The sequence below is a fragment of the Actinokineospora lacus genome (assembly GCF_053813445.1).
In genome coordinates this window covers 344,502-400,056 of record NZ_JBQERA010000003.1, presented here as the reverse complement: position 1 = coordinate 400,056, position 55,555 = coordinate 344,502, and the positions used below count along the sequence as shown (strand labels likewise).

The 55,555-nt window shown below is 70.9% G+C and carries 58 protein-coding genes, 2 tRNA genes and 1 riboswitch; of the genes, 36 read left to right on the top strand and 24 right to left on the bottom strand.

Annotated elements, in window-relative coordinates; all coding sequences use genetic code 11:
- Window positions 1–77 precede the first annotated feature (77 nt).
- Entirely contained in the window at window positions 78–578 is a 501-nt protein-coding gene (locus tag ACTG9Q_RS10005) for a MogA/MoaB family molybdenum cofactor biosynthesis protein (RefSeq protein WP_455572385.1), read from the top strand.
- 111 nt (window positions 579–689) lie between these two features.
- On the opposite strand, the gene ACTG9Q_RS10000 is transcribed toward ACTG9Q_RS10005, so the two are convergent.
- The 5 genes from ACTG9Q_RS10000 to ACTG9Q_RS09980 form a co-directional block, all read right to left on the bottom strand.
- Window positions 690–878 carry a hypothetical protein gene (locus ACTG9Q_RS10000; RefSeq protein ID WP_455572384.1) on the bottom strand — a complete coding sequence of 63 codons (189 nt, stop codon included), beginning with the start codon at window positions 876–878 and terminating at the stop codon, window positions 690–692.
- Between the two features lie 5 nt (window positions 879–883).
- On the bottom strand, window positions 884–1,315 hold the full coding sequence (gene mscL, locus ACTG9Q_RS09995) for a large-conductance mechanosensitive channel protein MscL (protein ID WP_455572383.1): 432 nt from the start codon (window positions 1,313–1,315) through the stop codon (window positions 884–886).
- Window positions 1,316–1,384: 69 nt separating this feature from the next.
- A complete protein-coding gene (locus ACTG9Q_RS09990) occupies window positions 1,385–1,975 on the bottom strand; it encodes an SAF domain-containing protein (protein ID WP_455572382.1) in 591 nt (196 codons plus the stop codon).
- A gap of 95 nt (window positions 1,976–2,070) precedes the next feature.
- Window positions 2,071–2,427 (bottom strand): FmdB family zinc ribbon protein, encoded by a 357-nt coding sequence (locus tag ACTG9Q_RS09985; RefSeq protein ID WP_455572381.1) that lies wholly within the window; start codon window positions 2,425–2,427, stop codon window positions 2,071–2,073.
- 115 nt (window positions 2,428–2,542) lie between these two features.
- Window positions 2,543–3,154: a 5-formyltetrahydrofolate cyclo-ligase gene (locus ACTG9Q_RS09980; protein WP_455572380.1), complete on the bottom strand. Its 612-nt coding sequence runs from the start codon at window positions 3,152–3,154 to the stop codon at window positions 2,543–2,545.
- 24 nt (window positions 3,155–3,178) lie between these two features.
- Here ACTG9Q_RS09980 and ACTG9Q_RS09975 point away from each other — a divergent pair, with 24 nt between their 5' ends.
- From ACTG9Q_RS09975 to ACTG9Q_RS09950, 6 genes are all read left to right on the top strand, one after another.
- The gene (locus ACTG9Q_RS09975) at window positions 3,179–4,063 is read left to right on the top strand and encodes a UTP--glucose-1-phosphate uridylyltransferase (protein ID WP_455572379.1); all 885 of its coding nucleotides are present in this window, start codon (window positions 3,179–3,181) and stop codon (window positions 4,061–4,063) included.
- A gap of 24 nt (window positions 4,064–4,087) precedes the next feature.
- Window positions 4,088–5,311, top strand: coding sequence for a molybdotransferase-like divisome protein Glp (gene glp / locus ACTG9Q_RS09970; RefSeq protein WP_455572378.1), 1,224 nt, complete (start codon window positions 4,088–4,090; stop codon window positions 5,309–5,311).
- Window positions 5,304–5,951: a GNAT family N-acetyltransferase gene (locus tag ACTG9Q_RS09965; RefSeq protein WP_455572377.1), complete on the top strand. Its 648-nt coding sequence runs from the start codon at window positions 5,304–5,306 to the stop codon at window positions 5,949–5,951. Before glp ends, ACTG9Q_RS09965 begins: the two co-directional genes overlap by 8 nt.
- Window positions 5,952–6,104: 153 nt before the next feature.
- The gene (gene sepX, locus ACTG9Q_RS09960; protein ID WP_455572376.1) at window positions 6,105–6,794 is read left to right on the top strand and encodes a divisome protein SepX/GlpR; all 690 of its coding nucleotides are present in this window, start codon (window positions 6,105–6,107) and stop codon (window positions 6,792–6,794) included.
- A 56-nt stretch (window positions 6,795–6,850) separates the two neighbouring features.
- Window positions 6,851–6,923: transfer RNA gene (locus ACTG9Q_RS09955), tRNA-Ala, on the top strand.
- A gap of 725 nt (window positions 6,924–7,648) precedes the next feature.
- Window positions 7,649–7,945: a hypothetical protein gene (locus ACTG9Q_RS09950; RefSeq protein WP_455572375.1), complete on the top strand. Its 297-nt coding sequence runs from the start codon at window positions 7,649–7,651 to the stop codon at window positions 7,943–7,945.
- A 76-nt stretch (window positions 7,946–8,021) separates the two neighbouring features.
- On the opposite strand, the gene ACTG9Q_RS09945 is transcribed toward ACTG9Q_RS09950, so the two are convergent.
- Window positions 8,022–8,210: an RGCVC family protein gene (locus ACTG9Q_RS09945; RefSeq protein ID WP_455572374.1), complete on the bottom strand. Its 189-nt coding sequence runs from the start codon at window positions 8,208–8,210 to the stop codon at window positions 8,022–8,024.
- 231 nt (window positions 8,211–8,441) lie between these two features.
- Between ACTG9Q_RS09945 and ACTG9Q_RS09940 the strand changes: the two genes are divergently transcribed.
- The 6 genes from ACTG9Q_RS09940 (at window position 8,442) to trxA (ending at window position 13,344) form a co-directional block, all read left to right on the top strand.
- Window positions 8,442–8,942 carry a general stress protein gene (locus ACTG9Q_RS09940; RefSeq protein ID WP_455572373.1) on the top strand — a complete coding sequence of 167 codons (501 nt, stop codon included), beginning with the start codon at window positions 8,442–8,444 and terminating at the stop codon, window positions 8,940–8,942.
- Between the two features lie 190 nt (window positions 8,943–9,132).
- Entirely contained in the window at window positions 9,133–9,732 is a 600-nt protein-coding gene (locus tag ACTG9Q_RS09935; protein ID WP_455572372.1) for a lytic polysaccharide monooxygenase auxiliary activity family 9 protein, read from the top strand.
- A 97-nt stretch (window positions 9,733–9,829) separates the two neighbouring features.
- Window positions 9,830–11,200, top strand: coding sequence for a dihydrolipoyl dehydrogenase family protein (locus ACTG9Q_RS09930; protein ID WP_455572371.1), 1,371 nt, complete (start codon window positions 9,830–9,832; stop codon window positions 11,198–11,200).
- Between the two features lie 188 nt (window positions 11,201–11,388).
- Window positions 11,389–12,030 (top strand): hypothetical protein, encoded by a 642-nt coding sequence (locus tag ACTG9Q_RS09925; protein WP_455572370.1) that lies wholly within the window; start codon window positions 11,389–11,391, stop codon window positions 12,028–12,030.
- Between the two features lie 21 nt (window positions 12,031–12,051).
- Window positions 12,052–12,870, top strand: coding sequence for a putative RNA methyltransferase (locus ACTG9Q_RS09920; protein ID WP_455572369.1), 819 nt, complete (start codon window positions 12,052–12,054; stop codon window positions 12,868–12,870).
- 96 nt (window positions 12,871–12,966) lie between these two features.
- Entirely contained in the window at window positions 12,967–13,344 is a 378-nt protein-coding gene (gene trxA, locus ACTG9Q_RS09915; protein WP_455572368.1) for a thioredoxin, read from the top strand.
- 47 nt (window positions 13,345–13,391) lie between these two features.
- Here the strand turns inward: trxA and ACTG9Q_RS09910 are convergent, their stop codons facing one another.
- Window positions 13,392–15,266, bottom strand: a complete 1,875-nt coding sequence (locus ACTG9Q_RS09910; protein ID WP_455572367.1) for a propionyl-CoA synthetase — start codon at window positions 15,264–15,266, stop codon at window positions 13,392–13,394.
- Window positions 15,267–15,452: 186 nt separating this feature from the next.
- On the opposite strand from ACTG9Q_RS09910, the gene ACTG9Q_RS09905 reads away from it, so the two are divergent.
- Entirely contained in the window at window positions 15,453–17,513 is a 2,061-nt protein-coding gene (locus ACTG9Q_RS09905) for a protein kinase domain-containing protein (protein ID WP_455572366.1), read from the top strand.
- A gap of 261 nt (window positions 17,514–17,774) precedes the next feature.
- On the opposite strand, the gene ACTG9Q_RS09900 is transcribed toward ACTG9Q_RS09905, so the two are convergent.
- The gene (locus tag ACTG9Q_RS09900; protein WP_455572365.1) at window positions 17,775–18,266 is read right to left on the bottom strand and encodes a hypothetical protein; all 492 of its coding nucleotides are present in this window, start codon (window positions 18,264–18,266) and stop codon (window positions 17,775–17,777) included.
- A gap of 18 nt (window positions 18,267–18,284) precedes the next feature.
- Complete coding sequence (locus ACTG9Q_RS09895) at window positions 18,285–19,244, bottom strand: GlxA family transcriptional regulator (RefSeq protein ID WP_455572364.1); 960 nt, start codon at window positions 19,242–19,244, stop codon at window positions 18,285–18,287.
- An 86-nt stretch (window positions 19,245–19,330) separates the two neighbouring features.
- Between ACTG9Q_RS09895 and ACTG9Q_RS09890 the strand changes: the two genes are divergently transcribed.
- Window positions 19,331–19,543 carry a hypothetical protein gene (locus ACTG9Q_RS09890; protein WP_455572363.1) on the top strand — a complete coding sequence of 71 codons (213 nt, stop codon included), beginning with the start codon at window positions 19,331–19,333 and terminating at the stop codon, window positions 19,541–19,543.
- Here the strand turns inward: ACTG9Q_RS09890 and ACTG9Q_RS09885 are convergent.
- On the bottom strand, window positions 19,494–21,017 hold the full coding sequence (locus tag ACTG9Q_RS09885) for a dolichyl-phosphate-mannose--protein mannosyltransferase (RefSeq protein WP_455572721.1): 1,524 nt from the start codon (window positions 21,015–21,017) through the stop codon (window positions 19,494–19,496). The genes ACTG9Q_RS09890 and ACTG9Q_RS09885 overlap by 50 nt on opposite strands.
- A gap of 143 nt (window positions 21,018–21,160) precedes the next feature.
- Between ACTG9Q_RS09885 and ACTG9Q_RS09880 the strand changes: the two genes are divergently transcribed.
- Window positions 21,161–21,649, top strand: a complete 489-nt coding sequence (locus ACTG9Q_RS09880; protein ID WP_455572362.1) for a hypothetical protein — start codon at window positions 21,161–21,163, stop codon at window positions 21,647–21,649.
- Window positions 21,642–22,466, top strand: coding sequence for a 16S rRNA (cytidine(1402)-2'-O)-methyltransferase (gene rsmI / locus ACTG9Q_RS09875; RefSeq protein WP_455572361.1), 825 nt, complete (start codon window positions 21,642–21,644; stop codon window positions 22,464–22,466). The genes ACTG9Q_RS09880 and rsmI overlap by 8 nt, the downstream gene beginning before the upstream one ends.
- A gap of 62 nt (window positions 22,467–22,528) precedes the next feature.
- Here rsmI and ACTG9Q_RS09870 read toward each other — a convergent pair whose 3' ends face one another.
- Complete coding sequence (locus ACTG9Q_RS09870) at window positions 22,529–23,377, bottom strand: hypothetical protein (protein WP_455572360.1); 849 nt, start codon at window positions 23,375–23,377, stop codon at window positions 22,529–22,531.
- A gap of 256 nt (window positions 23,378–23,633) precedes the next feature.
- On the opposite strand from ACTG9Q_RS09870, the gene ACTG9Q_RS09865 reads away from it, so the two are divergent.
- The 9 genes from ACTG9Q_RS09865 to ACTG9Q_RS09825 all read left to right on the top strand — a co-directional run bounded on the left by ACTG9Q_RS09865 (window position 23,634) and on the right by ACTG9Q_RS09825 (window position 34,249).
- Window positions 23,634–24,131, top strand: coding sequence for an STAS domain-containing protein (locus ACTG9Q_RS09865; protein WP_455572359.1), 498 nt, complete (start codon window positions 23,634–23,636; stop codon window positions 24,129–24,131).
- Window positions 24,132–24,196: 65 nt separating this feature from the next.
- Window positions 24,197–24,943, top strand: a complete 747-nt coding sequence (locus tag ACTG9Q_RS09860; RefSeq protein ID WP_455572358.1) for an ANTAR domain-containing protein — start codon at window positions 24,197–24,199, stop codon at window positions 24,941–24,943.
- 59 nt (window positions 24,944–25,002) lie between these two features.
- Window positions 25,003–26,793: a methionine--tRNA ligase gene (metG, locus tag ACTG9Q_RS09855; RefSeq protein ID WP_455572357.1), complete on the top strand. Its 1,791-nt coding sequence runs from the start codon at window positions 25,003–25,005 to the stop codon at window positions 26,791–26,793.
- Window positions 26,790–27,650 carry a TatD family hydrolase gene (locus ACTG9Q_RS09850; RefSeq protein WP_455572356.1) on the top strand — a complete coding sequence of 287 codons (861 nt, stop codon included), beginning with the start codon at window positions 26,790–26,792 and terminating at the stop codon, window positions 27,648–27,650. The genes metG and ACTG9Q_RS09850 overlap by 4 nt, the downstream gene beginning before the upstream one ends.
- 298 nt (window positions 27,651–27,948) lie before the next feature.
- Window positions 27,949–29,427: a transglycosylase family protein gene (locus tag ACTG9Q_RS09845; protein ID WP_455572355.1), complete on the top strand. Its 1,479-nt coding sequence runs from the start codon at window positions 27,949–27,951 to the stop codon at window positions 29,425–29,427.
- A 271-nt stretch (window positions 29,428–29,698) separates the two neighbouring features.
- Window positions 29,699–30,325: a 50S ribosomal protein L25/general stress protein Ctc gene (locus ACTG9Q_RS09840; protein WP_455572354.1), complete on the top strand. Its 627-nt coding sequence runs from the start codon at window positions 29,699–29,701 to the stop codon at window positions 30,323–30,325.
- Between the two features lie 69 nt (window positions 30,326–30,394).
- Window positions 30,395–30,970, top strand: a complete 576-nt coding sequence (pth, locus tag ACTG9Q_RS09835) for an aminoacyl-tRNA hydrolase (protein WP_455572353.1) — start codon at window positions 30,395–30,397, stop codon at window positions 30,968–30,970.
- Between the two features lie 171 nt (window positions 30,971–31,141).
- Window positions 31,142–31,717: a DivIVA domain-containing protein gene (locus tag ACTG9Q_RS09830; protein WP_455572352.1), complete on the top strand. Its 576-nt coding sequence runs from the start codon at window positions 31,142–31,144 to the stop codon at window positions 31,715–31,717.
- Between the two features lie 159 nt (window positions 31,718–31,876).
- Window positions 31,877–34,249: an ATP-binding cassette domain-containing protein gene (locus ACTG9Q_RS09825; protein ID WP_455572351.1), complete on the top strand. Its 2,373-nt coding sequence runs from the start codon at window positions 31,877–31,879 to the stop codon at window positions 34,247–34,249.
- Between the two features lie 51 nt (window positions 34,250–34,300).
- On the opposite strand, the gene ACTG9Q_RS09820 is transcribed toward ACTG9Q_RS09825, so the two are convergent.
- Entirely contained in the window at window positions 34,301–34,696 is a 396-nt protein-coding gene (locus ACTG9Q_RS09820; protein WP_455572350.1) for a RidA family protein, read from the bottom strand.
- Window positions 34,697–34,789: 93 nt separating this feature from the next.
- Here ACTG9Q_RS09820 and ACTG9Q_RS09815 point away from each other — a divergent pair, with 93 nt between their 5' ends.
- Window positions 34,790–35,764: a helix-turn-helix transcriptional regulator gene (locus ACTG9Q_RS09815; RefSeq protein ID WP_455572349.1), complete on the top strand. Its 975-nt coding sequence runs from the start codon at window positions 34,790–34,792 to the stop codon at window positions 35,762–35,764.
- 79 nt (window positions 35,765–35,843) lie between these two features.
- On the opposite strand, the gene ACTG9Q_RS09810 is transcribed toward ACTG9Q_RS09815, so the two are convergent.
- Window positions 35,844–37,508: a fatty acyl-AMP ligase gene (locus ACTG9Q_RS09810; RefSeq protein WP_455572348.1), complete on the bottom strand. Its 1,665-nt coding sequence runs from the start codon at window positions 37,506–37,508 to the stop codon at window positions 35,844–35,846.
- A 176-nt stretch (window positions 37,509–37,684) separates the two neighbouring features.
- Window positions 37,685–39,460: an ABC-F family ATP-binding cassette domain-containing protein gene (locus ACTG9Q_RS09805; RefSeq protein ID WP_455572347.1), complete on the bottom strand. Its 1,776-nt coding sequence runs from the start codon at window positions 39,458–39,460 to the stop codon at window positions 37,685–37,687.
- A 174-nt stretch (window positions 39,461–39,634) separates the two neighbouring features.
- Here ACTG9Q_RS09805 and ACTG9Q_RS09800 point away from each other — a divergent pair, with 174 nt between their 5' ends.
- Window positions 39,635–40,138 (top strand): hypothetical protein, encoded by a 504-nt coding sequence (locus tag ACTG9Q_RS09800; RefSeq protein ID WP_455572345.1) that lies wholly within the window; start codon window positions 39,635–39,637, stop codon window positions 40,136–40,138.
- Here ACTG9Q_RS09800 and ACTG9Q_RS09795 read toward each other — a convergent pair.
- The 6 genes from ACTG9Q_RS09795 to ACTG9Q_RS09770 form a co-directional block, all read right to left on the bottom strand.
- Window positions 40,135–40,680: an RloB family protein gene (locus ACTG9Q_RS09795; protein ID WP_455572344.1), complete on the bottom strand. Its 546-nt coding sequence runs from the start codon at window positions 40,678–40,680 to the stop codon at window positions 40,135–40,137. The genes ACTG9Q_RS09800 and ACTG9Q_RS09795 overlap by 4 nt on opposite strands.
- Before the next feature lie 72 nt (window positions 40,681–40,752).
- Complete coding sequence (locus ACTG9Q_RS09790) at window positions 40,753–41,988, bottom strand: AAA family ATPase (RefSeq protein WP_455572343.1); 1,236 nt, start codon at window positions 41,986–41,988, stop codon at window positions 40,753–40,755.
- Window positions 41,989–42,081: 93 nt separating this feature from the next.
- Complete coding sequence (locus tag ACTG9Q_RS09785; protein WP_455572342.1) at window positions 42,082–43,047, bottom strand: 4-(cytidine 5'-diphospho)-2-C-methyl-D-erythritol kinase; 966 nt, start codon at window positions 43,045–43,047, stop codon at window positions 42,082–42,084.
- Between the two features lie 23 nt (window positions 43,048–43,070).
- Window positions 43,071–44,078, bottom strand: coding sequence for a methionine ABC transporter ATP-binding protein (locus ACTG9Q_RS09780; protein ID WP_455572341.1), 1,008 nt, complete (start codon window positions 44,076–44,078; stop codon window positions 43,071–43,073).
- A gap of 181 nt (window positions 44,079–44,259) precedes the next feature.
- A riboswitch (SAM riboswitch) is annotated at window positions 44,260–44,349 on the bottom strand.
- A gap of 116 nt (window positions 44,350–44,465) precedes the next feature.
- A complete protein-coding gene (rsmA, locus tag ACTG9Q_RS09775; protein ID WP_455572340.1) occupies window positions 44,466–45,311 on the bottom strand; it encodes a 16S rRNA (adenine(1518)-N(6)/adenine(1519)-N(6))-dimethyltransferase RsmA in 846 nt (281 codons plus the stop codon).
- Between the two features lie 11 nt (window positions 45,312–45,322).
- Window positions 45,323–45,922 (bottom strand): TetR family transcriptional regulator, encoded by a 600-nt coding sequence (locus tag ACTG9Q_RS09770; protein ID WP_455572720.1) that lies wholly within the window; start codon window positions 45,920–45,922, stop codon window positions 45,323–45,325.
- Window positions 45,923–46,330: 408 nt separating this feature from the next.
- Here ACTG9Q_RS09770 and ACTG9Q_RS09765 point away from each other — a divergent pair.
- The 4 genes from ACTG9Q_RS09765 (at window position 46,331) to ACTG9Q_RS09750 (ending at window position 50,700) form a co-directional block, all read left to right on the top strand.
- Window positions 46,331–46,401, top strand: a tRNA-Gln gene (locus tag ACTG9Q_RS09765).
- A 44-nt stretch (window positions 46,402–46,445) separates the two neighbouring features.
- Window positions 46,446–48,173: a diguanylate cyclase gene (locus tag ACTG9Q_RS09760; protein ID WP_455572339.1), complete on the top strand. Its 1,728-nt coding sequence runs from the start codon at window positions 46,446–46,448 to the stop codon at window positions 48,171–48,173.
- An 83-nt stretch (window positions 48,174–48,256) separates the two neighbouring features.
- Window positions 48,257–49,723, top strand: coding sequence for a bifunctional UDP-N-acetylglucosamine diphosphorylase/glucosamine-1-phosphate N-acetyltransferase GlmU (gene glmU, locus ACTG9Q_RS09755; protein ID WP_455572338.1), 1,467 nt, complete (start codon window positions 48,257–48,259; stop codon window positions 49,721–49,723).
- Window positions 49,720–50,700 carry a ribose-phosphate diphosphokinase gene (locus ACTG9Q_RS09750; protein ID WP_455572337.1) on the top strand — a complete coding sequence of 327 codons (981 nt, stop codon included), beginning with the start codon at window positions 49,720–49,722 and terminating at the stop codon, window positions 50,698–50,700. Before glmU ends, ACTG9Q_RS09750 begins: the two co-directional genes overlap by 4 nt.
- On the opposite strand, the gene ACTG9Q_RS09745 is transcribed toward ACTG9Q_RS09750, so the two are convergent.
- Entirely contained in the window at window positions 50,677–50,898 is a 222-nt protein-coding gene (locus tag ACTG9Q_RS09745; protein WP_455572336.1) for a hypothetical protein, read from the bottom strand. The two genes, ACTG9Q_RS09750 and ACTG9Q_RS09745, sit on opposite strands and share 24 nt — an antisense overlap.
- Window positions 50,899–50,985: 87 nt before the next feature.
- Here ACTG9Q_RS09745 and ACTG9Q_RS09740 point away from each other — a divergent pair, with 87 nt between their 5' ends.
- Together ACTG9Q_RS09740 and ACTG9Q_RS09735 are read left to right on the top strand one after the other, a co-directional pair.
- Window positions 50,986–51,828 carry a helix-turn-helix domain-containing protein gene (locus tag ACTG9Q_RS09740; protein ID WP_455572335.1) on the top strand — a complete coding sequence of 281 codons (843 nt, stop codon included), beginning with the start codon at window positions 50,986–50,988 and terminating at the stop codon, window positions 51,826–51,828.
- Window positions 51,786–52,034, top strand: a complete 249-nt coding sequence (locus ACTG9Q_RS09735) for a DUF397 domain-containing protein (RefSeq protein WP_455572334.1) — start codon at window positions 51,786–51,788, stop codon at window positions 52,032–52,034. Before ACTG9Q_RS09740 ends, ACTG9Q_RS09735 begins: the two co-directional genes overlap by 43 nt.
- Here ACTG9Q_RS09735 and ACTG9Q_RS09730 read toward each other — a convergent pair.
- Entirely contained in the window at window positions 51,933–52,316 is a 384-nt protein-coding gene (locus ACTG9Q_RS09730) for a hypothetical protein (RefSeq protein WP_455572742.1), read from the bottom strand. The genes ACTG9Q_RS09735 and ACTG9Q_RS09730 overlap by 102 nt on opposite strands.
- A 40-nt stretch (window positions 52,317–52,356) precedes the next feature.
- On the opposite strand from ACTG9Q_RS09730, the gene ACTG9Q_RS09725 reads away from it, so the two are divergent.
- Together ACTG9Q_RS09725 and ACTG9Q_RS09720 are read left to right on the top strand one after the other, a co-directional pair.
- Window positions 52,357–53,088, top strand: coding sequence for a DddA-like double-stranded DNA deaminase toxin (locus ACTG9Q_RS09725; protein WP_455572333.1), 732 nt, complete (start codon window positions 52,357–52,359; stop codon window positions 53,086–53,088).
- Entirely contained in the window at window positions 53,076–53,468 is a 393-nt protein-coding gene (locus ACTG9Q_RS09720; protein ID WP_455572332.1) for an Imm1 family immunity protein, read from the top strand. Before ACTG9Q_RS09725 ends, ACTG9Q_RS09720 begins: the two co-directional genes overlap by 13 nt.
- A gap of 33 nt (window positions 53,469–53,501) precedes the next feature.
- Here ACTG9Q_RS09720 and ACTG9Q_RS09715 read toward each other — a convergent pair whose 3' ends face one another.
- Complete coding sequence (locus tag ACTG9Q_RS09715; protein WP_455572331.1) at window positions 53,502–54,758, bottom strand: thiolase family protein; 1,257 nt, start codon at window positions 54,756–54,758, stop codon at window positions 53,502–53,504.
- Window positions 54,759–54,767: 9 nt separating this feature from the next.
- On the bottom strand, window positions 54,768–55,535 hold the full coding sequence (locus ACTG9Q_RS09710) for an enoyl-CoA hydratase-related protein (protein WP_455572330.1): 768 nt from the start codon (window positions 55,533–55,535) through the stop codon (window positions 54,768–54,770).
- Window positions 55,536–55,555: the final 20 nt, after the last annotated feature.

Sequence of the window (55,555 nt, the reverse complement as noted above, 5' to 3'; positions counted from 1 at the left end):
CCGCCGGAACCGCGGACCGCGACGACACAGATCACGTCTGGGCGCCCGGTTCGGGCGCGCCGACTACGGTTGGCGGCATGGAACGCAGCGCGCAGCAGCTGGGCAGGGCCCTCATCGTGATCGTGGACGACCGCTTGGCGCACGGGGAGCACCAAGACCCCGTGGGACCGCTGGTCACCGAGCTGCTCGAAGAAGCAGGCTTCATCGTCGACGGCGTCGTGCCGGTCGAGGGCGAGACCGTCGCCATCCGCAACGCCCTCAACACCGCCGTCATCGGCGGCGCTGACCTGGTGATCACCGTCGGCGGCACCGGCGTCTCCCCCCGCGACGTCACCCCGGACGCCACCCTGGGCGTGCTCGACCGCCCCATCCCCGGCATCGCCGAGGCGCTGCGCTCCTCCGGCCTGGCCGCGGGCGCCGTCGACGCGGGCATCTCCCGCGGCCTCGTCGGCATCTCCGGCAGCACCCTGGTCGTCAACCTCGCGGGCTCCCGCAGCGCCGTCCGCGACGGCATGGCGACCCTCTCCACCCTCGTCCCCTACGTCATCGGCGAGCTGTCCGACCTCTACGCCACCTGACGACCCCCGCGGCGGGGGCCGTCCGCGCGTGCAGCAGCCCCCGCCCACCCGCTCACCAGCCGGGCGGCGCGCTCCGCTCCGGCATGAGCGCCGGGGAGTCGTGCGGGGCGGTCAGCCGCCGTGGTGTGGGGGGCGGTTGCGCAGGTGCCAGTCGTCGTCGCGGTCCTGGGGGTCCGTGCCGTCGCCGCGCTCGTCGGCGGTGGTGTCGGGGAGGACGTCGCCGAAGATGTGGTCGAGGTCGGTGCGGGTGGGGCGCTGGGGTGGCGTGCGCTGGGGCTTCGGGGTCGGGTCCTCGGTCATGCCTCCTATCGTGGCATCGGGGGGCGGGGGCCGTTGTTCTGCTGCTGCTGCTGCTGGCGGAGCAGGTCGCGGATCTCGGTGAGCAGTTCCACGTCGGAGGGCTGGGAGGGGCCCGCCTCCTCGCCGCGCTTGCGGCGCTCCTGGATCGTCTTCACCGGCAGGACGATGATGAAGTAGATGACCGCGGCGACGATCAGGAAGTTGATCGCGGCGTTGATCACCGAGCCGAAGTCCAGGAACGTCGCCGGGTTCGCCGACAGGACGCGCACGCCGAGGCCCTGCGCGGCGTTGCTGCCGCCGACCGCGCTGATGAGCGGCTTGACCAGCCCGTCGGTGAAGGCGGAGACGATCGTGGTGAACGCCGCGCCGATGATGACGGCGACCGCGAGGTCGATGACGTTGCCGCGCATGACAAAGTCCTTGAAACCCTTCAGCACAAGCCCACTCCGCTTCTCCGAGAACTGAGGCTGACCAGCGGCTTCCCGCCGCGCGCCACGACTATTTCGCTAGCGCAGGGTAACGCCCACCGGCTGCTCCAAAGAGACGGAGGCGACCTCTGCCGCGGAGTCCCCCTGGAGGGCGAGGATGACGATGTCCGCGCGCGGCCCGGCCCGCGTCGACTCTCCTGAGTGGACGGCCAGCACCACGGCGTCGCGCGCCACCACCGATCGCGGCTCGGCCGCCACGACGTCCACGCGCGCGCCCGGGTGCAGCAGCCGCGCCACCGCGGGGTCGGCCAGGCGCACGGGCACGGCGGCCCGGTCGGGGCCCGCGGCGAGCCGGGTGTGCTCGGGCCCCAGGAGCCGGGTGCGCGTGATCGGCTCGCCCGGCCCGGCCGACGCGGCCAGCACCGCGGCGTCCACGGCGGCCGGATCGGCGATCGCGGACTCGGGCACCAGGTCCGGCGGCATCCGCGCCGTGCGCACATCAGCGGGGGACAGCACCGTCCCCGCGGGCAGCGCGCGCGCCGCGACGAGCACCGGCTCCGTCCCGTCGCGCGCCGAGGGCCGGAACGCGAGCACGGCGGCCAGCGCCACCAGCAGGGCCGCGACGGCGCGGCGCAGGCTCAGGGCACGGGGAAGGCGGTCGAGGAACATGGTCGCTCCAGCGGTCGGGTCGGATGAGGTCCGATTCCGACGTTAGGAGCGGGGCCGAGTCCGCGGCCAGGGGTACTCCCCGGCCTGTGGACAACTCAGGACGCCTTGGCCGCCGAGCTGGTCGATGTGCTCGATGTGCTCGACGACGAGGTCGACGGCGTCGACGCGGCCGAGGAGCTCGAGGAGGACTCGGTCGACTCGGCCGCGGCGGGCTTGGCGGCGTCACCCGACCCCGACGAGGCGGACTCGGCAGCCGGGACGGTGCCCTTGCCGCCCGAGCGGCTGTCGGTGCGGTAGAAGCCGCTCCCCTTGAACACCACACCCACCGAGCCGTAGAGCTTGCGCAGCTTGCCTGCGCACGACGGGCACTCGGTCAGCGACGCGTCGGTGAACTTCTGGACAGCCTCGAACCGGTGCTCGCAGGCCGTACAGGCGTACTGATACGTGGGCACGACCTCTCCTCACCACCTTGGCACTCGACCAGTCAGAGTGCCAGTCAATTCTGCGCCACGCGGACCTGGATGCGCAAACACCAGCGCACATCCACGACCCCGGACGTGACCCACGTCATGTTCGCAGCGTGCGCAGGCCCCGCTCCGGCGTCAGCACCGCCGTCATCCGCACGTCGTGCGGCTCGGCGGGCAGCATGTCGAAGACCTCCTGGTCGCGCACCACCGCGATCAGCGGCGTCCCCGGCGCGGCCAGCGCCAGCGACCGGTCGTAGAACCCGGCCCCCCGCCCGAGCCGCACCCCGGAGCGGTCCACCGCCAGCGCGGGCACCAGCACCGCGTCGGCGATCCGCAGCGCCGTCGCGCCCAGCCGCTCGCCGATGGGCTGCAACAGGCCGAAAGGGCCAGGTCGCAGCGACTCCCGCCCCTCGTACCAAGCCCACTCCAGCGGACCGGGCCCGGCCACCACCGGCAACAGGATGCGCACCCCGCGGTCGGCGACCTCACCGAGCATCTGCACCGAACCCGGCTCCGACCCGATGGGCACGTACCCGCACAGCGTCTCGCCGCGGCGCACAATCCGGTCCTCGGTCAGGCGCCCTGTCAGCGTGATGGCCTCCGCGAAGCGCGTGCTGGCCGGAACCCGGCGCCGCTCGCTGAGCAGCGCCCGACGCCACTGGTCTTTCGTCCACGCCCGTGTCGCGTCGAGATCACTCCCAGAGCCGGCCACACGACGAGGTTAGGCTCACTGCCCATGAACGCGTCGAGCGCATTCACCACCGCCATCGTGCCCGCGGCGGGCCTGGGCACCCGATTCCTCCCGACGACAAAAGCGGTTCCCAAGGAGCTGCTGCCGGTGGTCGACACCCCCGGCATCGAGTACGTGGCCCGAGAGGCGGCGGAGGCGGGCGCAAAGCGCCTGGTCATCGTCACCTCGCCGGGCAAGGAGGCGGTCGCGGACTACTTCAGGCCCCAGCCGGAGCTGGAAGCCACGCTCGCCGAGCGCGGAAAGACCGAGCTGCTGGAGAAGGTCCGCCGCGCGCCCGCCCTCCTGCAGGTCGAGACCGCGCTGCAGGAACAGGCACTCGGACTCGGCCACGCCGTGGGCTGCGCCGAGCCGAACCTGCGCGGTGACGACGAAGCCGTCGCCGTCCTGCTCCCCGACGACCTCGTGCTCCCCACCGGCGTCCTGGCCCGCATGGCCGAGGTGCGCAAGCGGCGCGGCGGCACGGTGTTGTGCGCGTTCGACATCCCGAAGGACCAGATCAGCGCGTACGGCGTGTTCGACGTCGAGGACACCGACGACGCCGAGGTGAAGAAGGTCAACGGGATGGTGGAGAAGCCGCCCGCCGACCAGGCCCCCTCCACCTTCGCCGCGGCGGGCCGCTACCTGCTCGACCGGGCCGTCTTCGACGCCCTCAAGCGGATCACCCCTGGCGCGGGCGGGGAACTGCAGCTGACCGACGCCATCGCGCTGCTGATCGCCGAGGGCCACCCCGTGCACGTGGTCGTCCACCGCGGTGGGCGACATGACCTGGGGAATCCAGGTGGCTTCCTGCGTGCCGCCGTGGACTTTGCGCTCGACCATCCGGAGTATGGGGCCGACCTGCGCGCGTGGCTGACCGATCGGCTGGCATAAAGCGAGGGTGTTCAGGGAGAGCGGATGAGGTCTGTCGACGAGCAAGTCGAGCGCGCGTTGGCCGCGGCGGTGCGGCCCGCCCCGGTTCGCGTGGCCATTTCCGAGGCGCAGGGCCTGCTCTGCGCCGAGGAAGTCGTCGCTGAGCGCGCGCTGCCCGGCTTCGACCAGGCCGCTGTGGACGGTTACGCGGTGCGCAGCGTCGACACCCAGTCCGCGGACGGGGACCCGGTGGTGCTGCCGGTGGTCGGCGAGATCGCCTCCGGCTCCCGGCAGCCGCGCAGGCTCCAGCCCGGCCAGGCGGTGCGCATCGCCACCGGCGCGCCGCTGCCCACCCTGGCCGACGCCGTCCTGCCCACCGGCTACACCGACGGCCACCACGCCCGCGTCACCGTGCACCAGCCCGTGCCCTCGGCCGGGTTCGTCCGGCGCACGGGCGAGGACGTGCAGACCGGTGACGTGGCCGTGCGCCGGGGCACGGTGATCGGCAGCGCGCAGGTGGGCCTGCTCGCCGCCGTCGGCCGCGCCAAGGTGCTGGTCTACCCCCGCCCCCGGGTCTCGATCATCTCCGTCGGCGACGAGCTCGTCGACATCGATCGGGCCCCGGGCCAGGGGCAGGTCTACGACGTCAACTCCTACGCCCTGTCCGCCGCCGCCCGGGACGCGGGCGCGGAGGTCATCCGGGTGGGCATCGTGCCGACCGAGCCGCGCAAGCTCCACGAGGTGGTGGAGAGCAGGCTGCTGCTCTCCGAGATCGTCGTCATCGCGGGCGGTGTGGGCGGCGACCTGGCCGAGGAGGTCCGGGCCGCGCTGGTCGACCTCGGGGAGATCGACATGACCCGCGTGGCCATGCACCCCGGCTCGGTGCAGGGCTTCGGCAGGCTCGGCCCGGACGCGGTGCCCACGTTCCTGCTGCCCGGCAACCCGATGAGCGCGCTGGTCGTCTTCGAGGTGCTGGTGCGCCCGCTCATCCGCGCGGCGCAGGGCAAGCGCAACCCGCACCGGCGCGTGGTGACCGCGAACCTGCTCTCGCCCATCTCCTCCACCAAGGCGCGGCGGGGTTTCCTGCGCGGGCAGCTGCTGCGCGACGAGACCACCGGCGACTACCTGGTCCAGCCGCTGGGCCTGTCCGGCTCGCACCTGTTGGCCTCGCTGGCCGAGGCGAACTGCCTGATCCTCGTCGACGAGGACACCACCGAGGTGGGCGCGGGCGAACAGGTCCAGGTCAGCTTCCTCGCCCAGCGTGGCTGACCCGCCCGCCCGCCACCCCGGTTGGCCCGTCCGGCTCGGTCCGCTGCGGGTGCGCGCCGGTGAGGTCGTGTTGCGCCCACCGCGCCTGTCCGACGGCTCGGCGTGGAGCCGCATCCGGCTGCGCGACCAGGCGTACCTGGAGGAGTGGGAACCGGCCGCGCCGGGCACCTGGGCCGACCGCAACGCCCCGGTGGCCTGGCTCGGCCAGTGGGCCACCCTGCGCGGGCTGGCCAGGCGCGGGGCCACGCTGCCGCTGGTGATCACCGTGAACGGGCGCCCGGCCGGGCAGATCACCGTCGGCGGCATCGTCCGCGGCGCGCTGTGCTCGGCCTGGGTCGGGTACTGGATCGGGACGCACGCCGCGGGCGGCGGGGTGGCCACCGCGGCCGTCGCGCTGGTCGTCGACCACTGCTTCACCACCGCTGGCCTGCACCGGGTCGAGGCCACGGTCCGGCCAGAGAACGCGGCCAGCCTGCGGGTGCTGGCCAAGCTCGGGTTCCGGGAGGAGGGCCTGTTCCGGCGCTATCTCGACGTCGCGGGGGACTGGCGCGACCACCGCTGCCTCGCACTGACCACTGAGGACATTCCGGCGGGCCTGGTGGCCGGGCTGATCGCGGAGGGCGGGGCTTCGCGGTCGTAAATGTTTGAGCAAGGCCGTTATGGGGCAAGGTCCACAAGCGAACACCCGAATGGGCGATCCGGGTCGGCGCGCCTCCGCCACACGTGTGACTGTTGTGACTAACGTGGCGAATGCCGGGAGCTTGTGGGAGAACGGACGGGGGAGGTACCGGGCATGCCCAGCTCATTGATCGTGGTCGCGCTCGTCGTGGCCTGGCTCGTCGTTCTCGTCCCGATGGTCGTGCGCAAGCGCCAGGAGATCGCGCGCACGACGGAGTCCGCCCTCACGGGCCGCGTCGTCCGCAGCGCGGACGACGCCGAGGACACCGACCCCGAGGACACCCACGCCGACCTGCGGGAGGACTTCGTCATGCGCGAAGCCGACCACCCCGAGCCCGACGACGACCTGCTCCCCGACGACGACATCGAGCCCCGCCGCTACCGCCCCGGCCGAGGCGGCTACGACCCCGACGCCGCCGCCCGCGCCGCGCGCGCCAAGTACGCCTTCCGCCAGCGCGTGGTGCTCTTCGTGCTGCTCTCGGCCATCGCCACGGCGGTCGTCGCCTCCGTCGCCGTGCCGTGGGTCTGGTGGCTGCACGGCGCCGCCGACCTGCTGCTGATCGGCTACCTCAGCTACCTGCGCAGGCAGGTCCGCATCGAGGACGAGATCCGCCGCCGCAGGCTCGCCAGGATGACCGCCGTCCGCCGCCACCACGCCCGCCCCATGGAGGACTACGCCCCCCGGCAGGCCCCCCGCCTGGTCCACCCCGGCACGGTCGTGGTCGACATCGACGACGAAGACCCCTGGTTCGACCACCTCGGCGACCCCCGCCACCTCGCCTACCGCCGCGCGGCAGGCGAGTAGAACCCCCCTGCCAACGGCGCGCGGAACCGCTGATATGCTCTCCACGCACCACAACGGGGGCTGTAGCGCAGTTGGTAGCGCGTCTCGTTCGCATCGAGAAGGTCAGGGGTTCGATTCCCCTCAGCTCCACAGGCGACAGGCGACCTGTGTCCACGGAAAGCGTGGACACAGGTCGCCTGTTCTTTGTTGTGGGGGCCGAGCCCCCACGCCCCCGCGGTGCGGCATCTCGCGACCCGGCGTGAGGGGCGGGACGTAAGCATCGGTTGGGTTGCCCACGGTGCGGTATCTCGCCTCCGGCGTGGTCGGGTGGAGTGGCGGGTCACGCGGTTTCCAACACCAGTCCGAACAGCGCCATGTTCAATTGTTTTGCGACTATTTGACGATTGGCGTTAATGTTGGTTATACGAAAGCGGGCTTATTGGTGGCCGTCGTCGTTCGCTGCGACCCTTTTAGCCGTCGAAAGGTTGCTCACACGATCGGGTGATGAATGTATCTGGAACCCGTGGTAGGGGGTGTGGGCTGGTCGACATGGATGGGTTCGGCCGTTTCCGGGCGTGTTTTCGCTATCGACCGCTCACCGCCTGGAGCAGGCCATTCGTCGCTACGAGACCCGGTTTGGCTTATCGCGCTCAGACGTGCAAGCATTATTACCGGTAAGCGGCGCTCCGAAGTTTGGGAGTGGGCTCCTCGGCCAGGAGGAGCCACACCCTCGAGCGTCCGTACTGATCCCCACTAAGAGATGGAGTACGAACCCGATGAATCTAGTGGCAAGTCCTGCGGAACCGCCAGAGGAAGGCGGCCCCGATCGGGCGTCTTGCTGCCGATCTGGCCGGGCCCACGGTCCCGAGGTCTCCTTGGAGGAGTTGCTCCTCCTCGGCGAGCGGGACTACGTGGCCTCGGTTCAGCGGCACGTCTCTCCTGTGCGGCGGGAGTGGTTGCGGCGGGTTGCGGCGATTGCCAAGGCTCATGGCAGGCGGCCGGTGCTGACGCTGGTCACGCTGGCGTTGGTCATGGCTTTGACGCTGGTGTTCACCAACGAACTGGCACCGCAGGCGATGCCCGAGGTGTGCAGCACGATGGTGCTCGTTCTGGGCACCGAATTCGTGCTGCTCTTCCGGCAGCGGCGCTCCACGGCTGCGGTCGCCGGATAGGCGGGACGCCAGGCTGCTGCGCCTGGTAACAGCTCACGGGCGGCGTGGTGTGGTGGGCACGTCGCCCGTGAGCTGTTTAAACCCCTGCGGTGGTGGGGGCTTTCACGTGGGCGGCGGTCTGGGGGACGCAGACGCAGCCGCGGCTGTAGTCGCCCGCGGCGGTGGCGGTGCAGTAGCGCTTGGCGATGACGTCGTGGGTTTGCCACTCGTGGGCGCAGGTGGCGCATGCTTCGGTGGTGGGGGGGTGGTTTGGGTCCGACGACATGTCGGCGCTCCCGTCCCCGGCCGACTAGGGCCGGCGTGGTGTGCCGAGGGCGTCGCGGGGTGCTGCTTCCGCGTGCGGCTGGTCTCGACAACACCAAGCTTACGCTACCGGGCATCGATTCACGGAATCGGCTGAGAATTGACTGTGAATACGGGAAACCGGGCACAAAATGAGCACCGCGGCCGTTGTGCGAAGTGAAGAGCAAAATCGACTTCACCGGAGGTGACGCGAATGACGAGGGCATTTCTCGCCAACCCGACCACGACGAACCTGCCAACCCTGCCCGACGGCTGGCCCATCGCCTCCTACGACACCTACAAGGAGGCCCAGCGGGCCGTCGATCACCTCGCCGACAACGCGTTCCCCGTGCAGGAGGTGACGATCGTCGGGGTCGAGCCCATGCTCGTCGAGCGCGTGGCGGGGCGGCTCACCTGGCGGAAGGTGCTCATCTCCGCCGCGGCGTCCGGGGCGTGGCTGGGGCTGTTCGTCGGTCTCCTGCTGAGCCTGTTCACCCCGGGGGCGGGTCTGGTGCCGATCGCGCTCGGCCTGGCGATCGGTGTCGGGTTCGGGCTCGCGTCCGCCGCGGTCCGCTACGCGTCCACGCGGGGGCAGCGCGATTTCGTCTCCCAGAGCCAGTTCGTCGCCCGGCGCTACGACGTGCTGTGCCAGCCGCGCAACGCCGAGAAGGGGCGCGACCTCCTCGCCGCGCTTTCCTGGAAAAGCCCGAGCTGACCGCCCCGAGCCGTCCGAAAAAGTTTCGGGCGGCTCGCGGGGTTCACAAGGTGTGATCATCCCTTTACAGTCAAACTGAGAGCGCTCCCAGACCAACTGTTGGTTAATCCTCAACGTGGAGGGCGATGTGTCGCTCGTAGGGCGTTTGCGCAGGAGACTGACCGCTGGGCTGGCGGTTGCCGGACTGTTGATGGCCGGGATGGTGGTCATACCCGGGGTCGCGTCGGCACACGGGTCGACCACCGACCCGGCGTCGCGCAACTACGGCTGCTGGCAGCGGTGGGGGCACGACTTCCAGAACCCGGCCATGGCCACCCAGGACCCGATGTGCTGGCAGGCGTGGCAGGACAACACCAACGCGATGTGGAACTGGAACGGGCTGTACCGGGAGAACCTCCAGGGCAACCACCAGGGCGCCATCCCGAACGGGCAGCTGTGCAGCGGCGGGCTGACCGACAACGGCCGCTACCGCTCGATGGACAAGCCCGGCAGGTGGCAGGCGGCCACCAAGCCGCGCCAGTTCACCCTCACCGTCACCGACCAGGCCCGGCACGGGGCGGACTACATCCGCGTCTACATCACGCGCCAGGGGTTCGACCCGACCACGCAGACCCTCGGCTGGAGCAACCTGGAGCACGTGACCCAGACCGGGCGCTACGCGCCCGACGGCGCCTACCGGGTCAACGTCAACGCGGGCACCCGGACCGGCCGCCACGTCGTGTACACGATCTGGCAGGCCAGCCACATGGACCAGTCGTACTACTTCTGCAGTGACGTGATCTTCCAGTAAGCCCGGTCCTCCCATCCCGGTCGCCCGTGGGGGCGGCCGGGATCGGCCCGTGGTGGCAGAGTTGACCGCACACGGGAACCAAGGGATCGGAGTCGGTGTGACGCAGTCGGTGCGGGTCGACATCGCGGTGGTCGGACTGGGGCCGGGCGGTGAGCTGGTGGCCACCGGGGCTGCGGAGGCCGGGCTCAGGGTCGCGGCCATCGAGTCCCGGCTCGTGGGCGGCGAGTGCCCCTTCTACGCCTGCGTGCCGACGAAAATGATGATCCGCGCCGCGGACTCCCTCGCCGAGGCGCGCCGGGTCGGCGAGCTGGCCGGGACCGCCGAGGTGCACACCGACTGGAGCCTGGTCGCCGCCCGCATCCGCGACGAGGCCACCGACGACTGGGACGACGCCGTCGCCGTCGACCGGCTCGTCAAGGCCGGGGCGGAGTTCCTGCGCGGCCGGGCGCGGATCACCGGTCCCGGCGAGCTGCTCGTGCGCCGCGCCGACGACGAGGTGGTCGTCCACGCCGAGCGGGGGATCGTGCTCAACCCCGGCACCGACCCCGCGGTCCCGCCGATCGACGGGTTGGCAGGCACGCCGTTCTGGACCAATCGCGACGCCGTGCGGGCCAAGGCCGTGCCCAGCGAGCTGGTGGTGATCGGCGGCGGACCCGTGGGCTGTGAGTTCGCCCAGGCCTTCGGCCGCTTCGGCGCCCGGGTCACGGTCGTGCAGTCGGCCGACCGGCTCCTGCCGCACGACGAGCCCGAGGCCGGGGAGCTGATCGCCGAGCAGTTCGCCGCGGAGGGCATCGACGTCCGGACCGGCGCCACGGTCACCCAGGTGCGCCACGACGGGGTGAACTTCTCCGTCGTGGTCGACGGCGAGACCGTCAGGGCCGCCCAGGTGCTCGTCGCCACCGGCAGGCGCACCGACCTCGCCGCGCTCGGCGTCGGCGCGCTCGGGCTGGACGAGTCCGCGCGCGGCATCCCCGTCGACAAGCGGATGCGCGCGGCCGACGGGCTGTGGGCCATCGGCGACGTCACCGGCGAGGGCGCCTTCACCCACATGTCGATGTACCAGGGGGAGATCGCGCTGGCCGACATCCTCGGCCGCGAGACCCAGGGCGGGGACTACCGCGCCGTCCCGTGGGTGACCTTCACCGACCCAGAGGTCGGCGCGGTCGGGATGACCGAGGCGCAGGCGCGCGAGCGGGGGCTGGCGGTGCGCACGGGGTCCACGCTGATCCCGTCGTCCTCGCGGGGCTGGATTCACAAGGCGGGCAACGAGGGCTTCATCAAGCTGGTGGTGGACGACGACCGCGGGGTGCTGGTCGGGGCCACGTCGGCGGGCCCGGCGGGCGGGGAGGTGCTCGGCGCGCTGGCCGTGGCCGTGCACGCCGAGGTGCCTGTCTCGACGCTGCGCGGGATGGTCTTCGCCTACCCGACGTTCCACCGGGCGATCGCCTCCGCGTTGGCGGACCTCTGACTTCACCCTATTTGGTGACCAGGCAACGTGACCGACTCGCAACGTGTGTGCGATAACTTCCGTCCCCGAAGGTCGTTATCGCCCATATGGCCTATGCCCGAGTGAAGGTTGAGAACGTGGTCACACTGGGACGTGTTGGAGCAGTCGCACTACTCGCGGGGATTCTGAGCTGCCTGCCATCGGTAGCGGTGGCGCAGGCCGCTGAAGACCCCCGCGCGACCGTTGTCGAAGGCAACGTCGTGTTCGAGCCGGGGGGACGGGACGACTGCCCCACGCTCTGGCCCGGCAGCCACGGGGTCGTCCTCACCGATGTCACCGTGGACAAGACCTACGTCGACATCACCGCCGAGCCCGCGGGCGTCGACGTCGTCGGCGTGATCGTCAAGGGCGGTCCCAGGTACAACAAGTACGACGCGGGGAACCTCGGCGAGCTGCCCTGGCTGGACCTGCGCTCCCCGCTCAACAACGGCGGCAACATCGCCGACATCAGCCACTGGTTCGCCTGCGGCGTGGACGTGGACGTGACCACGACGCCGACCACGGCCACGACGACCACCTCGCCGGGCACCACCACCACGCCTGGCACCACCTCGCCTGGCACCACGACCAGCGTGGGCGGCACGACGGCTCCGGACGTCACCCCGACCTCCGGCGGCACCGGCCCTGGCGACCCGGGCAACCCCGGCAACCCTGGCGACCCGGGCGGCGACGACCTCGCCGACACCGGCGCCAACCCCGGCTGGCTGCTGATCACCGGTCTGCTCCTGCTGATCGCCGGCGCTCTCGCCCTGGTCAGCCCGAGGGTCCGCGGAGCACTCGGCAGGCGCTGAGCCGCACCGTAGGGTCGGCGCATGCTCGCCGACGTCCTGCCGCACCTGGTCTGCCCGCACTGCGGTGACGACCTCGCGGCGGACGTCGGCGCGCTGCGCTGCCCCCGGCGACACACCTTCGACATCGCCAGGCAGGGCTACGTGACCCTGCTGCGCGGCAGCGCCCCGGCCAGCGGCGACACCGCCGAGATGGTCGCCGCCCGCGCCGCGTTCCTCGACGCGGGCCACTACGCGCCCCTGGTGTCGGCGCTGACGGCCCTCGTCCAGCCGGGCGAGGGCTGCGTGGTCGACGCGGGCGCGGGCACCGGGCACTACCTGGCCGCCGTGCTGGGCAGGCACCCCGGCCCGGGAATCGCCCTGGACTCCGCCAAGCCCGCCCTGCGCCGCGCCGCGCGGGCCCACCCCGCCATCGGCGCCGTGGCCTGCGACCTCTGGCAGCCGCTGCCCGTCCGCGAGGCGACCGCGGGCCTGGTGCTCAACGTCTTCGCCCCCCGCAACCCCGCCGAGCTGCGCCGCGTCCTGCGCGCCGACGGGACGCTGCTGGTCGCCGCGCCCACCGCCAGGCACCTCGCCGAGCTGGTGGCCGAGCTGGACCTGCTCAGCGTCGAGGACGGCAAACAGGACCGCATCGACGCCCGCCTCGACCCGCACTTCGCTGTACGAAGTCAGACCACCTGTGAATTCCCCCTCTCCCTGACCCCCGCGGACGTCGCCGCGCTCGTCGGCATGGGGCCCAACGCCTTCCACAGCGGCGGCGACCGCGCCGATCGCATCGCCCGCATGGGCGGCCCCGTCCACGTCACCGCGTCGGTCACGCTGACGGCCTACCGCCCGCGTTAGCCCGGACGCATTCAGGGTTGCTGACCCCCGTGGACGGGGAATGCACCCAGGAGCAGGTTCGTTAACCTGGATGACAGCCGAATACAGGGAGGCCATGTGGCAACCGTCGAGCTGACCACCGACAACTTCGACGAGGTCGTGGGCGCGGGCGACACCGTGCTGGTCGACTTCTGGGCGGGCTGGTGCGGCCCGTGCCGCCAGTTCGCCCCGGTCTTCGACGCCGCGTCGGACAAGCACACCGACGTCGTCTTCGGCAAGGTGGACACCGAGGCGCAGCAGGCCCTCGCGCAGGCGTTCGGCGTCTCGTCCATCCCCACCGTGATGGCCGTCCGCGAGGGCGTGGTGCTCTACGCCCAGCCCGGCGCGCTGCCCGCCGCCGCGCTGGAGGACCTGATCACCCAGGTCAAGGCCGTGGACATGGGCGAGGTGCGGGCGAAGATCGCCGAGGCGCAGGCCGCCGAGGAGACGAAGTAGACCTGGTTTTCCCGATGGGCCCGCTCCGGCGGGCCCATCGGCGTTTCTCAGCCCAGCAGGATCGGCCGCAGCGCCTCCAGCACGGCCGGGTCCTCGATCGTCGACGGCACCGGCTCGGCCCGGCCGTCGGCGATGCCGCGCATGGTCTTGCGCAGGATCTTGCCGCTGCGGGTCTTCGGCAGGCCGTCCACGATGGACACGTCGCGGAACGCGGCCACCGGCCCGATCTGCGCCCGCACGGCGGCCACCAGCTCCTCGCGCAGGGTGTCCGGATCGATGTCGGCGCCCGCCTTGAGCACCACGAACCCCCGCGGCAGCTGGCCCTTGAGCGAGTCCCGCACCCCGATCACCGCGCACTCGGCCACCGCGGGGTGACCGGCCAGGACGGCCTCCATCGCCCCGGTGGACAGCCGGTGGCCCGCCACGTTGATCACGTCGTCCGTGCGGCCCATGACGTAGAGGTAGCCATCGTCATCGAAATAGCCACCGTCGCCGGTCAGGTAGTAGCCCGGGTACTGGCTCAGGTACGAGTCGATGTAGCGCTGGTCGTCGCCCCACAGGGTCAACAGCGTGCCCGGGGGCAGCGGCAGCGCGATGGCGATGGCGCCCTCGGTCCCCGCGGGCAGGACCGCGCCGTCCGGGCCCAGCACCCGCACGTCGAAGCCGGGCACCGGCACGGTCGGGCTGCCCGGCTTGACCGGCATGGGCGCCAGGCCGCGCAGGTTCGCGCAGACCGGCCAGCCGGTCTCGGTCTGCCACCAGTGGTCGACCACCGGCACGCCCAGCTTCTCCGCAGCCCAGTGGTAGGTCTCCGGGTCCAGCCGCTCGCCTGCCAGGAACAGCGTCCGGAACGCCGACAGGTCGTACTTCGCCAGCTCGGCGGCGTCCGGGTCGGCCCGCCTGATCGCCCGGAACGCCGTCGGCGCGGTGAACAGCGCCTTGGCGCCGGACTCGGCGATCACCCGCCAGAAGGCGCCCGCGTCCGGCGTGCCGACCGGCTTGCCCTCGTACAACACCGTTGTCGCCCCGATCAACAGCGGCGCGTACACGATGTAGGAGTGGCCGACGACCCAGCCGACGTCCGAGGCGGCCCAGAAGACCTCGCCGGGGTGGATGTCGTAGATGTTCGGCATCGACCACGCCAGCGCCACCGCGTGCCCGCCGTTGTCGCGCACCACGCCCTTGGGCCTGCCGGTCGTCCCTGAGGTGTAGAGCACGTACAGCGGGTCCGTCGCGCGGACGGGAACGCACGGGACCGGTTCCGCGCCCGCCATCGCCGCGTCCCAGTCGACGTCGCCGGGCTCCGGCTCCGCGGGCACCTGCGGGCGCTGAAGGACCACCACGTGGTCGGGCTGGTGGGTGCTCAGCGCCAGCGCCTCGGTGATGATCGGGCGGTAGGGCACCACCCGGGTCGGCTCGATCCCGCCGGAGGCGGCCACGATCACCTTCGGCGTCGCGTCATCGATGCGCGAGGCCAGCTCCCGCGGGGCGAACCCGCCGAAGACCACCGAGTGCACCGCGCCCAGCCGCGCGCACGCCAGCATGGCCACCGCGGCCTGCGGGACCATCGGCAGGTAGACGATCACCCGGTCGCCCCGGCCGACGCCGAGCCCGGCCAGCACCCCGGCGAAGCGCGCGACCAGGTCGGTCAGCTCGGCGTAGGTGTGGCTCGTCCGCGTGCCGGTGACGGGGGAGTCGTGGACCAGCGCCACCTGCTCGCCCCGGCCCGCCGCGACGTGCCTGTCGAGGGCGTTGTGGCAGGTGTTCAGCTCCCCGTCGGGGAACCAGCGGTAGAGCGGGGCGCCGGAGTCGTCCAGGGCGCGCGTCGGCGGGCGGGTCCAGTCCACCGCGCGGGCGGCGTCGAGCCAGAAGCCCTCGGGATCGGCGATGCTGCGCCGGTGCGCCTCGGCGTGTCCGCCCATGTCGCGGCCTCCGTGATGGTCGGCTGGTCCTCCCCGATACCTTGCCCGATACCTTGCCACTGTCCGAGCCCGCCTGTGGACAACCTCGACGGCTGCGGAACGTCCTGTGGATAAGCCCCGAGGACGCCGTCCGTTCGGCACTAGGCTGGTTCCAACACCACCGACGGCTTGGAGCAGAGAGGAGCAGTGGACGCAGTGCTCGAGCTGGCCGCTTCGCTGCTGTCGTTCGCGCACAGCATCTTCGGACCCGGGATCTGTCCCGGCGACTGGGTGTGGGCGACGAGCACAGCCGGAGCACTCATCGCGCTGCTGCCCACGCTCGGCGCGGTCACCATCGCGTTGGTCCGCAAGTTCACCGGCAACCTCTACAACGCCGCCACGATCACCACGTTCGCCGTGATCGGCGGCGTCATGGCGATGCTGCTGCCGTGGCTGCTGTCCAACGGCGTCGGCGCCGTCTACCAGCGGGTCTTCGCCGGGGAGGCCGTCCCGCTGTCCAAGGCCGAGCTGGCGACCTTCGACGACAGCCACTGCTGGGTGGAGGGCACCCAGGCCGCGTACCTCGGCGGCCGCGCCAACGCCTACGAGGTGCTGTTCCACCCCTACGAGAGCACCCCGATGTACCTGCTGCGGGTGCTGATGCTGCTCATCGTCCCCGGGCTGTGCCTGCTGTTCGTGCTGATGCAGGGCAGGCTGGCGCTGCGCCGCGGGCCGAAGTGGCCGGGCAGGCTGCTGTGGGGGCCCTTCGCGGGTTTCGTCCTGCTGACGCTGCCGATCGAGGCCAACACCGCCGCGCACCTGTGGGCGGGCTTCCTGCCGATCGCCGTCCTCGGGCTCATCCCGGTCCTGGTGATCGGGCCGCCGAGCTGGGCCACCATCGAGCGCCGCTACCAGCGCCCCGAGCCCGCCCGGCCGGAGCCGCCCGCGCCGCAGCACCCGGAGCCCGTCCGCCCGCGGCAGGCCGACTCCGCCCGCGTCGCGGGCCCGCCGCAGGCGACCAGGCTCGACGCCGCCGCGGCGCTGCAGAACGCCAAGCCGGGCCAGAACCCGTCACAGGCGACCAGGGTCGACTCGGCTGCGGCGCTGCAGAACCACAAGCCCGGCCAGACCCCGCCGCAGAACCAGAGCCCGCTGCTGTCCGGCCAGCACGCGCCGCTGCTCTCCGGGCAGCAGCCGCCCCCGTACCAGCCGCCCCCGCCGCTGCCCAGCTACAAGCCGCCGGTCGGGCAGGGCGGGCCGTACCAGCCCGCGGCCCCGGTGGGCCCGCGGCCGTCGCACCCCCCGACGCTGCGCGGCGAGCCCGAGGGCGCCCTGGCCGCGGACCCCGGTCCGCTGCCGTTCACCCCGCGCGGCGCGGCCACCCCGCCGCAGATCCGGCCGTCGGGCAGCCGCTTCCGCAAGGTCCGCGCGCTGGGCCGCGGCGGTTTCGGCACGGTGTGGCTGGCCGTGGACACCCAGCTCGACCGCACCGTCGCGGTGAAGATGGCGCACGCCCCCGACGCCGAGACCGAGGAGCGCATGCTCCGCGAGGCCCGCGCGCTGGCCGCCGTGCACCACCCCAACTGCGTGCGGGTGTACGACATCGTCTCCGAGCCCGAGGGACTCGGCCTGGTCATGGAGTACATCGAGGGCCAGCCGCTGGCCGACCGGGTCACCACCGGCGGGCCGGTCGACGACGTCGCCGCGGCCCGGCTGTGGATCACCATGGCGGGCGCGCTGGCCGCCGCGCACGCCAAGGGCGTCCTGCACCGCGACGTCAAGCCGTCCAACATCATCCTCGACCCGGACGGCAACGCGCACCTGATCGACTTCGGCATCGCCAGGTCCAAGGGCGACTCGACGCTGACCGCCACCGGCATGATGGTCGGCACGCCGGACTTCCTGGCCTCGGAGACCGCCGCGGGCGCCAACGCCACCCCGGCCTCCGATGCCTGGCAGCTGGCCGCCACCGTCAGCTACGCGCTGACCGGCCAGCCGCCGCGGGGCTCGCGGGAGAACGCGATGGCCGCGCTGATGGCCGCGGCCAAGGCCGAGCCGCTGAGCGAGGTGCCCAAGCAGAGCGCCCACCTGCGCCTGCTCAGCGCCGCTCTGGACAACGACCCCCGCCGCCGCCCGACCCTGCAGGCGGTGGCCCGCGAACTGAGCGACTGGCTCTCCCGCGAGGGCCACACCGAGACCGGCCCGGTCACCCAGATCGTCCGCCGCGAGGACATCGAAGGCGCCGACCGCACCCGCCCGATCCGCTAGCCGCCCGATCCGCTGACCCGCCCGACCTACGAGCCGCCCGAGCCCCGAACTTGCAGATCCGCTGGCCCGGCAGATCCACCAGCCGCCCAATCCACGAGCCAGCGGTGTTCGCTGGCCGCCCGATCATGAGCTGACCCCGATCATGAGCTGACAGGTCCGCTGGGCCGGGCGGATCAGCGGGCCGGGGAGATCAGCAGGCTGGGCGGATCGGCGGGCCGGGCGGATCGGCGGGCCGGGCGGATCGGCGGGCCGGGCGATCGGTCAGGCGGGTGGTTTACCGCCGACGACCGGCATGACCGCCACGGTCATCACCGCGTCGTAGAGGCTGCGGGCGCCGACGCCGAAGGCGCCCACCAAGGCGTAGCCGACCATGGCGTCGCGGCTGGTCGCCTGGTCGGGCAGCCAGATCGCGGGCTGGTCGCCGCCGGGGAAGAACGCCCGCTCGGCGCCGTCGACGCACAGCGCGCTGCCGTCCGCCTCGGGTTTGAGCAGGTAGTGCGCATCGCCCACCCACGCCTCGACGCGGTAGGACTTGCGGCTGTACTTGCCGACCCCGGGCACCAGGCGCGCTCTGCGGCCGTCGATCAGCAGGGAGAGCCGGTCGGGGTCGCGGGTGCCGATCGGGACGTCCTGGCGGGTTCGCTCGCCCGCTCGGGTGATCTCCGCGGCTCGCGCGCCCACCGCGGCCAGCACGCGGGTCTCGGCGACCGTGACCACGACAACGCCGTGGGTTTCGTCTGTGATCCTGGGCACGCCCAGCAGTGTCGCAGGTCAGGCGGGCCGACCGGCGAAGGTGCGCCGATAGTCAACGGGGGCGACCCCGACGATCTTCTGGAAGTGGTGCCTGAGCAGGGCGCCGGTGGAGAAGCCGCAGCGGCGCGCCACCTCGTCCACCGACAGGGCGGTCTCCTCGAGCAGCCGACGCGCGTGCAGCACCCGCTGCGTCGACAGCCAGCGGTGCGGGGTCGTGCCGGTCTCGGCGGCGAAGCGGCGGGCGAAGGTGCGCTCGGACAACGCCGCGCGCTTGGCCAGGGCGGCGACGGTGTGCTCCTGGGCGATGGTCTCCAGCATCCAGGTCAGCACCGGGGTGAGGCTGTCGCTGGTGCACGCGGGCACGGGCAGGTCGATGAACTGGCGCTGCCCGCCGTCGCGCTGCGGGGGCACGACCATGCGCCGGGCGATGGCCACCGCGACCGCCGAGCCCAGTTCCCGGCGGACCAGGTGCAGGCAGGCGTCGATCCCGGCGGCGGTGCCCGCGCTGGTGACGATCGAGCCGTCGTCGACGTAGAGCACGTCGGGGTCCAGGTGCGCGGCGGGGAAGCGCTCGGCGAACTGGTCGGCGTGGCGCCAGTGGGTGGTGCAGGCGCGGCCGTCGAGCAGGCCCGCCGCGGCGAGGATGAACGCGCCGCTGCACACCGACATCAGCGTCGCGCCGCCGTCGTGGGCCTCGCGCAGGGCGGACAGGACGGCGGGCGGGTAGTCGTCGCGGATGTTCGCGGCCGGGACGGCCACCAGGTCGGCGCCGACGAGGGCTTCCAGCCCCAGTTCCGGGGTCAGGGTGACTTTCGGGATGTTCGTCGGGACCGGCCTGCCGGGGTGCTCCCCGCACACGCGGAACTCGAAGGGCGGCACGCCGTCCTCGGAGCGGTCGATGCCGAAGACCTCGCAGAGGACCCCGAACTCGAACGGCGCCACGTCGTCGATGAGGACGGCGGCGATGGTCGTGAGCATGGCCGAACCCTAGCTGGCAGGATTTTGTGGCACAAGGTCAGTGCTGCCACTCGTGGCAGGAATTGGTGGAGCGCAAACTTAGTGCCATGCTCGTATTGATCGCACTCGCCGCGGCCCTCGTCCTCCTCCTCGACCGCAACCACCGCGCTGGTCAGCGCCTCGCGGGCACCACCGACGTCATCGACCGCGACTGGGCGCGGATCAGCGCGGACCTGGCCGCCGTGGACCCGATCCCGCGCCACCGCGAGGTCAGCGCCAGGACGGCAGCCACAGTTCGGCTTGCCACCGGGCCTCGGTGATCGGGTCGCCGTTGAGGATCGGCCACAGCCAGACGAAGTTGGCCACCACCAGCCCGACGTACAGCGCGACGGCGAGCAGGCCGGTGCCCCGGCGCTCGGGGCCCTGCCTGCTCGACCCGAGGACGTGGCCCAGCGCCAGCACCAGGCCCAGCACCAGGAACGGCGCCATCGGGGTCGCGTAGAAGAAGTACATCTGGCGGTCGATGTTGAGGAACCAGGGCAGCAGGCCCGCCAGGTACCCGACCAGGACCGCGACGTAGCGCCAGTCCAGGCGGGTGAAGATCCGCCACAGGCTCCAGCCCACCATCGCCAGGGCCAGCCACCACATCGCCGGGGTGCCGATCAGCATGGTCGCCGAGACGCAGGTGACCTCACCGCAGCCGGTGGTGCTGCCCTCGTAGTAGTAGAGCATCGGGCGCAGGCCCATCGGCCACGTCCACGGCTTGGACTCCCACGGGTGCTGCTGGTCGGGCTTGGTGACCAGCTCGCTGTGGAACTTCAGCACGTGCTCGCTGTACTGGAACAGCGATCCGACCGCGCCCTTGACCACCGACCACGGGTCGCCGCCGGTGGTGGCCACCAGGTGCCGGTCCAGGCTCGTCTCGCCGGTGAACCAGCCCCACCAGGTGGCCAAATAGGCCAGCAGCGCGACGCCGACGAACGCCCAGAGCGCCGGAGCGGTGTCCCGCACCAGCGCGCCCAGCCAGGGCCTGCGGACGCCCGCCGCGCGCCGGGCCGTGGCGTCGAAGAGGACGGTGAGCAGCCCGAACGCGACCATGTAGTACAGGCCCGACCACTTGACCCCGCACGCCAGCCCGATCATGACCCCGGCGGCCAGCCGCCACCAGCGCACGCCGAGGCGCGGCCCGAACGCCGACTCGCCCGCCCAGCCCTCGCTGACCGCCGTCGCCAGCCGGGCCCGCATCTGGTCGCGGTCGACGAGCACGCAGCCGAACGCCGCGAGCACGAAGAAGGCCAGGAAGATGTCGAGCATCCCCATGCGGGACTGCAGGTGCGACACGCCGTCGGCGATGAGCAGGATGCCCGCGACCGCGCCGAGCAGCGTCGACCGGGTCAGCCTGCGCGCGATCCGCACGATCATGACGATCATCAGCGCCCCGGCGAGCGCGGCGGCGAAGCGCCAGCCCCAGCCGTTGTACCCGAAGATCCACTCCCCGCCCGCGATGAGCAGCTTGCCCAGGGGCGGGTGCACGGTCAGCTCGTAGCCCGCGTTGTCCTCGAACCCGCCGTTGCGCAGCATCTGCCACGCCTGCGGGACGTAGTGCTTCTCATCGAAGACCGGCGTGCCCTTGTCGGTGGGGTAGCCCAGGTTCTGGAACCGGACGATCCCCCCGATGAGCCCGATGACCGCGGTCACCAGCCACGCCCGCCCGCGGTCGAGCGGCATCGGCCGCCCGGTGACCCGCAGCCGGGCCCGCTCCACCGCGTCGGGCACGCGCGGCTCCGAGGCCACGGCCCGCTCCGCCTCGTCTTCGGCCACCAGGACGCTCACGAGTGCAGATCGTAGGCCGCGCCGTGTGCGATCCGCGTCGGGATGACCCCGATCACAATTTCGCGCCGCGGGCCGGTCGGCGGGGGCGCGTACGCTGCCCCGTCGTGGCGACTACCTTTCGGCCCACCCCCGCCTTCACCTTCGTCTACGCGGTCACCACCGCCGCGGTCACCGCGATGGTGGTGACCTCCGTCAACCTCCTCATCGACCTGGTCATCGGCGCCAACGACGTCCTGGGCGCCCTGCTGATCGGCGCGGGCATCGGGCTGATGTTCGGGGCCTACACCGCCATCTCCCTGCGCGGGCGCTCGCTCACCCTGGTCCCCGGCGGGATCGTCCTGGTGAAGGACCGCGTGCGGATCACGCTGCTGTGGCGCGACTTCGAGGAGGTGCGGACGCTGGGGCTGTTCAAGCGCGACGAGCTGGTCTTCCGCAAGGGGGAACTGACCCAGGCGGACAAGCAGATTCCGCAGCGGGTGCTGGACCGGATGCACAAGATCGGCGCGGACCGGACCGTCGTGGTGTCCGACTTCTTCAGCGACTGGAAGTCCACCGAGCTGCACACCGAGGTCAAGCGGACCGGCCGTGGCTGAGGGCAGGCTGGTCCTCGCCGCCACGCCGCTGGGCAACGTCCAGGACGCCTCGCCGCGGCTCAAGGACGCCCTCGCCACCGCCGACGTCATCGCCGCCGAGGACACCCGCAGGACGAAAACGCTTGCCGCGGCCCTGCAGGTCACCACGACCGGCCGCATGGTCAGCTTTTACGACGCCGTCGAGGCGCAGAAGATCGATGGCCTGCGGCAGGCCGTCCACGACGGCCAGACCGTCCTGCTGGTGACCGACGCGGGCATGCCCAGCGTCTCCGACCCCGGCTACCGCCTCGTCGCCGCCTGCGTCGAGGACGACCTGCCGATCACCTGCCTGCCGGGCCCCTCCGCCGTCACCACCGCCCTGGCCCTGTCCGGCCTGCCCTGCGACCGGTTCTGCTTCGAGGGCTTCGCCCCGCGCAAGCCCGGCGAGCGCGCCCGCTGGCTCACCCAGCTCGCCAGGGAACCGCGCACGGCCGTCTTCTTCGAGTCCCCGCACCGAATCCACAGCCTCCTCGAGGACGCCGCCGACCTGCTCGGCCCCACCCGCCGTGCCGCGGTCTGCCGCGAGCTGACCAAGACCTACGAGGAGGTCCGCCGCGGCACGCTGCCCGAACTCGCCGCCTGGGCCGAGCCCGGCCTCCGCGGCGAGATCACCGTCGTCCTCGCGGGCGCCGAGCCGCTGGAGCACGACCTCGACACCCTCGTCGCCCGCGCCAGGGAGATGGCCGCCGCGGGCACCCGCCTCAAGGACGCCGTCGCGGCGATCGCCGCCGAGACCGGCGTCAGCAAGAAGGCCCTCTACGACGCCGCCGTGCGCTGAGCGTCCTGCGGACAGGAGGCGGAGCCTCCCCCTGGTGTAAGGAGGAGGCCCCGCGCGTCGGGTCACCCGGTGCAGTTGGGCACAGCGGGGACGCTGCCGACGCAGTTGTTCGGCGTGTTGGCGCTGATCGGCGAGTTGGTGGTGGTCATGGTGCCGCCGATGCGGAAGACGCCGCCCGCGGTGAGCAGGGCCTTGTTCGTCGTCACGGCGGTCTGGGTCATCGTGGTCGCGGTCGAGTTGACCGCCGCGACCCCGGCGCCCTCCGCGCCGGTGTTGCCGCTGATCGCCATGGGGCCGCCGGAGACGCCGGTGGTCGTCAGCGTGCCGCGCGTGCCGTTGTAGATCCCGCCACCCCGCAGCACCGCGCTGTTGTTGCGGACCGGGCTCCTGGTGAACGTCGCGGCGGGCGCGGTGCCGGAGTCCGTGTCGGCGTTGGCGAGGCCGCCGCCGTCGAGGGTCGCGGCGTTGCGGCTCAGGCTGCTGTTGGTGAGGGTCACCGCGCCGCGGTTGAGGATGCCGCCGCCGCTGCCGACGACGCTGCCGTTGGTGAGCGCGACCGAGGTGGTGAGGGTGAGGCTGCCGGTGGAGCTGACCTCGGCGATGCGGAAGCGCAGCAGCGAGGAGCGGGTGATCGTCGCCGGGCCGATCATCTCGATGGGCGTGGTGATCACCGGCAGACCGGTGGTCAGGCCGCCGTGGGGCGCGCTCAGGCGGTAGGTGCAGCCGCCCGCCAGGACGAGGGTGTCGGCGGTGGGGGTGGAGTTGGCGAGGTTGACCGCCGTGACGAGGGCGTTCTCGCCGCACGCCACCGGGATGGTGATGGCCTGTGCCGCCGGGGCGACGACGGCCATGCCGCCGATGACGACGGCGGCCCCGATCGCGGTATGGATGGACGTGCGGGACTTGCGCATGACGCCTTCTGTTCCTGGGGGTGAACGAGCACAAAAGGACCCCGGTTCGCGCCTTTTCCGCGCTACCGAGGTCTTGGGCAATCTCGAATTTACTCCGTCGTCACCGGAATGTATATCGAAGTACCTCGAATGGTCGTACCTCCGCCTCAGGAGGAGGGGTCATTTTCTCAAATCGTTGGAAGGGCTGGGGAGGTGTATGATTTTGCACAAGTGCCCTGGACCCCGGCGTGACATCCGCTAGCCGAGGGGCCGACTCATGACTTTTCTCCTGCCGCTCCCTGCCACCGCCCTGGTCACCGTCCTGTCGGGCCGCCCGCACCCCAGGCATCTGCTGACCGTCACGGCCCACCCGTTGCCCCGCCGCGTCGTCGTGCTCGCGGTGACCGGCGAGGTGGATCTGCTCACCGGCCCGGTGCTGCGCGACAGCCTCATCGCGCCCCTGCGGAATTCCATCCGCCACCTGGTCGTCGATCTCACCGCCGTCAGCTTTTTCGACGCGGCCGGTATCGCCGTTCTCGTCAATATCAGGGAAGCGGCGATGGTGGCCGAGGCGGGCCTGTCCATTGTCGCGAACACGCGCCCGGTTCTCATGCCATTGCGGGTGACCGGGATGGATGCGGGCTTCGACATCCACCCGGACCGCGCGCACGCCGTTTCGGGCGCGCGGACCAAATGGATGACCCGGAATTCTTGCGGGTCGGCGCCGCCCGCGTCGGAGTCATGGACCTCTACCGTGACACGCCAGGACCGCTGACCATCCCGGACCTCAGCGAGTCCGGCACGACGACGCGACAGGGAAAGTCCATGACCCTTGGGGCAGTGACAGACAGGGAACAGCTCCTCGCGGCCACCTTCCGCGACCTCGCGGACACCCTGGTGGCCGACTTCGACGTCATCGACTTCCTGCACACGCTGGTGACCCGCAGCGTCGACCTGCTCGACGCCGACGCCGCCGGGATCATGCTGGCCGACGCCCACGGCGGGCTCCACGTGATGGCCTCCTCCACCGAGGAGGCCCGGCTGCTGGAGCTCTACGAACTGCAGAACAACGAGGGCCCCTGCCTGGACTGCTACCGCTCGGGACGTCCCGTGGCCCGCGACGACCTGCCCGCGATGCGCTCGTCGTGGCCCGCCTTCACCGAGCAGCTGCGGCAGCGGGGGTTCCACTCGGCGCAGGCACTCCCGATGCGCCTGCGCGACGAGACGATCGGCGCGCTGAACCTGTTCCGGACCAAACCCGGCAGCCTCGGCGAGGCGGACCTGGGGATCGGGCAGGCCATGGCCGACGTGGCCACCGTCGGCCTCATACAGGAGCGCGCGATCAGCGCGGGCGAGCTGCTGGCCACCCAGCTGCAGAACGCCCTGCACAGCCGGGTCCAGCTGGAACAGGCCAAGGGCATGCTCGCCCAAGGCTCTGGCGTGGGGATGGACCAGGCGTTCCAGGCCATGCGTGACTACGCCCGCGGCCACAACCGCAAGCTCAGCGACGTCGCCGCCCGGATCATCGACGGGTCACTGGCCGACAACCAGCTCCGGATGGGCGGGCGGCGCAAGCCCCCGGCCTGATCACCCGCGCGGTCAGCCCAGCGAAACCGCGTTGCCCGGCGTCCGTAGGCTAGGTGGCCATGAGCACCCCTGTGCTGACGGCGGTCGCCTGGCCGTACGCCAACGGGCCCCGCCACATCGGCCACGTCTCCGGTTTCGGTGTCCCCTCCGACGTCTTCTCCCGCTACCAGCGCATGGCGGGCAACCGGGTGCTCATGGTCAGCGGCACCGACGAGCACGGCACGCCCATCTCGGTGCAGGCCGACAAAGAGGGCCTGTCCACCCGCGAGCTGGCCGACAAGTACAACCGGGTCATCGCCGAGGACCTGCAGGGCCTGGGCCTGTCCTACGACCTGTTCACCCGCACCACGACGGGCAACCACTACAAGGTCGTGCAGGAGCTGTTCCTCAGCCTCTGGCGCAACGGCTACGTCGTCCCCAAGACCCAGATGGGCGCGATCAGCCCGTCCACCGGCCGCACCCTGCCCGACCGCTACATCGAGGGCACCTGCCCGCTCTGCGGCTACGACGGCGCGCGCGGCGACCAGTGCGACAACTGCGGCAACCAGCTCGACCCCGCCGACCTGATCAGGCCGGTGTCGCGCATCAACGGCGAGACCCCGAAGTTCATCGAGACCGAGCACCTGTTCCTCGACCTGCCCGCGTTCACCGAGTCCCTGGGCTCCTGGCTGTCCACCCGCACCGAGTGGCGCCCGAACGTGCTGAAGTTCAGCGCCAACCTGCTCGACGACCTGCGCCCGCGCGCGATCACCCGCGACCTCGACTGGGGCGTCCCCGTCCCGCTCGACGGCTGGCGCGACGCGCCGATGAAGCGCTTCTACGTCTGGTTCGACGCGGTGATCGGCTACCTCAGCGCCAGCGTCGAGTGGGCTCGGCGCAGCGGCGACGACGACGCCTGGAAGGAGTTCTGGACGCCGGGCGCCCAGGGCTACTACTTCATGGGCAAGGACAACATCGTCTTCCACTCGCTCATCTGGCCGTCCCTGCTCCTCGGCCAGAACGGCGCGGGCGACAAGGGCGGCGAGCCGGGCGGGTTCGGCACGCTGAACCTGCCCACCGAGGTCGTCTCCAGCGAGTTCCTGACCATGAGCGGGTCGAAGTTCTCCACCTCCCGCGGCACGGTCATCTACGTGCGCGACTTCCTGCGCCAGTTCGGCCCGGACACCCTGCGCTACTTCATCTCCGTGGCGGGCCCGGAGAACCAGGACACCGACTTCACCTGGGACGAGTTCGTCCGGCGGACGAACTTCGAGCTGGCCAACGAGTGGGGCAACCTGGTCAACCGCTCGGTCGCCATGGCGCACAAGAACGTCGGCGCCATCCCGCGCCCGAGCGCCCCGACCGCCGAGGACGCCGCCCTGCGCGAGCTGTCCCGGCAGGCGTTCACCACCGTCGGCGACAACCTGCGCCGCTCCCGGTTCAAGGCCGCCGCGAGCGAGGCCATGCGCGTGGTGTCCGCGGCGAACAAGTACCTCTCCGACGAGGAGCCGTGGAAGCGCAAGGACGACCCCGAGCGCCGCGACACGATCCTGCACACCGCGCTGCAGGTCGTCTCCGACGCCAACACGCTGCTGACGCCGTTCCTGCCGCACGCGGCGCAAAAGGTCCACGAGGCCCTTGGCGGGACCGGGGTGTGGTCGGCCCAGCCGCGCATCGATGAGGTCACCGACCTCGACGTGCCCGAGCGCGGCTACCCGATCCTGACCGGCGACTACGCCGCCGAGCAGGCCAAGTGGGCGTCGGTGGACATCGAGGTCGGCAGGCCGCTGGAGAAGCCGTCCCCGCTGTTCGCCAAGCTCGACGCCGAACTGGGCGAGACCGGCCCCGAGTGGGCCCCGATCATCAAGTGACCCCGCGCCGCGGCGAGCGCCCGCCAATCCCCGACGCCCTCCCGGCGCCGGTCATCGACGCCCACACGCACCTCGACGCGTGCGGGGCGACCGACGCCGCCGGGGTGGCGGCGCTGCTCGACCGCGCCGCCCAGGCGGGCGTCGACCGGGTCATCACCGTCGCCGACGACCTCCCCGCCGCGCGCTGGGCGGCGCAGGCGGCCACCTGGGACGAGCGCGTCTTCGCCGCCGTGGCGATCCACCCGACCCGCACCGCGGCCTTCTCCGACGCCGACCGCGCCGCGATCGAGGACCTGGTGTCCCGCCCGCGCGTGGTCGCGGTGGGGGAGACCGGCCTGGACTACTACTGGGACTACTCCCCGCCGCAGGCCCAGAAGGACGCCTTCGCCTGGCACATCGACCTGGCCAAACGCGTCGGCAAGCCGCTGATGATCCACGACCGCGACGCCCACGAGGACATCCTGGCGGTCCTCGACGCCGAGGGTTCACCCGAAGACGTCGTCTTCCACTGCTTCTCCGGCGACCTCGACTTCGCCCGCCGCTGCGTGGACCGCGGCTACGTGCTCAGCTTCGCCGGACCCGTCACGTTCACCAACGCCGCGGCGCTGCGGGAGGCCGCGGCCTACGTCCCGGCCGACCGGATGCTGGTGGAGACCGACGCGCCGTACCTGACCCCGCACCCGTTCCGCGGCAGGCCCAACGAGCCGTACTGCGCGGCGTACACCGCTCGGGCGATCGCGGAGTTGCGCCGAGTGGACGTGGCCGAGTTGGCCGCGACGGTCTCGGCCACGGCGGATCGACTGTTTTCGTTGCCCTCTGTAACATCCCATGATTCCCGCGGTGAGAGATTGCGATGAATGGGGGACAGCTTGCTCACTCTCCGGTGTGACGGGTCTCACGAGTTTGCCGCAGGTGTTTGCGCGACCCCCCGACCCTCGTTACTGTCCCGTGATCGTACCTCCCGCGATCACACCGTCGCGGGCACCCGGAGCAAGCCAGTACACCGTCGGGGTGGCCGGCTGCGGGTCGACACAGCACGAGGCGCAGTGCCGCGCCGCGCGAGAAGGAGTGCATTTCGCCAGTCGAAGTTGGCAGGTGGGACACACCCCAGCGCGCGGACGACGGCTCCGCCTTCCTCGGAGGACACGACCCAAAGTGAGCGGTAAACAGAACTCGCACGACAGCTACTTCGCCGACACCGACTGGTTCACCCCGGTCGGCGCCCCCGCGGCGGTGGCGACCGTGGACGAGAGCGACGCGGACTTCCACGCCTGGCGCTCGCAGTTCCCGGAGTACGACTGCGACACCGGCTTCTCCGACGCCCTCGCCGTCACCCCGCACGACGTGCGCCACGCCCTCGGCCCGCAGGCCGAGGAGATCATGGCGACCGCGGGCGTCGACGTCGACGAGCTCATCCGGCTGATCAACGCCGAGACGACCGTCCTGCCGGTGATCCCCGACGAGATCTCCTCATCGCCGCAGCCCGACTCGGCGCCCTCGCCCGGCCTGGTCACCGCCATCCGGCGCTGGAAGTCGACCTTCCTCAAGGCCACCATCGCCGCCGTGCTGACCACGCTGGTCGGCGGCGGCGCAGCGGCCATCGCGATGAACAACCAGGTCACGGTCAACGTCGACGGCCAGACCCGCGAGGTCAACACCTACGCCGACACCGTCTCCGAGGTCCTCGCCGAAGAGGGCATCACCGTCGGGCAGCACGACCTCATCAGCCCGTCCCCGGCCGCGGAGATCGGCGACGACGGCCACATCGTGCTGGAGCGCGGCCGCCCGCTGGCGATGACCGTCGACGGCGAGCGCACCGAGGTCTGGGTCCGCGCGACCAACCTCGGCGACGCGCTGCGCCAGGCCAACGCGCCGCTCAACGGCTCGTGGGTCTCCGCGCCCGCCGACGCCCCCGTGCCGCTGGAGGGCATGGCCGTCGAGATCAAGACGGTCAAGGGCATCACGCTCTACGACGGCGGCAGCGCCCCCAAGCCGATGAAGACCACCGCGGTCACCGTCGGCGAGCTGCTCCAGGAGCTGGGCCTGACCGTCGGCAAGGCCGACGCGCTCACCCCGGCCGCGGACACCAAGCTGGGCGCGGGCGCCGAGGTCCGCATCAGCCGGACCGGCGTCACGGTGATCAACCAGAAGGTCGCCATCGCGCCCCCGGTCGAGGAGGTCGAGGACCCGACGCTGGACCAGGGCAAGACCGTCGTCGTCGAGCCCGGCGTGCCCGGCGAGCGGATGGCGACCCTGCGGGTGACCTCGAAGAACGGCAAAGAGGTCAAGCGCGAGGAGATCGGCTCCAAGGTCACCAAGGAGCCGAAGGCCAAGAAGGTCAAGGTCGGCACCAAGAAGCCGCCCGTGCCGGTCATCCCCGACGGCCAGGTCTGGGACCGGCTGGCGCAGTGCGAGGCCACCGGCAACTGGGCCATCAACACCGGCAACGGCTACTACGGCGGCCTGCAGTTCAACAAGAGCACCTGGGACGCCTACGGCGGCTCCCAGTACGCCGCCTACCCGCACCAGGCCAGCCGCGAGCAGCAGATCGCCATCGCCACCAAGCTCCGCGACGCCCGCGGCGGCTACGGCGCGTGGCCGCACTGTTCCAGCAAGCTCGGTCTGCCCCGCTAGTCCCACGTCTCACGGCAAAGCCCCGGTGACCCGCACCGCCACGCGGGTCACCGGGGCTTTCGCCTGCCGGACACCCCCGCCTCACCCCGGGTTCGGTACCGGCGTAAGCTATCGGGGTTGCCTCGGCGAGGCGGGCCATGTGCCAGCGTGATCGACGTGGCGGCTGATCATCAGTCGCACGTCTTCATGCTCTCCGCTGCCCCTCCGCCGCAGGCGCTCCCAGTCCTGAAGCAGCGCCCCCGCCGCGTTCGACCGCAAGGAGAGCACCCCCGTGTCCGAGGTACGTCTGGCCGCCGAGCAGCGCACGGAGTTTGGCAAGGGCGCCGCGCGCCGCACGCGTCGCGCGGGGAGGATTCCCGCCGTGCTGTACGGCCACGGTTCCGAGCCCCAGCACCTGTCCCTTCCCGCCCTCGAATTCGCCCGCGTGGTCCGCGAGCACGGCAACAACGCCGTGCTGACGCTGGACCTGGGCGCTGGGACCGAGGTCGCGCTGACCAAGACGGTCACGACGCACCCCCTGAAGAACTACATCGAGCACGTCGACCTGCTGCTGGTCAAGCGCGGTGAGAAGGTCACCGTCGAGATCCCGGTGCACATCACCGGCGAGGCCGCCAACGGCACCCTGGTCAACCAGGACCTCACCACCATCCAGCTGGAGGTGGAGGCCATGCACATCCCCGACAGCGTCGAGGTGAGCATCGAGGGCGCCACCGCGGGCACCCAGATCCACGCCAGCGACGTCCCGCTGCCCAAGGGCGCGGTGCTGATCACCGACGCCGACGCGATGGTCGTCGCCGTCAACGCCTCCCCGACCGCGGCCCAGATGGAGGCCGAGCTCGACACCGAGGGTGCGGGCGTCGTCGAGGAGCCCAAGAACAGCGAGTCCGCCGAGGGCTGAGTTCGGTTCTTTGCGTCAATGCCCCGGGCCCTCGCAGGCCCGGGGCATCGTCATGTGTGAGGGGTGGATGTGGACGACACACCGGCGGTCGTGGTCGGCCTGGGCAACCCAGGCCCCGCCTACGCGGGCAACCGGCACAACATCGGCTTCCTGGTCCTCGACGAGCTGGCCGGGCGCGTGGGCGGCAGGTTCAAGGCCCACAAGTCCGGCGCGGACGTGCTCGAGGGCAGGCTGGCGGGCAGGCGCGTGGTGCTGGCCAAGCCCCGCTCGTACATGAACGTCTCCGGCGGGCAGGTGGCCTCGGTGGTGCGGTTCTACAAGCCCGCGCTGGAGCAGGTGGCCGTCGTGCACGACGAGCTCGACCTGCCCTTCGGCCAGCTCCGGTTGAAGCTGGGCGGCGGCGAGAACGGCCACAACGGCCTGCGCTCGATCACCAAGTCGCTGGCCACCAAGGAGTACGTCCGGGTGCGCTTCGGCATCGGCCGTCCGCCGGGCCGGATGGACCCCGCCGACTTCGTGCTGAAGGACTTCTCCGCCGTGGAGCGCAAGGAGCTGGCCTTCGAGGTCGACCGCTGCGCCGACGCCGTGGAGGCATTGGTGGGGCAGGGGCTGATCTCGGCCCAGAACACCTTCCACGTGTCCTAGGGCCTGTCCTCAAACCCTGATCGCGATAGCCGGGCCGGATCGGCCGCTGGCGGCACCGCCGCAGAACCCGAGTACGACCCGGTACGAGGGCCCTGCGGCGCCGCCGCCAGCGACCGATCCGATCCCGACTCTCATCGACCAGGGTTTGAGGACAGGCCCTAGGATTCGCCGATGTCGCTGACTCCTGAGCGGGTGCGGGGCGTCAAGTTCGACCGCGCCCCCCTGGGCAAGCGCGGCTACCACGAGGACCAGGTCGACGACTTCCTCGACCTCGTGGAGGCCGCCCTCGCGGGCGTGGGCGCGCTGACCCCCGACGACGTCCGCGCCGCCGTCTTCGACGCGGCGTCGCTGGTGCGGCGCGGGTACGACGAGGACCAGGTGGACGCCTTCCTCGACATGGTGGTCGCCACCCTCGAATCGGGTGGGACCGTGGTCCTCGACCGGGTGCCGGTCGGGGGCAGGCAGGACGATGGCGGGGACCCCGCCCCGCCGCCCCCGGACTCGGACGTGCCGTTCCTGCCGCTGCCGCCCGCCCCGCCCGGCGTCCGGGGCTACCGCCCCGGCGATGTCGCCCGCCTGGCCCGCCTGCTGACCGGCGCGGCGACCGACCACAGTGGCGTCACGGCGGAGGAGCTGTCCCGCCTGCGGCTCGGCCTCACGTTCTTCGTCGGCCAGGGCTACGACCCCCGTGCCGTCGACGCCCTGGTGGACGCGTGGGCGATCGAGCTGCGCCGCAGGGAGGCGTGACCGGCCCGGGACCAACCAGGAACCGGCCCACCAGGAATCGACCGGTCAGGAATCGAGAAGCGCGGACCCGGGACCGCGCCTAGCGTGACCAGTGCCGCCGGGGACGCGCGGCGGAGAACCCGGACACCCGCGAGGCCCCGCCTGGCAGATGGAGACACGATGAGCAAGGCCGCCAAGGCGCACGCCGCCGACAGCCACGACCTGATCCGCGTGCACGGCGCCCGGGTGAACAACCTCAAGGACGTCAGCGTCGAGATCCCGAAGCGCAGGCTGACGGTGTTCACCGGCGTCTCCGGCTCGGGCAAGAGCTCGCTGGTGTTCGGCACGGTCGCCGCGGAGTCCCAGCGGATGATCAACGAGACCTACAGCGCCTTCGTGCAGGGCTTCATGCCGACGCTGGCCCGGCCCGACGTCGACGTGCTCGACGGGCTGACCACCGCGATCATCGTGGACCAGCAGCGGATGGGCGGCGACCCCCGCTCCACCGTCGGCACCGCCACCGACGCCAACGCGATGCTGCGCATCCTGTTCAGCAGGCTCGGGAAGCCCTATGTCGGCTCGCCCCAGGCGTTCTCCTTCAACGTCGCCTCGATCAGCGGCGCGGGCGCGGTCACGATGGAGCGCGCCGGGAAGTCCGTGAAGGAGCGGCGCACCTTCAGCGTCACCGGCGGCATGTGCCCGCGCTGCGAAGGCCGCGGCTCGGTCTCCGACATCGACCTCACCCAGCTCTACGACGACTCCAAGTCGCTGGCCGAGGGCGCGTTCACCATCCCCGGCTGGAAGTCCGACAGCTTCTGGACGGTCCGCGTCTACGCCGAGTCGGGCTTTGTCGACCCGGACAAGCCGATCCGCAAGTACACCAAGAAAGAACTCAACGACTTCCTCTACAAAGAGGCGACCAAGGTGAAGGTCGACGGCGTCAACCTCACCTACGAGGGACTGATCCCCAAGGTCCAGAAGTCGTTCCTCGCCAAGGACCCCGAGGCGCTCCAGCCCCACATCCGCGCGTTCGTCGAGCGGGCGGTCACCTTCGCCACCTGCCCCGACTGCGACGGCACCAGGCTCAGCGCGGCGGCCCGGTCCTCGAAGATCGCCGGTGTCAACATCGCCGACGCCTGCGCCATGCAGATCAGCGACCTGGCCGAGTGGGTCCGCGGCCTCGACGAGCCCTCGGTCGCGCCGCTGCTGGCCAAGCTGCGCCACTCCCTGGACTCCTTCGTCGAGATCGGACTGGGCTACCTCTCGCTCAACCGGCCCGCGGGCACGCTCTCCGGCGGCGAGGCCCAGCGCACCAAGATGATCCGCCACCTCGGCTCGTCGCTGACCGACGTCACCTACGTCTTCGACGAGCCCACCACGGGCCTGCACCCCCACGACATCCAGCGGATGAACGACCTGCTGCTGCGGTTGCGGGACAAGGGGAACACGGTGCTGGTGGTCGAGCACGAGCCGGAGACCATCGCCATCGCCGACCACGTCGTGGACCTGGGTCCCGGCGCGGGCGCCGCGGGCGGCACCATCTGCTACGAGGGCGACGTCAAGGGGCTGCGGACCAGCGGCACCACCACCGGTCACCACCTCGACGACCGGGCCGCGCTGAAGGAGGAGGTGCGCGCCGCCACCGGCAGGCTGGAGATCCGCGGCGCCGACTCCCACAACCTGCGCGACGTCGACGTCGACGTCCCGCTGGGCGTGCTCTGCGTGGTCACCGGCGTGGCGGGCTCGGGCAAGAGTTCGCTGCTGCACGGCTCGATCCCGGCGGGCGAGGAGGTGATCTCGGTCGACCAGGGCGCGATCCGCGGCTCGCGGCGCAGCAACCCGGCCACCTACACCGGCCTGCTCGACCCGATCCGCAAGGCGTTCGCGAAGACCAACGGCGTCAAGCCCGCGCTGTTCAGCGCCAACTCCGAGGGCGCGTGCCCGGCCTGCAACGGCGCGGGCGTCATCTACACCGACCTGGCGATGATGGCCGGGGTCGCCACCCCGTGCGAGGAGTGCGAGGGCCGCCGGTTCCAGGCGTCGGTGCTGGAGTACCGCCTCGGTGGGCGCGACATCGCCGAGGTCCTGGCGATGTCGGTCGAGGAGGCCGAGGAGTTCTTCGGCGGGGGTGACGCCGAGACCCCGGCGGCGCATAAGATCCTCCAGCGGATGGCCGACGTCGGCCTGGGCTACCTCAGCCTCGGCCAGCCCCTGACCACCCTCTCCGGCGGCGAGCGCCAGCGGCTCAAGCTGGCCACCCACATGTCCGACAAGGGCGGCGTCTACATCCTCGACGAGCCCACCACCGGCCTGCACCTCGCCGACGTCGAACAGCTCCTCGGCCTCCTCGACCGCCTGGTCGACTCCGGCAAGTCGGTCATCGTCATCGAGCACCACCAGGCGGTCATGGCCCACGCCGACTGGATCATCGACCTCGGCCCCGGCGCGGGCCACGACGGCGGCCGGGTCGTCTTCGAGGGCACCCCCGCCGACCTCGTCGCCGACCGCTCCACCCTCACCGGCCAACACCTCGCCGCCTACGTCGGCGCCTGACGGCTGGTGCTCGCCGCCTCCGGGCCCGTACCGGAGGCGGCGAGGGGCGCCTCACGCGACGGCGGTGCCCTCCAGCTCGACCAGCAGGGTGGGGATCGCCAGGCGGGTCACGCCGAGCATCGTGGTGGTCGGGGCGACCCTGGCGGCGCCCAGCCTCGACGCCAGCACGCCGTAGTGCTGGAAGAGCAGGTCGACGTCGGTGGCGTAGACGTTGAGCCGGACGAGGTCCGCCAGGGACATCCCCGCCTCGGCGAGGACGGCCTCCAGGTTGTCCAGGCTCAGCGCCAGCTGGGCCGCCATGTCGCCGTCGTGCTGCGGCTTGCCGTCGCCGTCCGTCGCGGTCTGCCCGGAGCAGTACAGGGTCCGGGTGTGCCCGGAGACGACCTCGCCCTGGTTGAATCCCATCGCCACCGACCACGCCACCGGGTTGACGGCCGTTCGCTCCATCGCCACAAAAAGCTCCATTCCTTGACGTTGTGGTGGCAAGCCTGTCAACGAATCACGACATCCTGTGTCGTGTATTCCGGTAATGTTTTTCGTGTGCGCGCCGACCGGTTGGTATCGCTGGTCCTGCTGCTGCGCCAGCGCGGCAGGCTGTCCGCGACCGCGCTGGCCCGCGAGCTGGAGGTGACCACCCGCACCGTGCTGCGCGACATCGAGGCGCTGTCCGCGGCGGGCGTCCCGGTCTACGCCGAACGCGGCCGACACGGCGGTTTCGCGCTGTCGCCCGGCTTCCGGACCGAGCTGACCGGGCTGAACCACGACGAGGCCCTCGCCCTGCTGGTCGCCGGGTCGCGGCGCGGCGCGCAGGCGTTCGGGCTCGGCTCGGCGCTCGCCTCGGCCATGCTCAAGGTGGTCGACGCGCTGCCGGAGAGCCACCGGCACACCGCGGCGGGCGTGGCCGAGCGGCTGCTCATCGACCCGGAGACCGACCTCCTCTCGCGTCGGCTGGTCGCCGAGGAGGTGCCCGACTCCGTAGTCGCCGAGGTCCGGCGCGCGGTGTTCGCCGGTCACAAGCTGCGCATCCACTACGCGGCAGTGGGCCAGAGCCCGAAATGGCGCACGGTGGACCCGATCGGCCTGGTCACCGTGCGCGACCACGGCTACCTGCTGGCCACGAGGTCCGGCGCGGACCGCACCTACCGGCTGTCCCGGATCGTCGCCGCCGAGGAACTCGCCGAACCCGCGCAGCGGCCGGATCGGGTCGACCTGGACCGGGCCTGGCAGGAACGCGGCACCCGGTTCCGGACCGGCGGCGACCAGGTCACCGTGCTGGTGCGGGTGGACCCGGCCCGGCGCGAGGACCTGGTGGGCACCGCGCTGGCCGTCCTCGCCGAAGAGCCCGACACCGACGGCAGGCTGCGGCTGGAGGTGACCTTCCAGGATTCCCGGCACGCCGAATGGGCGCTGTGGCAGCTCGCCACGAACGCCGAAGCCCTGGCCCCGCAATGGCTGCGAACCGCCCTGCGCGACCGCGCCGCCGCGATCACCACCTGCTACGGAACGCCATCCTGAGAGCCGCCACCTCTACTGCTTCGCGCGCAGGCGAGGTCCCGGTCGCCGGGACGAGTTCCGACCCGTCCCGGCAGGTGGGTCACTCCTCGGTGTCCGCGAGACCGCCAACCAGCTGGGCGCCCGCTGCGGCGCGGCGGAGCTTGCCCGACGGGGTCTTCGGCAGCGTGCCGGGCGGGAGCACCAGGACCGCGCTCGGCCGGGCGTTGACCGACTCGAACACCCGGGCCCCGATCTCGCGCTTGATCCGCTTCTCCACGTCGGCGTCCCCCGCCGACCGCGACTCCACCACCACGGCGAAGCGCTCGCGGCGGGACCCGGCGTCGACCCGGACCGCCACGGCGTTGCCCGCGCGGACCCCCTCGACACCAGCGGCGGCCCGCTCGATGTCCGTCGGGTAGATGTTGCGCCCGGCCAGGATGATGACGTCCTTCTGCCGCCCGCAGATGACGAGCTGACCGTCCACTGTGTACCCGATGTCCCCGGAGGCCAGCCAGCCCTCGGAATCCTGGGTCGCGACCGGGCCGTGCACCGTCAGGTACCCCGGCGTGACGGCCTCGCCGCGCACGAAGATCTCGCCGACTTCCCGTTCTCCCAGCACATCCCCGGACTCCGAGCGGATCTGGGCCTCGATGCCCGGCAGCGGCCTGCCCAGCACCGCGAACGACCGGATGCTCTCCTCCTTCGGGACCGGCGCCGCCCGGTTCTCCGACTCCAGCAGGGCCGCGTCGATGTAGTCGAGCGTCAGGCCCGTCCCCAGCGGCGCGAACGACACCGCCAGCGTCGTCTCGGCCATGCCGTAGGCGGCGAACACGCAGTTCGGGTCGAGCCCGAACCTGGCCCCCTGCTTGACGAACGCGGCCACCGCGGCCTCGTCGATCGGCTCGGCGCCGTTGAGCGCGATGCGCAGTGACGACAGGTCGTAGGTGTCCGTTGAGTCCACATTGGACAGCCTGCGGCCGAGCAGGGCGTAGGCGAAGTTCGGCGCCGCGGTGATCGTCCCGCGGTGGCGGGAGACCAGGTCGGCCCACAGCAGCGGGCCGGTCAGGAACTCCACCGGGGTCACCTTGACCAGTTCGAGGCCCACCGTCATCGGCACGGTCAGGAACCCGACCATGCCCATGTCGTGGAACAGCGGCAGCCACGACACCATGATGTCGTTGTCGACGTCGAGCTCCGCCGTCGCCGCCATCGCCGTCAGGTTGCTGTACAGGTTGCCGTGCGTGATCCGGACCGCCTTGGGCTCGGCGGTCGAGCCACTGGTCAGCTGCAGCAGCGCCGGGGCGTCCTCGTCGGCCTCCACCGGCTCGGCCAGCGGCTCGCCGGAGAGTTCCGACAGCAGCCGGTAGGACACGCCGTGCTCGTCCAGCACCGGGGCGAGCTGGTCGAAGGGCGCGCCCAGGAGCACCAGCTTCGAGTCGATCATCTCCAGCACCCGGACGGTGTCGGCGGCCCACTCGGCGAGGTCGGTCCGCGGCGTCGGCTGGTGCAGCATGGTCACGCTGCCGCCCGCCAGCCACACCGCCTGCACCGCGGGCGCGATGGTCACCGGCTCGGCGGCCAGCACCGCCACGGCGCCGTGGCGGGCCAGGCCGCCCGAGACCAGGGCGCCCGCCATCCGGGTCGCCTGCTCGTGCACCTGCGCCCAGGTGTGGCGGACGGGGGCGTGCGGCTCCCCGGTGGTCATACCCTTGGCGTCCCCCCGCGTCCGGGCGGAATCCAGCAGCATGTCAACAAACCGGCTCATGGCCGAGAGCCTAGTGCCCCGGCCCAGGGTCTTCACCGGGTCTCGACATGCCCACGACGCGCCTGGCCGCGTTGCCGGACCGCCTCCGTACAACCAGTACGGCGACGTTCCGGCGCCTTGCCAGCACGCCGTGGACACGCCGATACCCGGCCAAGACCCTGGGCCGGGGCACTCGGTCACTCCAGCGAGTCGGCCAGTTCCAACCAGCGGCCCTCCACCTCGTCCTTCTCGGCCGACACCTTCCGCAACTCCGCGTCCAGCTCCGCCAGGCGGTCGAGGTCGGTGGCGGCGTCGTGGGCCTGGGAGTTCAGCTTGGCCTCCCGGGTCGTCAGCGTCTGCAGCTTGCGCTCGAGGCGGGCCAGTTCCTTCTGCGCGGCCCGGTGCTCGGCCGAGCCCGCGCGCGGGGCGGCGTCGTCGACGGTCTTCTTCTGGGCGGCGACGGGCGCGGCCAGCGACGCCGCCCGCCGCGACAGGTACTCCTCGATGCCGCCGACCAGGTGCGTGACCTTGCCGTCGCCGAAGACCGCGTGCACCGTGTCGCACACCCGCTCGACCAGGTAGCGGTCGTGGGAGACGACGACGAGCGTGCCCGGCCAGGAGTCGAGCAGGTCCTCCAGCTGCTGGAGGGTGTCGATGTCGAGGTCGTTGGTGGGCTCGTCGAGCAGCAGGACGTTCGGCTCGGCCATGAGCAGCCGGGCCAGCTGCAGCCGCCGCCGCTCGCCGCCGGACAGCTCGCCCACCGGCGTCCACTGCTTCACCGCCGGGAAGCCGAACCGCTCGGCGAGCTGCGAGGCCGTCATCTCCTGCTTGCCCAGCACCACCCGCCGCGCGATCTCCTCGACGGCCTCCAGCACGCGCAGCGTGGGCGGCAGGTCGTGCAGCTCCTGGCTCAGGTGCGCCAGGCGCACCGTCTGGCCCTGGACGCGCTTGCCGGAGGACTGCTCCCGCTCACCGGCCAGCAGCCGCAGCACCGTCGACTTGCCCGACCCGTTGACCCCCACCAGCCCGACCCGGTCGCCCGGCCCGATCCGCCACGTCGCGTCGCGCAGGATCGGCTTGGGCCCGGCGGAGATGGAGACGTCCTCCAGCTCCAGCACGGTGCGCCCGAGCCTGCGCTTGGCGAAGGCCAGCAGCTCGACGCTGTCGCGCGGCGCGGGCACGTCGGAGATCAGCGCTTCCGCGGCCTCGATGCGGTAGCGCGGCTTGGAGGTGCGGGCGGGTGCGCCGCGGCGCAGCCAGGCCAGCTCCTTGCGGGCGAGGTTGCGCCGCTTCTCCTCCAGCGTGTCGGCCAGCCGGGCGCGCTCGGCGCGGGCGTAGACCCAGTCGGCGTAGCCGCCCTCGTACTGCTCGACGCGCCCGCCGACGACCTCCCAGGTCGTGGTGCAGACGGTGTCGAGGAACCAGCGGTCGTGGGTGACGACGACGAGCGCGGTGCCGCGGGCGAGCAGGTGCTCGGCCAGCCACTGCACGCCCTCGATGTCGAGGTGGTTGGTGGGCTCGTCGAGCACCACCAGGTCCAGCTCCTGCACGAGCGTGGCCGCCAGCGCGACCCGCCGCCGCTCGCCGCCGGACATGGTGTCGACCGGACTGTCGATGCCCAGCGCGGTCACCCCGAGCCCGTCGAGGATGGAGCGGATGCGCGCGTCGGAGGCCCACTGGTGCTCGGCGGTCACGTTCAGCCCGCCCAGCACCGCCTCGCGCACGGTCGACCCCGGCGCCAGCTCGGTGCGCTGGGTGACCACCGCCATCCGCAGGTCGCGGACGCGGCTCACCCGCCCGCTGTCGACGGGTTCCAGTCCGGCCAGCACCTCCAGCAGTGTCGTCTTGCCCCCGCCGTTGAGCCCCACGACACCGATCCGGTCGCCGCGGCCCACCCCCAGGGACACATCGTCGAGCAGTGGTCGGACGCCGAAGCTCTTCCCGACTTTCTCCAGATTGACCAGATTGGTCATCCACGCACCTTCACCGGGCCTGCATAGTCGCCACCAGCTTACCCAGTGGCCCCGGTCACCCTGTTTTCCCAGTTAAGAGACCTGTTGGCGATGGCCTGAATACCCTCTGTCGACAATTTTGACAACCACGGAATATCCAGCTATCCACGCCTTACTTTTTGTTGTGGAGGTGCAATGTTCCGGATCTTCGGCGCCGTTGTCGCGCTGATCTTCGTCCTCACCGGATGCGGTGGCTCATCATCATCGGAGAACACCATTCCCGCGGAGTTCGGCCACAAGATCCACATTCGCTCCAGCGGCAGCCCCACCCTCGCCGCCCTCTGGCTCGACAGCATCCGCCCGGTCACCTGCACCGAACCGGGCAGCCTGCCCCCCAACCGCGGCCACTACCTGGCGGTGACGATCGTCCTCCAGACCACCGAGCAGTACGAGCCCGACTGGGGCTGGTGGATGAGCGCCCGCGACTTCCGCACCGTCGACGCCGAGGGCGAGGAGACCGGCCAGGGCACCATCACCTCCTGCCTCCCCACCCACCGCTACCTGACCGACGACTTCTACCTCTCCGACGCCGGCTACTACGGCGTGGTCCTCCTGGACACCGCGGCCGAACACGGCACCCTCGTCTACAGCCCCCACAACCTCCCCAGCAACACCGAAGGCTGGCGCTGGGAGTTCTAGGCGTCAGCGGGCTCGATGGCAGCGATCAGCTCGCTCATGCCTGACGAGGGGTTGTCATTGGGGCAGGCCGTGCCGTTGCCCACGTGGCGTACCGCCAGCCGCTGCGCGCGCCGGGACGCTTCTGCTCGCTTGGGCATGTAAGCGGCGGCGTTGATCCTCTTCCCGCTGCGCCCTTCGAGTTTGCGGCTCCTGCTTTCCGCTTCGGCCGTGGATATGCAGGCTGACTGGTCTTCGAAATGGAGGATCAGCCAGAGTTCGAAGCACGGATTCGACATGGCCAGGCGAATGCCGTGATCCTTGGCGAGGCTGATGGCCTGGCTGAGGTTGGGGTGGGTCTGCGGCCACTCCACGTCGAAGACGCACCAGCACTCATCGACCTCGTCATCGCGTTTCCGCTCCACCGCACGCTTCACGAGCGTCAACGGCATTCCCTGGTCTGGGTCGATCTCAATGTCGATTGCCGTATTGCGCCGAATGGCGGGAAGCTGCTTCAATCCCTTGATGTAGTCGGGCTCTGACGCTTCTCCTTCGCAGAAGATCACAATGGTCCTTCGCTCGGGTCGGCTGGCCGTCTTCCGCTTAAGGTCTTTGCCGTAGGCTCGTCGTGCCATCGCTCAGCCGATCAAACCCAGGGCGCGGAGAAACTCGGTTCGGTCCACCTCGGGTAGCGCGCCGAACCGCCCGTGTAGATACGCCTTCTCCAGGTTCTGCGACTTCCGAACGCGTTCGCCCGCGAATTCGGCCAAGGCTCCCAGCCGGGTCGCGCCATCCTTCGGCTTCTCGGTGAGCCAGACTTCATCTCGGTTGAGGTGGTTGAGCAGGCTTGTGTCGTGCGAGGTGAAGACCAGCTGTGCGCCCGCCGGGTTCGTCACCGGGTCCTGGAACAGCCGGATCAGCTGCATGGACAGGGTGGGATGCAGGCTGGCGTCAAGCTCATCGAACAGCAGCAGGGAGCCGGCTGTCAGTGCGGACAGCACGGGGCCGATGAGGCGGAACCAAGTTTGGGTGCCTTCCGACTCGTCAATCAATCCTAGTTCTACTTGTTCATCACCGGACTGGTGAACAAATTGAACCAGCTCTTGAGTGAACGTCAAATCGCCATCGGGAGTCAGCGACGGTGCTCCGATCTGCCTGAACACAACGTCGTCGATACCAAGATCTGCCAGCCTGAGCATCGCGAGTGCACGTATCCGATTGTCACTTTTGAACCAATGACAGCTGGAAGGGTAAGGGTGTCTTGGCGACTTGGTGCGGCCTGAGTGAAAGGGTCCTCGCGGTCCGTAGGTCTGGCCTGAGAGGAGGTCCTGCGCGAACTCTGAGACCAAAGGCTCATCGAACCTCCGAGCGGCCGACAGGGCGAGTGTACGATCCGTCAGCAGTTCCCGGGTTCCTGACAGGTTGCCGAGGCCACGCTGGAGTTTCAGCTCCTGGCCACTGCGTTCGTAGATCCGCCGACGTTTCTTCTCCGGGTAGTGGAACAGTCCTTCATAGTGAACTTTTTCCCGGGTAAGTTCGACAACGTATTCGAAGCGCACGCCCTTGACTATGGATTCGATCGTGAATTCAGTCGGTCGGCTATGTCCTTCGGAGAACGCGAACGGTTCGATTGGAATATCGTCATCCCAGCCGCGAAGCGAATTCAAGACCGCGTCGCGGAGCCAGGTCAGGGCGGCGATGATGTTGGACTTGCCCGACGCGTTGGGGCCGTAGATGGCGGCGACGGTGAGCAGGCTCTCGCCGATGTTGTCGAACGGGCGGGCAGCGTCGCGGTCGCGGTCCACGGCGACCATCGACAGCTCGACGGGTTCGAGGATGGACCGGAAGTTCGCCACCTCGAACCGGATCAGCACCACGTGCTCCAGACCTCGCTCATGAGGTCAGCATAGCCGGGTGCTCGTCAAAAACTGACGAAAATCGCCCTGTGTCGACAGGGAGGCGGCGAGCTAGGCGTTCACCTCGGGCGGGATCGGCCGGTGGGCGTCCTCGCCGGTGATCAACCGTGCGCCCGGTACCGGGCCGTGGGCGACCCGTACCGTCCGGCACACCCCAGCCCCCGCCAGCTCCGCCGCGACCTGCAAAGCGGATTGATCATCGGCGCACAGAAAGGCGCAAGTGGGGCCCGAGCCGGAAACGGTTCCGGCCAATGCGCCCGCATTCACCCCGGCGCGCAGGGTCCGCCGCAAACCCGGGCGCAATGACACCGAGGCGGCTTGGAGATCATTTCCCAGCAACAGTGCCAACTGCCGTGGGTCGCCGGTCGCCAATGCCTCCAGGACCGGCTCGACCGCCCCGGCCCGTGGGGGGTCGCCGTCGGCGCGCAGGCGGTCCAGTTCCGTGAAGACCTTCGGGGTGGACAGGCCGCGGCGGTCGAAGGCCAGCACCCAGTGGTAGGTGTGCCGCGACAGCACCGGGACCAGCTTCTCCCCGCGCCCGGTCCCCAGCGCCGTCCCCCCGTACAGCGTGAACGGCACGTCGCTGCCGATCCGCCCGGCGATCTCGGCCAGGTCGTCCCGGGTGACCTCAAGGCGCCACAGGGCGGCGAGACCGACCAGCGTCGCCGCGGCGTCCGCGCTCCCGCCCGCCATGCCGCCCGCCACCGGGATGCCCTTGCGGATAACGACCCGTACCCGCGGCTCCTCCGGGTCCCGCCCGGCGAACAGCGCCAGCTCCTGCACCGCGCGCCAGGCCAGGTTGCTGGGACCGGTGGGCACGGCGTCGGCGTTCTCCCCGACGACCTCCACCCCGGGCTCGTCGGCGATGGCCACGGTGACCTCGTCGGTCAGGGACAGCGCCTGGAACACCGTCGTCAGGTCGTGGTAGCCGTCCGGGCGTAGGTCGCCGACCGCGAGGTGCAGGTTCACCTTTGACGGCACGCGAACGGTGACGGGATGCGGGACGACAGCGAGCACGCCGTCCAGCCTACGGCCAGACCTCAGGCCGCGATGCCCTCGGGACCGCGCGCCCTGCGCTTCACGACGCCGCCGCGCTCGCCGATCCAGGACAGCGTGGAGTCCGCCGCCGCGCCGGAGACGCCGAGCAGGAAACGGGCCACCGGGGTCTCCCCGACGCGGGTCAGGCCGCCGCCGATGACCGCGATGTCGGTGCCGAACCGCCCGCCCGCCTCGGGCAGCAGCGCGCCGACGGCGGCGAACCCGATCAGCACCACCTCGGCGGTCCGGTCGTGCCCGGCGCGCACGGACTCCGGGGTGTCGATCGAGGGCAGCAGCGCGTCGACCACCGGGCTCTCGGGGGACTGGATCAGCGACAGCAGCGACCCGCTGTCGGTGACCTTCCCGTCGACCAGCAGCGCGACGTCGTCGGCGATGCGGCGGGCCACGTTCGCCTCGCCGGTGGTGACCAGCACCGTGGTGCCCAGTTCGCTGCGCGCGCGGTCCAGCACGGCCAGCACGCCCGCGACGCCGTCGGCGTCCAGGCCGCGGGTGGGGTCGTCGGCCAGCAGCAGCCCGGGGTCGCCGACCAGCGCGCGGGCGACCTCGACCCGGGCCCGCTGCCCCGGCGAGAGGTCGGCGGGGGTGGCGTCGGCGCGCCCGGTGAGGCCGATCAGGTCCAGCATCCGCCCGACGCGGTCGCGGCGCTGCGGGCCGTCGATGCCCGCCAGCTCCAGCGGGGTGGCGATGTTGCCCGCCGCGGTGCGCTGCGGCAGCAGCTCGCCGTGCCCGACGACGCCGATGCGCCTGCGCGCCGCGCGCAGCCGCCGCTGGTCGAGCCCGGCGGTGTTGTAGCCCTCGACGCGGACGACGCCGCTGTCGGGCCGGTCCTGCAGGGAGACGAGGCGGGCCAGGGTCGACTTCCCCGAGCCGGTGGTGCCGAGGACGCCGGTGATGGCCCCGGGCGTGAGGTCGAGGGTGACGTCATCGATCGCGGTGACCTGGCCGGCGGTGGTCCAGAAGGTCTTGGTCAGGTTCTCAACGGTGATCATGGCAGGCTCCAAGGCGACCGCGCGCGCCAAGACACGTGGGCACGGCGGTGAGGGGATTTGAGTCCGAAGTGGATGAAGACGAACGGCTGGATCAGCCGGATACGCGCATTCGTCGACAGCCACTCACAGTGCGCCTGCACTGGTCGATGACCCGCCTGCTGGTGAGAATCCCCATCTCGTTCCTCCATCGGTCCTGGCGGTAGCACCTGCCCGCGATGGGTGGTTGCTGCGGCTTCGTCGAGCCAGGTCTCTCGGCCGCTCCTGATGGATAGCTGACCTGAGTACACCCGATCCCTCGGCCGCGGCGCAAGCCGCTTAACGCAGGTTCGGCCGTACCGTCCGCAACGTCACACTCCCGGAGTGCGGAACCGGACGCCGAACGGCCTACTACCGGCGGGTATGCCCTACTTGGGCAATCCGGACGAAGTCCTCGACCGCCAACTGCTCCCCCCGCGCCCCGGGGTCGACGCCCGCCGCGGTGAGGATCTCCCCGGCCAGGGCGGGCGATCCCGCCCACCCCGCCAGCGCCGCCCGCAGCGTCTTGCGCCGCTGGGCGAAGGCCGCGTCCACGACCGCGAACACCGCGGCCCGGTCCGCGTCGGGCTCGGGCCGCCGCTCCAGCAGGACCAGGGCGGAGTCGACGTTGGGCACCGGCCAGAACACCGCGCGCGGCACGGTCGCCACCCGCCGCGCCGAGGCGTACCAGGCGATCTTGACGCTGGGCACCCCGTACACCCGCCCGCCCGGCCCGGCCGCCATCCGGTCGGCCACCTCCGCCTGCACCATCACCAGCACCCGCCGCAGCGACGGCGCCACGGCCAGCAGGTGCAGCACGACCGGCACCGCGACGTTGTACGGCAGGTTGGCCACCAGCGCCGTCGGCGGACCGGGCAGCTCGCCCACCCGCATCGCGTCGGCCTCGATGACGGTCAGCCGGTCGGCCACCTCGGGGGCCTTCTCGCCCACGGTCAGCGGGAGCTGCGCGGCCAGCACCGGATCGATCTCCACGGCCACCACGGACGCGCACGCGGGCAGCAGCGCCAGGGTCAGCGACCCCAGCCCCGGCCCGACCTCCAAGACCACATCGGACGGTGCCAGCGCCGCCGCGGCCACGATGCGCCGCACGGTGTTGGGGTCGTGGACGAAGTTCTGCCCGAGCTTCTTGGTCGGGCGCACGCCCAGCGCGTCGGCGATCCGCCGGATGTCGACGGGGCTGAGCAGCGCGGGAGTCACGGGGCCGGAGCCTACAGCCGTTCCCGCAGCGTGGGTTTGCCCTCCAGGTTGGACAACCCGTTCCAGGCCAGGTTGACCAGGTGCGCGGCCACCTCGTCCTTCTTGGGCTTGCGCGCCTCCAGCCACCACTGCCCGGTCAGCGCGACCATCCCGACCAGCGCCTGGGCGTACAGGGCGGAGAGCTTCGGGTCGTAGCCGCGCTTGCTGAACTGCACGCCGAGGATGTGCTCGACCTGGCTGGCGATGTCGTTGAGCAGGCTGGAGAACGTGCCCGCCCCGGTGGCCACGGGCGAGTCGCGCACCAGGATGCGGAACCCGTCGGTGGAGCCCTCGATGTAGTCCAGCAGCGACCACGCCGCGCGCTCCAGGAGCAGCCTCGGGTGCGCGTCCTCGGACAACGCCCTGGTCATCCCGGTGAGCAGCGCGTCCATCTCCCGGTCGACGACGACGGCGTAGACGCCCTCCTTGCCGCCGAAGTGCTCGTAGACCACCGGCTTGCTGACGTTGGCCCGGTGCGCGATCTCCTCCACCGACGCGGCGTCGAAGCCCTTCTCGGCGAACAGCGCCCTGGCCACGTCGAGCAGCTGTTCGCGCCGCTCCTTGCCGGTCATGCGCACTCGCGCCACGACGGGCACCTCCGATCCGGCGCCCGCGGGCTCACGACTGCGCTTCACCGTCAAGGCCCCACCGCCACCACGGCCACCCTAGGGGTTCCCCCCGACAGGCCGCGATCTTGGCCGGTCGCGTCGGCAGGTTCGGGCGGCGGCAGCGTGGCCGCGGTCGGCGCGGGGAACAGCTCGGCATAGGCGATCCGGGTGGGTCCCGGTCGACGTCAATCTCGCGAATACATAAACAGTGCGCAGTCGGACGAGCCCTTTGCGTCACAACGGCCCGCGATCGTGTGACCCCGATAACACCCGATCGGACGCGAGAGTAGGCCAATCGCCCGGGTACTGGTGCTCCCTGGCAGGCAACCGTGCCACGATGGTGCCCACGTGAACGGTCCCCGGGCCGTTCGATCCGCCGTGGTGTAATGGCAGCACCTTGGATTTTGGTTCCAATGGTTCAGGTTCGAATCCTGGCGGCGGAGCACGGCCTATCCCCACCCACACACCAAGGGGTGCAGCGACGCACGTGGACGCCGAGCAGCGCGACGAGGCAGACCTGCCCGCGTTGGAGGAACGCTCCGACGCCTGGCTGGTGGGGCGCGCCCGCGAACTGCTGGCGATCATCCAGACCAGTCCCGCGCCCGAGCGGCGCAGGCACACCGTCGAGGTCGACCGGCTCCTGGCCGAGGCCCAGCACCGCGGCGAGCCGCGCATGGTCGCCCAGCTGCTGCGCTCGGCGGTCGCCGTCCGCGTGGTCAACGCCGAGCTGGCCGACTCGGCCGAGCCCCTGCTGGACGAGATGCTCGCCCACACCCGCCGCCACGGCCTGGTCGTGCTCCAGGCCGACGCGCACGCCCTGCGCGGGCGCCGCCTGCTCATCGCGGGCGCGGAGGACGCCGCCCTCACCGAGGCCGCCGTCGCCCTGGCCATGCTGGACGAGGACATCACCCCCGACGTCATGCTCGGCGGGCGCACCTGGGACATGATCATGGCCTCCACGCTGCTGGACATCGGCAGCGTGCTGACCCAGCTCGGCGTCTACGAGATCGCCGACCAGGTCATGACCCGCGCGCACAAGTGCATCCGCGCCTCGGCGGGCCCGCACCTGATCTCGGTGCACCTGATCAACCGCTGCCGCCTGCTCATCGGCTGGGGCCTGCGCCTGGAGCGCATCGGCGAGGACGAGCGCGCCGCGGAGCGCTTCGCCACCGCCGCGGCCATCGCCGTCGCCGTCGAGGCCCCGTTCCGCGAGTCGCTGTTCCCCCGCGACCCGACCCGCCCCGCCGCCGACCAGAACCCGATCATCGGCTCCGCGCTGGCCCTGGCCCACCCGTCGATGGTGCACGTGGAGCGGCTCAGGACGCTGCTGGACTCCGTGCGCTACCCGCGCGAGCTGGTGATCGTCGCCGTCGCCCTGGCCCGCTGCCTGGAGCACGAGGGCCACGACGAGGCCGCCCTGGCCATCCTCGACGAGGCCCGCTCCGGGATGTACCACGACGCCTCCGAGCCGACCCTGCGCCTGTGCCTGATCCGCGAGTACGCCCGGCTCTCCGGCCCCGACGGCGGCGAGCGCACCACCAGCGCCCTGGAGCACTACGCCTCGGAGCTGGAGGCGCAGCTGTGGGAGATGCGCGAGTCCCGCATCGCCACCCTGCACACCCGCCGCGAGCACGAGCGCCTGTCCCGGATGCACGGCGCCATCGCCCGCCAAGCGCTGCAGGACCCGCTGACCGGCCTGCCGAACCGCCGCGCCCTCGACGAGCGGCTGGAGGCGCTGGCGGGCAGCCCCGCGAACCACCCGCTGGCCATCGCCCTGGTCGACCTCGACGGGTTCAAGGGCGTCAACGACCGCCTCTCCCACGCCGAGGGCGACGACGTCCTGCGCGTGGTCGCGGGCACGATGCGCGACGCCCTGCGCGGCAGCGACATGGTCGCCCGCTACGGCGGCGACGAGTTCATCGTGCTGCTGCCCGGCGCCCCGCTCTCCTCGGCCGAGGCCGCGCTGCGCCGTGCCCTGACCGCGGTCGCGGACCTGCCGCACGACCTCTCCCACGGGGTGACGCTGTCCATCGGGGTGGTGGCGCTGCGTCCCCAAGAGACCGCTGTGCGCGCTCTCGCACGCGCCGACGCGGCGATGTACCAGGCGAAGCGGCGCGGCGGCAACGACATCGTGGCCATCCGCGCCGGTGAGCCCGCCGAGGTGGTCGGCGAGCCGGTCGACGACCGGGCGTGGGCGCTGCCGGAGACCACGTAGGATCGACTCCCGGCCGGAGTCGCGCCGGAACACCGCCGACACCGCGCCCTGCCCCGCTCCGCTTGACGACGCTAGGGAGTGCGATGTCCGCAATCGCCCCGGACCGCCTCGGCCCGCTCACTTCAGTGGTACTCGCCGCGGGGGAGGGCACCCGGATGCGCTCGGCCACCCCGAAGGTGCTGCACCCCGTCGGGGGGCGGCCGCTGGTCGAACACGCCGTCCGGGCCGCGGCCGGGCTCGGCCCGGAGCACCTGGTGGTCGTGCTCGGCCACGGCCGCGACGCCGTGGGCGCGCACCTGGCGAGCGTGTCCGACTGCGCCACCGCCGTCCAGGAGACCCAGGACGGCACCGGGCACGCGGTGGCCTGCGGGCTGGCGGTGCTGCCGCAGGGCCTGGCGGGCACGGTCCTGGTGACCTACGGGGACGTGCCGCTGCTGGACACCGAGACGCTGGCGGGCCTGCTCACCGCCCACGTCGAGGAGGCCAACGCGGTGACGGTGCTGACCGCGCGCCTGGACGACCCCACCGGCTACGGCCGGATCGTGCGCGACACCGACGGCGCGGTCCGCGCGATCGTCGAGCACAAGGACGCCACCGACGAGCAGCGCGCCGTCACCGAGGTCAACTCCGGCGTCTACGCCTTCGACGCCAAGATCCTCGCCGACGGCCTGTCCCGGCTCTCCACCGACAACTCCCAGGGCGAGCTGTACCTGACCGACGTGCTCGGCATCGCGCGCGGGGACGGTCGCCGCGTCGGCGCGCTGGTGTGCGACGACCCGTGGCTGGTCGAGGGCGTCAACGACCGGGTGCAGCTGGCCCGGCTCGGCGCGGAGATGAACCGCCGCACGGTCGAGAAGTGGATGCGCGCGGGCGTGAGCGTCGTCGACCCCGCCACCACGTGGATCGACGCGGACGTGACGCTGGAGCGCGATGTCCTGATCGAGCCGAATGTCCAGTTGCGCGGCGCGACGACGATCGGCGAGGGCGCGACCGTCGGCCCTGACACCACCCTGACGGACGTGGCCGTCGGCGCGGGCGCCTCGGTCGTGCGGTGCCACGGCTCGGGCGCGGTGATCGGTCCAAACGCGACGGTGGGGCCGTACGCCTACCTGCGCCCGGGAACGGCCCTGGGCGCCGACGGCAAGATCGGCACCTTCGTCGAGGTGAAGAACTCCGAGATCGGCGCGGGCTCGAAGATCCCGCATCTGTCCTATGTGGGCGACGCCACGATCGGCGAGCAGTCCAACATCGGCGCGGCGAGCGTCTTCGTCAACTACGACGGCGTGCGCAAGCACCGGACCGTCATCGGGTCGCACGTCCGGATGGGGTCGGACAATATGTACGTGGCCCCGGTGACCGTCGGCGACGGCGCGTACAGCGGAGCGGGCACCGTCGTCCGGCGGAACGTGCCGCCGGGTGCGCTCGCGGTGTCAGGGGGACCGCAGCGCAACATAGACAATTGGGTCCTGCGCATGCGGCCCGGAACGGCTGCCGCCGAGGCGGCCGAGCGGGCCCAGGCCGGGCAGGACGAGAGCGAGGGACGGGCATGAACGCGAAGTCGGGTATCCCCAAGAAGAGCCTGATGCTGTTCTCCGGGCGGGCGCACCCCGAACTGGCCGAGGAGGTGTCCAAGCACCTCAACGTCTCGATCACCCCGCAGTCGGCCTACGACTTCGCCAACGGCGAGATCTTCGTCCGGTTCGAGGAGTCGGTGCGCGGGTGTGACGCGTTCGTCATGCAGAGCCACACCGCGCCGATCAACCAGTGGATCATGGAGCACCTGCTCATGGTCGACGCGCTGAAGCGGGCCAGTGCCAAGCGCATCACGGTGATCATGCCGTTCTACCCGTACGCCAGGCAGGACAAGAAGCACAAGGGCCGCGAGCCGATCTCGGCCCGGCTGATCGCGGACATGTTCCGGACCGCCGGGGCGGACCGGATCATGACGGTGGACCTGCACACCGCGCAGATCCAGGGCTTCTTCGACGGCCCGGTGGACCACCTGTTCGCCCAGACCCTGCTGGCCAGGTACCTGAAGGAGAACTACCCCGCCGACAACATCACGGTGGTGTCCCCGGACGCGGGCCGGACCAAGCTGGCCGAGAAGTGGGCGAACGAGCTCGGCGGCGTGCCGATCGCCTTCATCCACAAGACGCGCGACCCCCGCAGGCCGAACGAGGTCGTGGCGAACCGCGTGGTGGGTGAGGTCAAGGGTCGGCTGTGCGTGGTGATCGACGACATGGTCGACACCGGTGGCACGATCGCCAAGGCCGTCGACCAGCTGTTGGCGGAGGGCGCGGCGGGCGTGGTCATGGCGGCCACGCACGGGGTGCTGTCGGGTCCGGCCCGCGAGCGGCTGTCCGGTTGCGGGGCCAAAGAGGTGATCTTCACGAACACCCTGCCGATCCCGGAGGACAAGAGGTTCCCCGGGATGACGGTGTTGTCGATCGCGCCACTGATTGCCCGCGCGATCCAGCAGGTGTTCGAGGATGGTTCGGTGACCTCACTCTTCGACGGCGACGCCTGATTTCGAGCCGGCTTCCTCGATGGCCCGCTTCGCCACCTCGGCGAGGCGGGCCATGCTCGTGAGCGGGATGATCAGCTCGAAGCCGTCGTAGAGCCCGCCGAAGAGCACTTCGACGTCCTCGTCGCCGTTGATGCTGTAGCTGATGGAGCAGTCCTCGCGGAGCTTCACCCAAGCTGTAACTTCCAGTGCGTTGCGCATCGCTTCCCTCACTCTCCGTTGGTACCCTGAGGTTCTGCTACGCGTCCCCATCGATCAAGCAAATGCGCTAGCGACAACAGGTGAGGCATGGCCAAGACACCGAAAGCGGTCGCGCTGGGCAGCGCGCTGCGCCAGGCACGGCACGACAAGGGCATCAAGCTCCGCGACTTCGCCACGCACATCAGCCGTGACCCGGCCATGCTCTCGCGATGGGAGAGCGGCGAGCGCTCACCGAAGCCCGAGCAAGTGGCGAGAATCCTCGCACTCCTCGGTGTGACCGGCCAGCGCTACGACGACGTGATGACGCTGGTCCACGGCACATCCGCGACCCAGTGGGTCGCGACGACCCTGCCCGAGCAGCGACAGCAGATGGCCGCCTTCATCGAATACGAGAAGAAGGCGAGCAGCATCATCGCTGCCGCGCCGATGCTGATTCCCGGCTTGTTGCAAACTCCTGACTACACGCGGGCGATCATGTCCGCCGCTGAGGTGCCTGAGGACGAGATTGCCAATCGAGTCGTCGCTCGTGCCGCTCGCCAGGAAGTCATCACCAAGCCGCTGCCCGCGACCCTGCTCGCTCTGATCGGCGAACCTGCCCTCTACCTCAACGTCGGCGGCGCTTCTGTGGTTGCCGAACAACTCAGCTACTTGCTGGAGATGTCACGGCTCGCCAACGTCGAAGTCCGTGTGGTTCCGCTCTCCGCTGGTTGGCACCCAGGGGTCGAGGGCGCCTTCGACCTCATGGACCCCGATGGTCCTGCTCGTTCTGCCTTCGTGGAGACTCGCAGAACGATCCTGTGGCTGCACCAGCTCGATGATGTGAAGGCTTACAAGCGGGCAGCGGACAAGATCGCCCGGCTCGCGTTGAACCCCTTTGATTCCATGCGATGCATCTCCCGCCTGATAGCAAGAATGGAGACTTCCCCATGACGATCTGGCGCAAGTCCAGCCGTAGCGAGAACGGACAGAACTGCGTGGAGTTGGCGTGGCGCAAGTCCAGTCGGAGTCAGAACGGCCAGAACTGTGTCGAGCTGTCAGTAGGCGCGATCCGGGACTCGAAGAACACCTCCGGTCCCACCCTCGCCGCTGACATCACCGCGCTGGTCAGCGCTGTGAAGGTCGATCGCTTCAGCTGAAGCAGCTCGCACGCTGTGGTGTTGACCAAAGCCGGACTTGGCACGTCGTTCCGAGAAATAGGGGTACGCGATGTTGAGGTGGACTTGGCGCAAGTCCAGTCGGAGCCCGAGCAGCCAGAACTGCGTCGAGTTGGCGTGGCGCAAGTCCAGCCGTAGCCAGAACGACCAGAACTGCGTCGAACTGTCCGCAGGCGCGATCCGGGACTCGAAGAACACTTCCGGCCCCATCATCACCGCGACATCACCGCGCTCATCGGCGCGGTGAAGGCCAACCGGCTCCACTAAGCAACTCACCCACCGTGGTATTGGCCAGGTCCTGGCAGTGTCGGTCGAGAAGATCGAGGCAGAGCTGCATCAAGTGCTCGGTGCGCTTGATCTGGCCGCGCTCGTTCACGCGCTGAAGACCATCGACCAAGCCGAGACGGCCTTGACCCGTGCTACTGAGGGCAGCCAACGCCCCGAATCCGCTCACGCGCTTGGCCTTCTCGCCCACGTCAAGCAGCGGCTTGGGCAGATCTACCAACAGGTCGAGGCGGCTCGAAAGCTTGTTCAGCAGTACCTGGCGAACATCGCGGGTGGAGGTGCGATAGCGGGAAACACCAGCAGCTTGACGAGCACGGTGACGCCGACGACACCTGATTCCTCGGCGGACAAGCCGAAGCAGATCAGCGACATCCTCGCCACGCTGCCGCCCAAGGTGCCCAAGCCCAACCCGACCGGCAAGAAGACCTTCGGCAAGGTGGTTGGCAGCGAGGAGGTCATCACGAGCGGGGTGGACGAGGAGTCGGCCGAGGTGTGGCAGCGCCTCATCGAGGCGGGGTTGTCGCCTCGAAGGAAGCCCATGTCCATCCACCACGTGGAGATGAAGGTGGCGCTGCGGATGGTCAAGAATGGCACCAAGAACCTGGAGCTGACGATCAACAACCGGCCGTGTCTGGGGTTCTTGAGCTGCGACAAGCTGCTTCCGGTACTACTACCCGAGGGCTACACCCTCACGGTGTATGGCCCTGACTGCAAAGGCGTCTTCAAGGGAGGCAAGAAGTGGTCGAGCTAGCTGTTTGGTACGACCAGGACGAGGGGCAGGATGAGATCGTCGTCCGGACGGAGGATGAGCTGAACGCCCTCATTGACCGCGTGCTGGACGACACCAAAGACCACCGCTGCCCTGCTGCTATCCAAGTCGGTATCAAGGGCAACGACGGCTACCCCGTCCTGGAAGTCGGGCTTGGCCAGGAGAAGGGCTTCGTCCAGTATCACGCCGAGGATGGTGGCAGTACCAAGGGAGAGGGCGACCCCGAGGCGTACGTGGAATACGTGTACATGGGCAACTTGAGCGAAGTGTCTGCCGATGTCGAGGTGGACATGCAGTTGGTGCGGCAGGGATTGGTGGAGTTCTTGAGGAGTGGTGGGCGTCCTTCGGTGGTTCAGGATTGAGGTCGCAGGCAACCTGGCCGCCTGCCTGCTCCGCTAAAGCAACTCATACACCGTGGCGTTGGCCAGGCCGCCTGCCTGGCACATCGTCTGTAGTCCAAATCGGACTCCAGCATCCCGCATGTGGTGCACCAGCGTCGTGGCCACCCGAACCCCCGACGCCCCCAGCGGATGCCCCAGCGCGATCGCCCCACCCCGCGCGTTGACCCGCCCCGGATCGGCCCCCGTCTCCGCCAGCCACGCCAGCACCACCGGCGCGAACGCCTCGTTGACCTCGAACGCCCCAATATCCCCGATCCCCAACCCAGCCCGCCGCAACGCCTTCGCGGTAGCCGGGATCGGCGCGGTCAGCCCGATCACCGGATCGTCCCCGGCCACCACGCACGTGTGCACCCTGGCCAGCGGCGTCAGCCCATGCGCCCGCGCCCACTCCGACGTGGTGATCGCCAGCGCAGCCGCCCCATCCGAGTTCTGCGAGGCCGTTCCGGCCGTCACCACCCCGTCCTCGCGGAACGGCGTGGACAGCGACGCCATCTTCGCCGGGGAGGTGTCGCGCCGGATGCACTCGTCCACCGTCAGCCCCGCCACCGGCGTGATCTCACCGGCGAACCAGCCCGAGTCCGTGGCAGTCGCCGCCTTGGCGTGACTGCCCAGCGCGTACTCGTCCAACCGCGCCCGCGAAAGCCCCCACTTGGCCGCGATCAGCTCCGCCGCCACCCCCAAGTCGAACGCGACCGCCTCCTCGGCATCAAACCCCGCCAACCCACCAAACCGCTCCCGCACCATCGGCCCATACGGCATCCCGGCAAACTGCTCGCCGACCTTCCCCTCACCGGCCCCAGCCGTCCCGCCAAGCCCCTTGGCGCCGCCGGTCCCGCCCGTTTCGCTGGCCCTGCCGGACCCGCCCGTCGCGGAAGCGCCCATCGGCACCCGGCTCATCACCTCGACCCCACCGGCCACCACGAAATCCGCCTGCCCGGATACCACCGTCGCCGCCGCGAACGCCACCGCCTGCTGCCCCGACCCACACTGGCGGTCCACAGTGGTCCCCGGCACCGACACTGGCCACCCCGCCGCCAGCACCGCGTTTCGGCCGACGTTCAGCGACTGCTCCCCGACCTGCCCCACGCACCCCCACACCACATCGTCAACACGCCCCGGGTCGAACCCGACCCGCTCCGCGAGCGCCACCAGCACCGCCCCGGACAGGTCGACCGGGTGCACCCGGCTCAACCCACCCCGCCGACGACCCACCGCCGTCCGCACGGCCCCCACAACCACGGCGTCTCGCATACCGCGATCCTAGAAGCGGGGAGCCCGCTTCTCCAGGAAAGCGGCCACACCCTCGGCGTAGTCGGCGCTGCTGACGGAGTGCTCGTAGAGCGCGTGGACGTCGGCGTCCTCGGTGGTACGCCCGTCGGTGATCCGGTTGATGATCGTCTTCGCGCCCCGGATGGTCACCTGGGAGCGGCCTGCCATCAGCTCGGCCAGCTCCCGTGCGCGCGTGTCCAGCGCGTCGGCCGGGTGCAACTCGTTGACCAGGCCGATGCGCAGCGCGGTGGGGGCGTCGATGATCTCGGCGGTGTAGAGGATCTGCTTGGCCCAGGACGGCCCCACCACGTCGACCAACTGCTTGGTCGACGGCAGGCTGAACACGATCCCGAGCTTCGCGGGAGTGATCCCGAACCGCGCGTCATCAGCGGCCAACCGCAGGTCAGCGGCCAACGCCAGCTCACACCCCCCACCGATGCAGAACCCGGTGATCGCCGCGATGGTCGGCTTGCCCAACCCCACCAGCGCCTCGGTGGCCGCATGGATGGCCACCTGGTACCGCCGGGCCCCCTCAGCGTCCCGGCGCAGGTCGGTGAACTCGCTGATGTCCGCCCCGGCCGAGAACGTGTCCGTCCCCCGGATGACCAACGCCCGCACGCTCTCATCGGCGGCGACCTGGGCGGCGATGATGGGGATGGCCGCCCACATGTCGTAGCTCAGCGCGTTGCGCTTGGCGGGCCGGTCAATGGTCAGGGTGGCCACCGGACCGTCAACAGCCAGGACGAGATGCTCACTCACCCGAGTCACCGTAGCCGCCG

Bases quoted from the DNA above. Each gene is read 5' to 3' on its own strand.
- ACTG9Q_RS09935 (WP_455572372.1), top strand. From the start codon at position 9,133: ATGGCCGGGATGGTGGTCATACCCGGGGTCGCGTCGGCACACGGGTCG.
- ACTG9Q_RS09895 (WP_455572364.1), bottom strand. From the start codon at position 19,244: ATGCTCACGACCATCGCCGCCGTCCTCATCGACGACGTGGCGCCGTTC.
- ACTG9Q_RS09940 (WP_455572373.1), top strand. From the start codon at position 8,442: ATGACGAGGGCATTTCTCGCCAACCCGACCACGACGAACCTGCCAACC.
- ACTG9Q_RS09715 (WP_455572331.1), bottom strand. From the start codon at position 54,758: ATGCGAGACGCCGTGGTTGTGGGGGCCGTGCGGACGGCGGTGGGTCGT.
- ACTG9Q_RS09735 (WP_455572334.1), top strand. From the start codon at position 51,786: ATGCATCTCCCGCCTGATAGCAAGAATGGAGACTTCCCCATGACGATC.
- ACTG9Q_RS09770 (WP_455572720.1), bottom strand. From the start codon at position 45,922: ATGACCGGCAAGGAGCGGCGCGAACAGCTGCTCGACGTGGCCAGGGCG.
- ACTG9Q_RS09990 (WP_455572382.1), bottom strand. From the start codon at position 1,975: ATGTTCCTCGACCGCCTTCCCCGTGCCCTGAGCCTGCGCCGCGCCGTC.
- ACTG9Q_RS10005 (WP_455572385.1), top strand. From the start codon at position 78: ATGGAACGCAGCGCGCAGCAGCTGGGCAGGGCCCTCATCGTGATCGTG.
- ACTG9Q_RS09870 (WP_455572360.1), bottom strand. From the start codon at position 23,377: ATGCGCAAGTCCCGCACGTCCATCCATACCGCGATCGGGGCCGCCGTC.
- glp (WP_455572378.1), top strand. From the start codon at position 4,088: ATGAGGTCTGTCGACGAGCAAGTCGAGCGCGCGTTGGCCGCGGCGGTG.
- ACTG9Q_RS09800 (WP_455572345.1), top strand. From the start codon at position 39,635: ATGTTCCGGATCTTCGGCGCCGTTGTCGCGCTGATCTTCGTCCTCACC.
- ACTG9Q_RS09865 (WP_455572359.1), top strand. From the start codon at position 23,634: ATGACTTTTCTCCTGCCGCTCCCTGCCACCGCCCTGGTCACCGTCCTG.
- ACTG9Q_RS09820 (WP_455572350.1), bottom strand. From the start codon at position 34,696: ATGGAGCGAACGGCCGTCAACCCGGTGGCGTGGTCGGTGGCGATGGGA.
- ACTG9Q_RS10000 (WP_455572384.1), bottom strand. From the start codon at position 878: ATGACCGAGGACCCGACCCCGAAGCCCCAGCGCACGCCACCCCAGCGC.
- ACTG9Q_RS09780 (WP_455572341.1), bottom strand. From the start codon at position 44,078: ATGATCACCGTTGAGAACCTGACCAAGACCTTCTGGACCACCGCCGGC.
- ACTG9Q_RS09920 (WP_455572369.1), top strand. From the start codon at position 12,052: ATGCTCGCCGACGTCCTGCCGCACCTGGTCTGCCCGCACTGCGGTGAC.
- sepX (WP_455572376.1), top strand. From the start codon at position 6,105: ATGCCCAGCTCATTGATCGTGGTCGCGCTCGTCGTGGCCTGGCTCGTC.
- ACTG9Q_RS09910 (WP_455572367.1), bottom strand. From the start codon at position 15,266: ATGGGCGGACACGCCGAGGCGCACCGGCGCAGCATCGCCGATCCCGAG.
- ACTG9Q_RS09750 (WP_455572337.1), top strand. From the start codon at position 49,720: ATGAACGCGAAGTCGGGTATCCCCAAGAAGAGCCTGATGCTGTTCTCC.
- ACTG9Q_RS09740 (WP_455572335.1), top strand. From the start codon at position 50,986: ATGGCCAAGACACCGAAAGCGGTCGCGCTGGGCAGCGCGCTGCGCCAG.
- metG (WP_455572357.1), top strand. From the start codon at position 25,003: ATGAGCACCCCTGTGCTGACGGCGGTCGCCTGGCCGTACGCCAACGGG.
- ACTG9Q_RS09745 (WP_455572336.1), bottom strand. From the start codon at position 50,898: ATGCGCAACGCACTGGAAGTTACAGCTTGGGTGAAGCTCCGCGAGGAC.
- ACTG9Q_RS09890 (WP_455572363.1), top strand. From the start codon at position 19,331: ATGCTCGTATTGATCGCACTCGCCGCGGCCCTCGTCCTCCTCCTCGAC.
- ACTG9Q_RS09825 (WP_455572351.1), top strand. From the start codon at position 31,877: ATGAGCAAGGCCGCCAAGGCGCACGCCGCCGACAGCCACGACCTGATC.
- ACTG9Q_RS09975 (WP_455572379.1), top strand. From the start codon at position 3,179: ATGAACGCGTCGAGCGCATTCACCACCGCCATCGTGCCCGCGGCGGGC.
- glmU (WP_455572338.1), top strand. From the start codon at position 48,257: ATGTCCGCAATCGCCCCGGACCGCCTCGGCCCGCTCACTTCAGTGGTA.
- ACTG9Q_RS09830 (WP_455572352.1), top strand. From the start codon at position 31,142: ATGTCGCTGACTCCTGAGCGGGTGCGGGGCGTCAAGTTCGACCGCGCC.
- ACTG9Q_RS09945 (WP_455572374.1), bottom strand. From the start codon at position 8,210: ATGTCGTCGGACCCAAACCACCCCCCCACCACCGAAGCATGCGCCACC.
- ACTG9Q_RS09805 (WP_455572347.1), bottom strand. From the start codon at position 39,460: ATGACCAATCTGGTCAATCTGGAGAAAGTCGGGAAGAGCTTCGGCGTC.
- ACTG9Q_RS09810 (WP_455572348.1), bottom strand. From the start codon at position 37,508: ATGAGCCGGTTTGTTGACATGCTGCTGGATTCCGCCCGGACGCGGGGG.